52 protein-coding genes (2 of these 52 cut by a window edge) are annotated in these 55,841 nt (G+C 64.9%); 24 read left to right on the plus strand and 28 right to left on the minus strand.

All coding sequences use genetic code 11. The features are described 5' to 3' along the window. From Q0071_RS00245 to Q0071_RS00255, 3 genes are all read left to right on the plus strand, one after another. Nucleotides 1-1,211, plus strand: the 3' portion of a protein-coding gene (locus Q0071_RS00245; protein WP_298163976.1) for a thiolase family protein. It extends 40 nt beyond the left edge of the window; the window shows 1,211 of its 1,251 coding nt (coding positions 41-1,251); its start codon lies beyond the left edge, outside the window; its stop codon occupies nt 1,209-1,211. A gap of 28 nt (nt 1,212-1,239) precedes the next feature. Beyond that, entirely contained in the window at nt 1,240-1,869 is a 630-nt protein-coding gene (locus Q0071_RS00250; protein WP_298163977.1) for a TetR/AcrR family transcriptional regulator, read from the plus strand. A 164-nt stretch (nt 1,870-2,033) separates the two neighbouring features. Continuing rightward, complete coding sequence (locus Q0071_RS00255) at nt 2,034-4,151, plus strand: PQQ-dependent dehydrogenase, methanol/ethanol family (RefSeq protein WP_298163979.1); 2,118 nt, start codon at nt 2,034-2,036, stop codon at nt 4,149-4,151. 99 nt (nt 4,152-4,250) lie between these two features. Here Q0071_RS00255 and Q0071_RS00260 read toward each other — a convergent pair whose 3' ends face one another. The 6 genes from Q0071_RS00260 to Q0071_RS00285 form a co-directional block, all read right to left on the minus strand. Then, entirely contained in the window at nt 4,251-5,117 is an 867-nt protein-coding gene (locus tag Q0071_RS00260; RefSeq protein ID WP_298163981.1) for a phytanoyl-CoA dioxygenase family protein, read from the minus strand. Nucleotides 5,118-5,151: 34 nt separating this feature from the next. Then, nucleotides 5,152-5,931, minus strand: coding sequence for a ThuA domain-containing protein (locus tag Q0071_RS00265; RefSeq protein ID WP_298163984.1), 780 nt, complete (start codon nt 5,929-5,931; stop codon nt 5,152-5,154). Further along, entirely contained in the window at nt 5,928-6,452 is a 525-nt protein-coding gene (locus Q0071_RS00270; RefSeq protein WP_298163985.1) for a VOC family protein, read from the minus strand. Before Q0071_RS00270 ends, Q0071_RS00265 begins: the two co-directional genes overlap by 4 nt. 14 nt (nt 6,453-6,466) lie before the next feature. Next, nucleotides 6,467-7,135: a glutathione S-transferase family protein gene (locus Q0071_RS00275; protein ID WP_298163987.1), complete on the minus strand. Its 669-nt coding sequence runs from the start codon at nt 7,133-7,135 to the stop codon at nt 6,467-6,469. Nucleotides 7,136-7,184: 49 nt separating this feature from the next. Then, nucleotides 7,185-9,350, minus strand: coding sequence for a TonB-dependent receptor (locus Q0071_RS00280; protein ID WP_298163989.1), 2,166 nt, complete (start codon nt 9,348-9,350; stop codon nt 7,185-7,187). A gap of 65 nt (nt 9,351-9,415) precedes the next feature. After that, on the minus strand, nt 9,416-10,798 hold the full coding sequence (locus tag Q0071_RS00285) for an aromatic ring-hydroxylating dioxygenase subunit alpha (RefSeq protein ID WP_298163991.1): 1,383 nt from the start codon (nt 10,796-10,798) through the stop codon (nt 9,416-9,418). 281 nt (nt 10,799-11,079) lie between these two features. Between Q0071_RS00285 and Q0071_RS00290 the strand changes: the two genes are divergently transcribed. Beyond that, nucleotides 11,080-11,787 carry a TetR/AcrR family transcriptional regulator gene (locus Q0071_RS00290; RefSeq protein WP_298163993.1) on the plus strand — a complete coding sequence of 236 codons (708 nt, stop codon included), beginning with the start codon at nt 11,080-11,082 and terminating at the stop codon, nt 11,785-11,787. A 50-nt stretch (nt 11,788-11,837) separates the two neighbouring features. Then, on the plus strand, nt 11,838-12,578 hold the full coding sequence (locus Q0071_RS00295; protein ID WP_298163995.1) for an SDR family oxidoreductase: 741 nt from the start codon (nt 11,838-11,840) through the stop codon (nt 12,576-12,578). An 18-nt stretch (nt 12,579-12,596) separates the two neighbouring features. Here the strand turns inward: Q0071_RS00295 and Q0071_RS00300 are convergent, their stop codons facing one another. Continuing rightward, nucleotides 12,597-13,478 carry an alpha/beta hydrolase gene (locus Q0071_RS00300; protein WP_298163997.1) on the minus strand — a complete coding sequence of 294 codons (882 nt, stop codon included), beginning with the start codon at nt 13,476-13,478 and terminating at the stop codon, nt 12,597-12,599. Between the two features lie 82 nt (nt 13,479-13,560). Beyond that, entirely contained in the window at nt 13,561-14,178 is a 618-nt protein-coding gene (locus Q0071_RS00305; protein WP_298163999.1) for a TetR/AcrR family transcriptional regulator, read from the minus strand. Nucleotides 14,179-14,291: 113 nt separating this feature from the next. On the opposite strand from Q0071_RS00305, the gene Q0071_RS00310 reads away from it, so the two are divergent. The 3 genes from Q0071_RS00310 to Q0071_RS00320 are packed head-to-tail and all read left to right on the plus strand — an operon-like array spanning nt 14,292 to nt 17,330. After that, nucleotides 14,292-15,059, plus strand: a complete 768-nt coding sequence (locus Q0071_RS00310; RefSeq protein ID WP_298164001.1) for an SDR family NAD(P)-dependent oxidoreductase — start codon at nt 14,292-14,294, stop codon at nt 15,057-15,059. 31 nt (nt 15,060-15,090) lie between these two features. Beyond that, nucleotides 15,091-16,272 (plus strand): acyl-CoA dehydrogenase, encoded by a 1,182-nt coding sequence (locus tag Q0071_RS00315; protein ID WP_298164003.1) that lies wholly within the window; start codon nt 15,091-15,093, stop codon nt 16,270-16,272. Next, nucleotides 16,269-17,330 (plus strand): phosphotransferase, encoded by a 1,062-nt coding sequence (locus Q0071_RS00320; RefSeq protein ID WP_298164005.1) that lies wholly within the window; start codon nt 16,269-16,271, stop codon nt 17,328-17,330. Before Q0071_RS00315 ends, Q0071_RS00320 begins: the two co-directional genes overlap by 4 nt. A 13-nt stretch (nt 17,331-17,343) precedes the next feature. Here the strand turns inward: Q0071_RS00320 and Q0071_RS00325 are convergent, their stop codons facing one another. Continuing rightward, a complete protein-coding gene (locus tag Q0071_RS00325) occupies nt 17,344-17,979 on the minus strand; it encodes a hypothetical protein (protein ID WP_298164006.1) in 636 nt (211 codons plus the stop codon). 24 nt (nt 17,980-18,003) lie between these two features. Next, nucleotides 18,004-18,339, minus strand: a complete 336-nt coding sequence (locus tag Q0071_RS00330) for a hypothetical protein (protein WP_298164007.1) — start codon at nt 18,337-18,339, stop codon at nt 18,004-18,006. Nucleotides 18,340-18,441: 102 nt separating this feature from the next. Between Q0071_RS00330 and Q0071_RS00335 the strand changes: the two genes are divergently transcribed. Next, complete coding sequence (locus Q0071_RS00335; protein ID WP_298164008.1) at nt 18,442-18,990, plus strand: DNA-deoxyinosine glycosylase; 549 nt, start codon at nt 18,442-18,444, stop codon at nt 18,988-18,990. Here the strand turns inward: Q0071_RS00335 and Q0071_RS00340 are convergent. Beyond that, complete coding sequence (locus Q0071_RS00340) at nt 18,924-19,316, minus strand: hypothetical protein (RefSeq protein WP_298164010.1); 393 nt, start codon at nt 19,314-19,316, stop codon at nt 18,924-18,926. The two genes, Q0071_RS00335 and Q0071_RS00340, sit on opposite strands and share 67 nt — an antisense overlap. Nucleotides 19,317-19,498: 182 nt before the next feature. Between Q0071_RS00340 and Q0071_RS00345 the strand changes: the two genes are divergently transcribed. Next, nucleotides 19,499-19,675, plus strand: coding sequence for a CsbD family protein (locus tag Q0071_RS00345; RefSeq protein ID WP_298164012.1), 177 nt, complete (start codon nt 19,499-19,501; stop codon nt 19,673-19,675). Between the two features lie 124 nt (nt 19,676-19,799). Here Q0071_RS00345 and Q0071_RS00350 read toward each other — a convergent pair whose 3' ends face one another. The 6 genes from Q0071_RS00350 to Q0071_RS00375 all read right to left on the minus strand — a co-directional run bounded on the left by Q0071_RS00350 (nt 19,800) and on the right by Q0071_RS00375 (nt 27,213). Beyond that, nucleotides 19,800-20,912: an OmpA family protein gene (locus Q0071_RS00350; protein WP_298164013.1), complete on the minus strand. Its 1,113-nt coding sequence runs from the start codon at nt 20,910-20,912 to the stop codon at nt 19,800-19,802. A gap of 158 nt (nt 20,913-21,070) precedes the next feature. Continuing rightward, entirely contained in the window at nt 21,071-21,262 is a 192-nt protein-coding gene (locus tag Q0071_RS00355) for a Thivi_2564 family membrane protein (RefSeq protein ID WP_298164015.1), read from the minus strand. A 187-nt stretch (nt 21,263-21,449) separates the two neighbouring features. Beyond that, a complete protein-coding gene (locus Q0071_RS00360) occupies nt 21,450-25,229 on the minus strand; it encodes an autotransporter outer membrane beta-barrel domain-containing protein (protein ID WP_298164017.1) in 3,780 nt (1,259 codons plus the stop codon). Nucleotides 25,230-25,463: 234 nt separating this feature from the next. After that, a complete protein-coding gene (locus Q0071_RS00365; protein WP_298164019.1) occupies nt 25,464-26,114 on the minus strand; it encodes a sigma-70 family RNA polymerase sigma factor in 651 nt (216 codons plus the stop codon). A 183-nt stretch (nt 26,115-26,297) separates the two neighbouring features. Further along, nucleotides 26,298-26,600 carry a hypothetical protein gene (locus tag Q0071_RS00370; RefSeq protein ID WP_298164021.1) on the minus strand — a complete coding sequence of 101 codons (303 nt, stop codon included), beginning with the start codon at nt 26,598-26,600 and terminating at the stop codon, nt 26,298-26,300. A 70-nt stretch (nt 26,601-26,670) separates the two neighbouring features. After that, a complete protein-coding gene (locus Q0071_RS00375; RefSeq protein WP_298164023.1) occupies nt 26,671-27,213 on the minus strand; it encodes a ferritin-like domain-containing protein in 543 nt (180 codons plus the stop codon). A gap of 22 nt (nt 27,214-27,235) precedes the next feature. Between Q0071_RS00375 and Q0071_RS00380 the strand changes: the two genes are divergently transcribed. Continuing rightward, the gene (locus Q0071_RS00380) at nt 27,236-27,559 is read left to right on the plus strand and encodes a hypothetical protein (protein WP_298164025.1); all 324 of its coding nucleotides are present in this window, start codon (nt 27,236-27,238) and stop codon (nt 27,557-27,559) included. A gap of 144 nt (nt 27,560-27,703) precedes the next feature. Here the strand turns inward: Q0071_RS00380 and Q0071_RS00385 are convergent, their stop codons facing one another. Continuing rightward, entirely contained in the window at nt 27,704-28,315 is a 612-nt protein-coding gene (locus Q0071_RS00385) for a superoxide dismutase (protein ID WP_298164027.1), read from the minus strand. Nucleotides 28,316-28,507: 192 nt separating this feature from the next. Between Q0071_RS00385 and Q0071_RS00390 the strand changes: the two genes are divergently transcribed. From Q0071_RS00390 to Q0071_RS00400, 3 genes are all read left to right on the plus strand, one after another. Next, entirely contained in the window at nt 28,508-30,877 is a 2,370-nt protein-coding gene (locus Q0071_RS00390; RefSeq protein WP_298164028.1) for a glycosyltransferase family 4 protein, read from the plus strand. A 27-nt stretch (nt 30,878-30,904) separates the two neighbouring features. After that, nucleotides 30,905-32,218, plus strand: a complete 1,314-nt coding sequence (locus Q0071_RS00395; protein WP_298164030.1) for a glycoside hydrolase family 130 protein — start codon at nt 30,905-30,907, stop codon at nt 32,216-32,218. 226 nt (nt 32,219-32,444) lie between these two features. Beyond that, complete coding sequence (locus Q0071_RS00400; RefSeq protein WP_298164032.1) at nt 32,445-33,515, plus strand: histidine kinase dimerization/phosphoacceptor domain -containing protein; 1,071 nt, start codon at nt 32,445-32,447, stop codon at nt 33,513-33,515. A 150-nt stretch (nt 33,516-33,665) separates the two neighbouring features. On the opposite strand, the gene Q0071_RS00405 is transcribed toward Q0071_RS00400, so the two are convergent. After that, on the minus strand, nt 33,666-34,304 hold the full coding sequence (locus Q0071_RS00405) for a sigma-70 family RNA polymerase sigma factor (RefSeq protein WP_298164034.1): 639 nt from the start codon (nt 34,302-34,304) through the stop codon (nt 33,666-33,668). A 287-nt stretch (nt 34,305-34,591) separates the two neighbouring features. On the opposite strand from Q0071_RS00405, the gene Q0071_RS00410 reads away from it, so the two are divergent. Further along, complete coding sequence (locus Q0071_RS00410) at nt 34,592-35,419, plus strand: response regulator (protein ID WP_298164036.1); 828 nt, start codon at nt 34,592-34,594, stop codon at nt 35,417-35,419. 144 nt (nt 35,420-35,563) lie between these two features. After that, nucleotides 35,564-35,770 carry a NepR family anti-sigma factor gene (locus Q0071_RS00415; RefSeq protein ID WP_298164038.1) on the plus strand — a complete coding sequence of 69 codons (207 nt, stop codon included), beginning with the start codon at nt 35,564-35,566 and terminating at the stop codon, nt 35,768-35,770. Between the two features lie 14 nt (nt 35,771-35,784). Here the strand turns inward: Q0071_RS00415 and Q0071_RS00420 are convergent, their stop codons facing one another. Both Q0071_RS00420 and Q0071_RS00425 read right to left on the minus strand, forming a co-directional pair. Further along, nucleotides 35,785-36,150 (minus strand): PRC-barrel domain-containing protein, encoded by a 366-nt coding sequence (locus Q0071_RS00420; RefSeq protein ID WP_298164040.1) that lies wholly within the window; start codon nt 36,148-36,150, stop codon nt 35,785-35,787. Between the two features lie 110 nt (nt 36,151-36,260). Beyond that, complete coding sequence (locus Q0071_RS00425) at nt 36,261-36,509, minus strand: hypothetical protein (protein WP_298164042.1); 249 nt, start codon at nt 36,507-36,509, stop codon at nt 36,261-36,263. Between the two features lie 186 nt (nt 36,510-36,695). Between Q0071_RS00425 and Q0071_RS00430 the strand changes: the two genes are divergently transcribed. After that, on the plus strand, nt 36,696-37,088 hold the full coding sequence (locus Q0071_RS00430) for a hypothetical protein (protein WP_298164044.1): 393 nt from the start codon (nt 36,696-36,698) through the stop codon (nt 37,086-37,088). Nucleotides 37,089-37,164: 76 nt separating this feature from the next. Here the strand turns inward: Q0071_RS00430 and Q0071_RS00435 are convergent, their stop codons facing one another. Then, entirely contained in the window at nt 37,165-38,280 is a 1,116-nt protein-coding gene (locus Q0071_RS00435) for a DUF2332 family protein (RefSeq protein ID WP_298164046.1), read from the minus strand. A 213-nt stretch (nt 38,281-38,493) separates the two neighbouring features. Between Q0071_RS00435 and Q0071_RS00440 the strand changes: the two genes are divergently transcribed. Together Q0071_RS00440 and Q0071_RS00445 are read left to right on the plus strand one after the other, a co-directional pair. Then, a complete protein-coding gene (locus tag Q0071_RS00440) occupies nt 38,494-41,001 on the plus strand; it encodes a TonB-dependent receptor (RefSeq protein WP_298164047.1) in 2,508 nt (835 codons plus the stop codon). 86 nt (nt 41,002-41,087) lie between these two features. Continuing rightward, a complete protein-coding gene (locus Q0071_RS00445; protein ID WP_298164049.1) occupies nt 41,088-42,914 on the plus strand; it encodes a methyl-accepting chemotaxis protein in 1,827 nt (608 codons plus the stop codon). A 55-nt stretch (nt 42,915-42,969) separates the two neighbouring features. Here the strand turns inward: Q0071_RS00445 and Q0071_RS00450 are convergent, their stop codons facing one another. Beyond that, complete coding sequence (locus Q0071_RS00450; RefSeq protein WP_298164052.1) at nt 42,970-43,725, minus strand: IclR family transcriptional regulator; 756 nt, start codon at nt 43,723-43,725, stop codon at nt 42,970-42,972. 88 nt (nt 43,726-43,813) lie between these two features. Here Q0071_RS00450 and Q0071_RS00455 point away from each other — a divergent pair, with 88 nt between their 5' ends. The 5 genes from Q0071_RS00455 (at nt 43,814) to Q0071_RS00475 (ending at nt 50,035) form a co-directional block, all read left to right on the plus strand. Continuing rightward, a complete protein-coding gene (locus Q0071_RS00455; protein ID WP_298164054.1) occupies nt 43,814-44,599 on the plus strand; it encodes a fumarylacetoacetate hydrolase family protein in 786 nt (261 codons plus the stop codon). A 1-nt stretch (nt 44,600) separates the two neighbouring features. Next, a complete protein-coding gene (locus Q0071_RS00460; protein WP_298164056.1) occupies nt 44,601-45,545 on the plus strand; it encodes an acetaldehyde dehydrogenase (acetylating) in 945 nt (314 codons plus the stop codon). Further along, nucleotides 45,542-46,576, plus strand: coding sequence for a 4-hydroxy-2-oxovalerate aldolase (gene dmpG, locus Q0071_RS00465; protein ID WP_298164058.1), 1,035 nt, complete (start codon nt 45,542-45,544; stop codon nt 46,574-46,576). Before Q0071_RS00460 ends, dmpG begins: the two co-directional genes overlap by 4 nt. A gap of 202 nt (nt 46,577-46,778) precedes the next feature. Next, nucleotides 46,779-49,271, plus strand: coding sequence for a TonB-dependent receptor (locus Q0071_RS00470; protein ID WP_298164059.1), 2,493 nt, complete (start codon nt 46,779-46,781; stop codon nt 49,269-49,271). 362 nt (nt 49,272-49,633) lie between these two features. Further along, nucleotides 49,634-50,035: an OsmC family protein gene (locus Q0071_RS00475; RefSeq protein WP_298164061.1), complete on the plus strand. Its 402-nt coding sequence runs from the start codon at nt 49,634-49,636 to the stop codon at nt 50,033-50,035. Here Q0071_RS00475 and Q0071_RS00480 read toward each other — a convergent pair. From Q0071_RS00480 to Q0071_RS00500, 5 genes are all read right to left on the minus strand, one after another. Continuing rightward, nucleotides 50,032-51,042 (minus strand): SRPBCC family protein, encoded by a 1,011-nt coding sequence (locus Q0071_RS00480; RefSeq protein ID WP_298164062.1) that lies wholly within the window; start codon nt 51,040-51,042, stop codon nt 50,032-50,034. The genes Q0071_RS00475 and Q0071_RS00480 overlap by 4 nt on opposite strands. Nucleotides 51,043-51,108: 66 nt before the next feature. Next, entirely contained in the window at nt 51,109-51,690 is a 582-nt protein-coding gene (locus tag Q0071_RS00485) for a MarR family transcriptional regulator (RefSeq protein ID WP_298164064.1), read from the minus strand. 58 nt (nt 51,691-51,748) lie between these two features. Then, entirely contained in the window at nt 51,749-53,728 is a 1,980-nt protein-coding gene (locus Q0071_RS00490; protein ID WP_298164065.1) for a TonB-dependent receptor, read from the minus strand. Nucleotides 53,729-53,758: 30 nt separating this feature from the next. Next, nucleotides 53,759-54,340 (minus strand): twin-arginine translocation pathway signal protein, encoded by a 582-nt coding sequence (locus Q0071_RS00495; protein WP_298164067.1) that lies wholly within the window; start codon nt 54,338-54,340, stop codon nt 53,759-53,761. A 71-nt stretch (nt 54,341-54,411) separates the two neighbouring features. After that, a protein-coding gene (locus Q0071_RS00500) for an oligosaccharide flippase family protein (protein WP_298164068.1) crosses the window boundary here: on the minus strand, nt 54,412-55,841 show its 3' portion. Its footprint extends 49 nt past the window's final position; only the last 1,430 of its 1,479 coding nucleotides appear in the window; the start codon falls outside the window, past its right edge; its stop codon occupies nt 54,412-54,414.

Below are 55,841 nucleotides of genomic sequence, written 5' to 3' on the forward strand. Positions count from 1 at the left end.
TCGGCAAGTTCCCCGATCGCAGCTTCAAGGATCTGACGCGCGAGGTCTATCTTGGCGTTCTGGCCGATGCGGGGCTGGCCAATGGCAACGACATCGGCATGGCCTGGTTCGGCAATTGCGGCATGTGGACCGATGGCCAGGGCAGCATTCGCGGGCAGGTCTGCCTCACCCCGCTGGTGCGCGAAGGACTGTTTCCCGAGCGGGTGCCGGTCATCAACGTCGAAGGCGGCTGCGCCACCGCATCCATCGCGCTCCACGGCGCGTGGAAGGATGTGCTGAGCGGCCAGACCGATCTCAGCATCGCCATCGGCGTCGAAAAGACCTTCAATCCCGCCATGCCGGAGCGGACCAAGGCGCTGTTCGATGGCGGAATCGACCAGTATGATCCCGCAGAGTGGATGGCCTACTATTCCGAGGCCGGAGAAGCATCGGGCAAGCCGTTCGAACCGGGGCCGGGCCGGACCATCTTCATGGATACTTACGCCATGCAGGCCGCGTGGCACATGCGCACTTACGGCACGACCGAGCGCCAGATCGCCATGGCCTGCGCCAAGAACCACACGGCATCCGTGCACAATCCCAAGGCGCAGTACCGCTTTGCCCTGACCCCGGAGGATGTTCTCGCGGACAGGCCGGTCAGTTGGCCCCTCACCCGCGCGATGTGTGCGCCGATCGGCGATGGCGCGGCGGCGGCGCTGGTCTGTTCGGGCGCATGGCTGGCGCGCCAGCCCGCAGCGGTTCGTGCGCGCGCTGTCCGGATCGCGGCGAGCACAATGACGGCGGGCAAGTATCGCCGGCTGGACGAGCCGGGGCTTTCCAAGCTCGCCGCCGAACGGGCCTACAAGGCAGCGGGGCTGACACCGGCCGACATCGATCTCGCCGAAGTGCATGATGCGACATCGTTCTGCGAGATCTACCAGTCCGAGATGCTCGGCTTCTGCGGCATGGGCGAAGGCGGCCGGCTCGTCGAAAGCGGTGCGACCACGCTCGGCGGGTCGATCCCGATCAACCTTTCGGGCGGGCTCGTCAGCAAGGGGCACCCCGTCGGCGCGACGGGGCTTTCGATGATCGACGAGCTCATGCTGCAACTGCGCGGCGAGGCCGGACCCCGGCAAGTCAGCGGTGCGCGCATCGGGCTGGCCGAGAATGGCGGCGGCGTCATGGGCTTTGACGAGGCGGCCTGCTCGGTTACCATCCTGCAGCGGGATTGAGGCGGTCATGCCGAGGGGAGCTGTGCAAGTGACCAACCGAGTCGCCGAAGCCCCGGCGGATCCCCAGCCCAAGGCCGAAGCGCGTGGGGGCGAAAGCCGACGCGAGGCGCTGCTGGATGCGGCCGCCGCCATGTTCGCGGCCAAGGGGTATGACGGCACGTCGATCCGCGACATCGCCGGCGCGGTCGGGATGCTGCCGGGCTCGCTCTACTATCACTTCAAGTCCAAAGAAGACATGCTGATCGCGGTCTACCGCAAGGGCGTGGCGCGCTTCGAGGCCGCGATCGACGAGGCATTAGGCAAAACTGGGGTCAAAACCGTGAGCGAGCCGTGGCAGGCGATCGAGGCGGCCTGTGCGGCGCACCTTTCGATCCTGCTCGATGGCGGCGATTATGCGCGGATCGTCAATCCGGAATTCGTGCGCTCGTTCCCGCCCGCGATGCTGCCAACGCTGAATGCGGAGCGCGACCGCTACGAGCGCCATTTTGAAAAGCTGATCGCCGCACTGCCGCTTGCTCCCGAGACGGATCGCTGGCTGTTCAAGGTCGCGCTTTTCGGCAGTCTGAACTGGTCGCAGACCTGGTATCGCAAGGGCCGGTACACACCCGGTGACATTGCTGCAGCATTCATCGGCATGCTGCGGCAAAAGGGAGCCTGATACTGCCCCTGGCTACCCTCGGAAAATGGCACGGAAAGCCAGAAAAATGGCCAGATAAATCATCGTGCTGAAGCGCTGTGTATGGTGCAATCAAGCATGGCGGTCTAACCAGTCGATAAACATGGACCCGGGCAACGCCGGGCCGCGAGGAGAGGGATATAGATATGCGCATTTCCTTTGTGCGAAAGCTTGGCCTGGCATCCAGCCTCGCGCTGGCAGTGGGCGCCATCGCGGTCCCGGGTGCGATGGCCACGGTGACCGAGGCGATGCTGCGCGCCGTGCCGGGCGCCGAATGGCTCACCTACGGCGGCGACTATGCCGAGCAGCGCTTCTCCCCGCTCAAGCTGGTCAACGAATACAACGTCGATCAACTGGGCCTTGCCTGGTATGCCGACATGGACACCGCACGCGGGCAGGAAGCCACGCCGCTGGTGCATGATGGCGTGCTTTATGTGACCACCGCCTGGTCGATGGTGAAAGCTTACGACGCGAAGACCGGCAAGCCGCTCTGGGCCTATGATCCCAAGGTGCCGCGCAGCACGCTGTACCGCGCCTGCTGCGATGCGGTGAACCGGGGCGTTGCGCTCTATGGCGACAAGCTGTTTGTTGCGGCGCTGGATGGCCGGCTGATCGCGCTTGATCAGAAATCGGGCAAAGTGCTTTGGGAGAAGGTCACCGTCCCCAACCAGACCGACTACACCATCACCGGCGCGCCGCGCATCGTGAAGGGCCGTGTGCTGATCGGTGCTGCGGGGTCCGAATACAAGGCGCGCGGCTATATCGCGGCTTACGACACCGAGACCGGGAGCGAGGTCTGGCGCTTCAACACCGTGCCCGGCAACCCCGCCAAGGGCTTCGGCAAGGAAGGACTCAACAAGGCCGCGCACGAAGCCGCGGCCAAGACCTGGGGCAACAAGTGGTGGGAGCTGGGCGGTGGCGGCACCGTCTGGGATTCGATCACCTATGATCCGGAAACCAACCTCGTCCTCTTCGGCACCGGCAATGCCGAACCGTGGAACCCGGCGGCGAACGGGCGTGAGGGTGACAGCCTCTACACCTCCTCGATCGTGGCGGTGAATGCCGATACCGGCCAGTATGCCTGGCACTATCAGGAAACCCCGGAAGACCGCTGGGACTTCGATTCCGATCAGCAGATCACCATCGCGGATATCAACATCGGCGGCGAGAAGCGCCATGTCGCCATGCACGCGCCCAAGAACGGGCACGTCTATGTGCTCGATGTGAAGACCGGCAAGTTCATCTCTGGCACGCCGTGGGTGCCGGTAAACTGGGCAACCGGCCTCGATCCGGCGACAGGCCGACCCAAGATCAACCCGGATGCGCAATATGAAAAAACCGGCAAGCCCTTCATCAGCCTGCCCGGCGCGGTCGGCGCGCATAGCTGGCAGCCGCAGAGCTACAGCCCCAAGACCGGCTATCTCTACATCCCGACCAACCTCGCAGGATGGCCTTACCTTGCCGCCAAGGACTGGAAGCCGGGCACCGTCGGGTGGTCGATCGGAATGGACGGCTATGCCGTGGCGATGCCGGCCGATCTCAAGGTCCAGGAAGGCGCCAAGGCGGCAACCAAAGGCCAGCTGGTCGCATGGGACGTGGCAAACAAGAAGGCCGCATGGCGAGTTGACCTCACCGGTCCTTCGAACGGCGGCGTGCTTTCGACTGCGGGCAACCTCGTGTTCCAGGGCACTTCGGGCGGCGAATTCGTGGCCTACACCGCCGACAAGGGCGAAAAGCTGTGGTCGTTCCCGGCCCAGAGCGGCATCATCGCCGCGCCGATGACCTATGCCATCGGCGGCGAGCAATATGTCGCCATCCTCGTCGGCTGGGGCGGCGTGTGGGATGTCGCCACCGGCGTGCTGGCCAACAAGGGCGGCGCCGGGCGCAACATCAGCCGTCTGATGGTGTTCAAGCTCGGCGCTTCGGGCCAGTTGCCCGCGCCGCCGCCGATGAACCAGATGGTGCTCGATCCGCCGCCGTTCACCGGCACACAGGCGCAGGCGACCCATGGCGGGCAACTCTATGGCCGGTATTGCGCCATGTGCCACGGCGACGCTGCCATTTCGGGCAGTCTGAACCCGGACCTGCGCCATTCCGGCGTGATCGGTTCGGCTGAAGCGGTGAAGGCGATCGTCATCGGCGGCCAGTTGCACCAGATGGGCATGGTCTCGTTCAAGGCGGCACTCAAGCCGGCGGACGCCGAAGCCATCCGCCTGTACATCATCAAGCGGGCCAACGAGGACAAGGCGCTGGCCAGCCGCTGAGGCATTGCTTCAAACTGCCGGCGACGTGGATGCCGGCCCTGCAAATGGGCAGGGCCGGGTCCGCTTCGCCGGCAGTCGGCATCTCACGAAACCGGCGGATCAGCCGTGCGGGTAGAGCTTGGGGAAATCGGGGTGACGGAACCGGTCGCCCGGAACCAGCCCCTCGTAAAACTCGCTGACATCGCGCGAGCCGGATTCCTGCCGGTTGAAACCGACGGCCGATTCCTTGCTGACCCCCGGCCGAGCCACGAAGTTGCAATCGTCGCCGAAGAACCGGAGCGAGATCGTGCGCCGCTCGCCGTGCGCTTCGGTATGCCCGCCGCCGTGCAGCGTGCTGGGGTGAAACACGAGCGCATCGCCGGGTTCGAACGGCCATGACACGATATCGAACCGCTCCCGGTCCGCCTCGATATCCGGCAGCCGGGGCATCTCGCCCACATCATAGAGCGGGGCGGTATCATCATCGCCGGTGAAGGCCGAGCCATTGTAGAGCCGCCCCCGGTGCGATCCGCGCACGAATTCCAGCGCCTGCGAGGGCGGCACGGGATCGAGGCTGATCCACAGGACCGACATGTCCGCGCCATCCACGGGGAAGTACGACGTATCCTGATGCCAGGGCGTGCGGCGGCTCGCGCCCTTCTTGTGGAAGACCTGCTCGAAGAAGAACCACACGTTCTCGCAGCCCCAGAGCCGCGCCATCACCTCGCCGAGCCCTGCCTTGCGCAGCAGCGGATCATAGTGCGGCCAGCTCAGCGTGTTGAACAGGTCCTGATAGAACACCGTGCCGTCCTGCGGGAACAGCTGCTGGGCGGCCGGGCTGGGGTTGGCGAGGCTCCATTCGAAGCCCTGGCGCGCCAGTTCCAGCATTTCGGCATCGAACAGCCCGGGCAGGTAGACCACGCCATCCTCGCGGTAGCGCTGCATCAAGGTGTCGGCGTCCCCGGCCTCGGCGGTCATCACGGTCATGGCTAGGCTTCCTTGAAGGGGGAGATGGGCGCGATCAGCGCGCTTCGGCCAGCCAGGCGATGCAGCGGCGGAGCAGTTCCTGAAACGCGGCTTCGTCCCAAGGGCCGCGCACGACCGGCGCTTCATCCATCAAGGGCCGCGCATCAAAGCGGCCGCAGGCATGGCCAAGCGGGCTGTAGGCCACCTCGCCGCCGCCGAAGCTACGGACATAGAGCTGCGGGCGCGGCGGATCATCGTCCCACTGCCCCAGCAGGTAGCCGGGCGCCTCGCCCTTGTAGCGCGCGGTCAGCAAGGTGCGGTAGTTGCACAGGGGCGCCGCGATATAGGGCTCGTCGGTCACGGTGAAATCATCGAGCCCGCGCGTGATCGGGTGATCCGGATCCTCGACATGGATATGCATGGTCTGCGCCGAAAGATGCGCGACGAAGCGGCTCCCGAGGAGTTCCATGAAGGCCGGTGCCACGGTTTCCGCCGTCGGCTTCACGAGCCCGGGAATGCGCACGCCGCTGGCGACGATTTCCGGCCCGTCGGTAAATTCGAGACCGGCGTTCGCGCCATGCAGCGCAAGCAGCCGGCCGCCCGCCGCGACAAAATCGGCGAGCGCCTGCGCCTCGCTTTCCGAAGGCATGAGATCGCAGGTGTAGAGCACCACGGCGGCAAAGCCCGCAAGATCGCCCACATCGCGGAAATCCGCAGCGCAGCGGACCCGGATGCGATCATCCTCGGCCATGAGGTTCAGCAGCACCAGCCGGGCAAGATCGAAATCGTGGTACTTGCCCCCCGAAATGAGGTGGATGCGGACGGGGTCGCTCATGCGGCGCTCTCCAGGGGAATGAGGAAGGGGGCGCCGCCATCCCACCGCGCGGCGGCGCGCTCGGAGAGATCGAAGAAGGCACGGGTTGCCGCGCAATCGGTGATCAGCTCGATGTGAAGGCCCAGCGCGGTGCGGCAATCATAGTAGCGCAGCTCGACCTCCTCGTTCAGCTTGCCGGTCGAAACCGGCGGTCCGGCATCGAGCGCAGCGCCCGCGCGGTCGAGATCGGTGACAAGGAACGCATGGTGGTGCGACTTGCACGCGCCGGCGGGCAGCGGCCCATCACCATAGACGCTGGGCCAGGGCCCATGGGGCTGGATCAGCTCGATCATCTTGTCGCCCAGCTGGCCGAAGGCGATGTCGAGCGTGAGCGCCTGCGGTTCGCCGTGGAAAGTCCAGCCCGCGAACGCCATGCCCGGCATGTGGATGAAGGGCCCCGCCCCGGTGCGCCGGACCCAGTCATCGACGCTCGTGGCAAGATCCCCGACAACATAGCCAAGCTGCATGATCGGGCCGTGCATAATGCGTTCCCTGTTCAATCGAGTGAGGATGGCGTCCCGTGCCAGGCGAAGGGCCGCGCTTTCATCCGGACGAAGAAGTCCTGCAGCCAGGTGGCTTCCTCGGGGATCGGCTGGCCATGGTTCTCGCCGAACTGGAGGAAGCAGTAGAGGTAGATATCCGCCAGCGAGTAGCGGCTGCCGCAGACGAACTCGCGGCCCCGCATCACGCCATCGAGCCAGACCATGCGGTAGCGCGACTTGGCCTTGAGGACGGCGGCGGCTTCCAGCGGCAGGAGGCTCTTGGTCACCGCGCCGTCGATGTCCTTGTCGCCCTCGAAGAAGGCGCGGCCTTCCTCGGTGGAGAAGCCCTCGCCCATCGGCCAGGCGATGTTCTGGTCGATCCGGCGTACCCACATGCGGGTTTCCGCCCGCTCTTCGGGCGTGGAGCCAATCAGCGGCGGATCGGGCCGGATATCCTCGAAGTATTCGCAGATCGCGGTGACTTCGGTGATGGCAGTGCCGTCGTCGAGCTCCAGTGCGGGCAGCTCGCCCATCGGATTGATCCGGCTGATGAAGGGCTCGCGCCGGTTCTCGCGCGTGAACAGGTCGATGAAGCGCCGCTCCAGCGCGATGCCCTTTTCCTGCGCGAAGATCCAGGCGATCCACGGGTTCGGTGCAAACAGGTCGAAATCATAGAAGATCATGTGTGCCTCGTTCGTGGAAAATCGCCCGGATATTCGGCCGCGCCTCGCGCTAGAACTTGCCCTCGATCGAAATGCCGATGGTGCGCGGATAGACGATCTGGTTCTGGCCGCCGGGCCGGTTGAGCGGGCCGACCGTATTCCCCACGTTGTCGCTGAAGATGCCGGCTTCCCAGCGGTCCGTGCCGATGCTGGCGCGGACGTAGCCGATTCCGTTGAACGGCGCATAGACCCCGTTGAAGATGCTCTGCTGGCGCGAGCGATAGCTGTAGCGCGCGTTCAGCTTGAGTTCGAGGCCATCGGGCCCGATCTCGCGGCTGTAGGTTCCGCCAAGGTTGAAGGTGGTCTTGGCGGTGCCGGGCAGCTGGTTGCCCTCGCGCAGCTGGGGGATCTTGGCGACGATCGGCGCGGCCACGTTGTGGATCGTGGTCGAGTTGAAATTGCCGTTGAAGTTCAGCGTCAGCCCCTGCACCGGCGTGCGCCAGGTGATCGACGGCTCGATGCCGTGCCCGCGCACGTCGCCGACTTGCGCCACGATGGTTTGCAGCGCCGGCGAAAGCTCGATCTGGGCGCGCGGCCAATCGACGTAGTAGGCCGCCAGTTCGACTTGCACCGTGTTGTTGAACAGGCCCCACTTGAGCCCTGCTTCGTAGTTCCACAGCGTATCGGGCGGGGAGATGTTGGAGAGGTTGACCCCCAGCACCGCGTTGGACGCACCGACAATCGAGGCCGAGGAAATCGCGCCGCTGCGGAAGCCCTTGGCCGCTTCGACATAAAGCAGCCCGCCGCCCGGTGCATGGTAGGCAAGGTTGAAGCGCGGGTTGAAGGTGCTGTTGCTGGAACGGGTGGTGCTGCGATTGGGGATCACGCCGCCCGCGATCTCGAGCTGGCTGTTCTCCTCGAACCGGCGCTTCTCCTTGTAGTAGCGCCCGCCGACGGTGATATCGAGCTTGCGATCAAACGCCGCATACGTCGCTTCGCCATAGACCGCCCAGCCCTGGCTGAAGAGCTGGTTCTTGTCGTTGACGGTGTTGAAGCCCAGCACGCCGGGCGCCACCACGAAGTCCGGCAGCTGCACGGTCTGGCCGCCGAAGGTATCGCCCTTCTGGTAGAAGAAGCCGACGATGTACTGCAGCGGCCCCTTGCCCGATGAAGTCAGGCGCACATCCTCGTTGAAGTTGTGCGTGGTGAGCGGCCAGAGCGAGGAGAAATTGCCGATGCCGGGGATGAAGCCGCCATTGTTCGAGATGACGGTGTTCTTGATGTGGCCGGTCGAGCTTTGCAGCGTGGCAAAGCCCAGATCGTATTCGACATCGCCGCTGAACAGCCAGTAGTCCGAGAGCGCCTCGCCGAAGCGCTGGTCGATGCTGGCGGGATCGGCAAAGGTGATGCGATCGGACCAGTTCTGCTTGGTGTTGTTGCGCCAGGCCGAAAGGCGGATCGTGAGGTTGTCGGTGGGCTTGGCCAGCAGCTTGACGCGGCCGGTGAAGCTGGTCGCGTAGTTGTCGTTCTTCACGCCGGTCGGGATGATATCGGCATAGCCGCCCGTCCGCTTGTAGGTGATCACCCCGCGCAGCGCGACCTTGTCGGTCACCAGTGGCAGGTTGACCATGACATCGCTTGAATACCCCGGCTTGCCGCCCGTCACGAGGTTGCCCGATGCGCGCACCGAGGCGGCGTTGCGGTCAAGCTCGGGATCGTTGGTCAGCACCTTGATCGTGCCGCCGATCGAGCCGAGGCCGTAGAGCGTGCCCGAAGGCCCGCGCAGCACTTCGACGCGCTTGAGATCGTAGAACGCGGCGACCGGCGCATAAGGACGGCCGGGCATGGTGAAGGCAAAGTTGTCGAGATAGTAGCCCACCGCCGGATCGCCGTCGGTCTCCGAGGCCGCAATCGCGCGGATCTGGTAGGTCGTGCTGCCCGCACCGATGGTCGCGCCGGTCGTGGCGCTCGGCACGAGCGAGATCGCCTGCCCGATATCGGTGACACCCGAACGCAGCAGCGTTTCCCCGCTGATGCCCTGCACCGCCTGGGGAACCGAGGTCAGCGTCTGTTCGCGGCGCTGCGCGGTCACGATGATCTCGCTGTCATCCTTGCTCTCGGCGGCTTCGGCCTGCGCTTGCTGGGCCAGTGCGGCCTGCGATGCGAGAAGGACCGCAAGTGCGGCGGACGAGGCGGCGGCGCGCCATGCATAGGCGGCAGATCGGCACGTTTTCATTGGTTCTCTCCCCGCTTCTTGTTCATTGCCGCAGGGTTCGTGCCCGGCGGCTGTTCGGCGCCGGTTCAACCGTGATCAAGCCACGGGTAGTCCCCCATCAGGCAGCGATCGATCTGCTGGTGGAAATGGCGGATCCGCACTTCCTGATCGCCCAGGATCATGCCTCTGAAGCCCTGCGACGCGGTTCCATGCTGCATCGTGGTCATGTTGGAACCATCCTGCTTGAGCACATTGGCAAGGAACGGATCGAACGTGCCGTCGAACGCTTCGGCATAGTCCTGCAGTTCGCCGTGGCGATAGGTCCGGTGGTTGACCACGGGCGGCTCCGATCCGGGCGCGCGGCGCTCGGTAATCAGGAAGTCGTAATAGCAGATGCCCGGATCGGACGGGTGCGGCCGATAGCGGAACATGATCGAGACTTCGGGCGTCTGGGTCAGCGTGGTGCCCGGGAAGAACGTGTAGTGATACTGGTGAACGAGCTGCTCGTCGTTCATCCGGCGATAGGGCATGTAGGTATCGTTCTCGATCGCCCGCTTGGCCTTGATCACCTCGAGATGGATGTCCTTCAGGCTGCCCTTGTAATCCGCAGGGACGAGCGTGCCGATGCCGAGGAACTTCTCGCGCAGCGGGGTCATCTCCTCCGCATTGCCGAGCAGTTCGCTCACCGTCAGGTTGAAGTTGATCATCCGGCTGTGCATGCCGATCAGCTCGATCGGAACGTCATAGCCCTCGGTGATGTTCATGAAGTCTGCGTGCAGCGATTCGAAATGATAGCTTTCGTTGAAAGCATCGTGCGCGTGCTTCCAGTTGCCGTTCCATTCGAATGTGGCGCTGTCGATCAGCTGGAATTCCTCAAGCTCGTAAGTCTCGAGGTGCGATCCCGCTTCGCCGAGATACTCCTTGAGGCCGATTGCGTGCCGATCGAGATTGAACCAGACCCAGCCGCCCCAGATTTCGGTGCGGATCGCCGCGAGATCGAGTTCGCCGTTTGGCACGCCATCGCGGTACTGCGCGAAGAGTTCGGGCCGCGCGATCCGGTTCAGCGTGCCGTCGTTGTTCCACTTCCAGCCGTGATAGGGGCAGGTAAACGTGTCGAGCGAGCCGGAGTCCACCTGGCAAAGCAGATTGCCGCGATGCTGGCAGATGTTGAAGAAGCCGCGGATCTCGCCATCGTTCGAACGGACGAACAGCAGCGACTCCTTACCCAGCGTATGGAGGCGGAAATCGCCCGGCTCGGCGAGTTCGGAAACATGGCAGCCGACGTTCCAGGTCTTGGTCCAGACGTGATCCCATTCGCGCTGCATGAATTCGCGGCTGTGGAAGCGTTCCCCATCTATGCGCTGATAGCCGATGACCGGGATCGGCTTGCGCGGCACGAACGCAGGCGCCTGCGTGTCCTTCTTTGCCGGCCCCAGCGCCTCGATCAATCGGTCTTCGATCTTTGCCATTACCCAGCCATCCTCGCTCACGGCGCTGGCGGCATCCGGGCTCGTCGAGGAGATTGCCGGTGATGACCGGCGCAGCGCGATCCTGCGGCCAGCAGAGCCCGCAGACGCGCTAGCTTGCGCTCTCCCAAACGTGCCGCGGCTTTAAAACATGCCAACCAGCTTGTTTTTGAAAACACCACAGCACCCGAGGACTGTCAATAAACAAGCGGACTGGCTGGTTTTAATGATAGGGCCTTGCTGCAGGCTTGACTTGAGGCGGCAAATGCCCAGACCAATGTGCCATGAACCTGCAATCGGACCCTGTGATATCGATGGATCAGGACGATCCGGCGGTCGATACCGCAATCCCCCGGGGCCGGCGGCCATCGCGCAGCGCCGGGGCCTCCCCGCGCCAGATCGCCAAGAGCGAGGCCATGCGCCTGCGCGTGCTCGAAGCCACCGTCGATTGCCTGCAGGAAGGCAAATCGCACGAGGTTTCGATCGCGGTGATTGCCGAGCGGGCGCAGATTTCACGCGGGGCGGTGCAATATCATTTCGCGACGCGGCGCGAGCTGCTCTGCGCCGTGATCGCGCACATCAACGCCCGCCGCCTCCAGCAGTTCCGCGCCGATCTTGCGGAGATCGGCCCCGGCGAAGACCTTGCCGAGCGGATCGTCGATACCCACTGGAAGCACCTCGGCGAGCGGGACTTCCTCGCCTATCAGGAACTCGTCCTCCTCGCGCGGAGCGATCCCGATCTGACCGAGGGCTTCGCCCCGCTCTATCAGGATTTCCTCGGCGAATGGTACGAGACCGCACGCCGGGCCTTCGGCTGGAGCTACCGCGACCGCGAGGTGATGAAGGCGGGCAACATCGCGCACTACCTGCTGGAAGGCATGGCCTATGGCCAGCTGGCCGGCCAGCTTTCGAGCGAGGTCGTCGCCGACATGCTGGATCACACCAAATCGATCCTGCGCGCAGCAATCCAGAAGAAGCAGGAAGGCGGCTGACCGCAGCGCCCCTTCCCCAAATCCACAAGAATCCAGCACGGGAGAGCGAGATGGGCGGCAGATTTGCAGGCAGGACCATGGTGGTGACCGGCGCCGCATCGGGCATCGGGCGCCGCACCGCAGAGCGGCTGGTCTCCGAAGGCGCGACTGTGCACGGCGCAGACCTGACCCCCGTCTCCATCGCAGGTGTGACCGGACACCGGCTCGACGTGACCAGCGAGGCGGACTGGGAAGCGCTGATGAGCAGCATCGCGGCGCAGCACGGCCATCTCGACGGCCTCGTCAATGCCGCCGGAGTGATCCGCATGGGCACCACTGCCGAGACCTCGATCGAGGACTTCCGGCTGGTCATGGCCGTGAACGTCGAGGGCACGTTCCTTGGCAGCAAGCACGCCATGCGCGCGATGCAGGCGCGCGGGACGGGCGTGATCGTCAACATCTCATCCACCGCGGGCATCTGCGGCTCGCCCGGTGCCGCTGCCTACACCGCGAGCAAGGGCGCGGTCCGGCTGCTGACCAAGACCACCGCGCTTGAAGCCATTGCGCTCCCCAGCCGCATCCGGGTGAACTCGGTCCACCCCGCGCTCACCAACACCCCCATGGCCGATGCCATCGTCGACCAGCTTGGCGGCGCTGCCGAAGTTCGCCAGGCCCTCAGCGATATGATGCCATCGGGCCGGCTGGCGGAGCCGGACGAGATCGCCAGCGCGATCCTGTTCCTGCTTTCGGACGATTCAAGCTACATGAACGGTTCGGAACTGGTGGTGGACAACGGCTTCACCGCCCAATGAGCGGTTGAAGCCAGGGCGCTACCCGGCAGGGAGGTGCCGTTCGAGGAACGCGGTCACCGCATCGTTGAACGCATCGTTGCGATCACCCGCCACCATGTGCCCGGCACCGCCGACATCGGCCACTTCAAGGTCCGGCACGAGCGCCCGGAAGGCGGCTACGCCAGCATCGCTCACCACATCGCTCTTGAGGCCGCGCACCAGCAGCACCGGCACGCCGATCTGCGGCAGCTTCGCCGCTGATTGGCGCACCATGTCATGCAAGTCCTGCGGGCGCGCTGCGACGATCCGGGGGTCCCAATGCCAGTAAAGCCTGCCGTCCTCGCGCTGGCGCAGATTGCGCATCAGCCCGTTCGGATCGCGCGGACGGGGCCGCTCCGGGTTGTAGGCCGCAACGGCATCGACCGCCTCGTCCAGCGTGGCAAACCCCTCCGTATGGGCGCGCATGAAAGTAACGATGCGGCTGATCCCCTCCGGTTCGGGATGCGGGACGATATCGACCAGCACCAGCGAGGCAGGCCGCATCGCCTGGGCAACCGCGTGGATCGACGTCGCCCCACCGAGCGAGGCCCCGACAAGCGCAAAAGGCCGATCGAGCTTCGCGACAATCGCCTCAAGGTCAGCGACACGGTCATCGAGGGAATAGGCTCCCGCTTCGGACCATTCGCTCTCGCCATGCCCACGCAGGTCGACGTTGACCACCCGGTAGCCGCGCTGCGCAAGCGCCTTGGCGGCGCCCGACCAGCTGTGCCGGGTCTGCCCGCCGCCGTGGAGCAGGATCACCACCGGCGCATCGAGCGGCCCCAGATCATCGACAGCGAGCACGAGCCCATCGTGCGAGGCGATCCGGTGCAGCCGCGCTGCGCTTGTTTCGGCAGAAGGGCCGAGGGAATTGTGGCTCATTGCGGAAGGCTTTCGATCGAAGTGGTGCCGATGCGCGTTTGCACAGGCGCGGGTTTGGCCTTGGTCCAGCACAGGCGGCCCATCATCGCGGCAGGAACCCCCGCGCGAGAATGTCCACCATCTGCCGGGCAACGGCCTCGGACGAGAGCGCACCGCCATGATCGTGCCAGCGCGCGGGCCAATTGAGCGCACCGGCCAGCGTGAAGGCCATCAGGCGCACGTCGCACGGCGGGATCGAGCCGTCCTCGACTGCGGCGGCAATCAGGCCGCGCATGTCGCTATCGATCTGGCGCTTGAGCGCACGGAAGCGCTTGCGGCTTTCCGGCGCCAGCGCCTCGTCACCGGTGCGGATCACGCAGCGGCCGAAATCATCCATGTTCACTTCGGCATAGCGCACAAGGAAGGCGATCAGTCGGTCCGCGCCGCTGCCCTCGCGCGCCCGCGATTGTTCGGCTGCCTCAATCAACTGGCCGAGGCCGATCGAAACGCATTCGAGCAGGACCTGATCCTTGTTGCCAAGGTAGTGGTAGATCGTCGGCTTGGAGATCCCCAGACGTGCCGCGACATCATCGAGCGAGGTCTGGTGAAAGCCGCGTTCGTTGAACATCTGGACCGCCGCGCGCAGCACTGCGGCGCGCTTTGCCTCGCGCGCGGCGCGCTTCTCCTGCGCGGAGGGAAATGGCGATTGAGCGGCTTCCATGGTTTGCTCGACGTTGACTGAAAACTTGCCAGCAAGCAATCTACTCACGCGTAAAATTTTCGCGTAGGAACAGGAAGCGAGTCGCCGCAGCGGCGCTGAAGGAGATCGGGTTCATGGAGATTGCAGGACTGGCCGCCATCGTGACGGGCGGCGCATCGGGGCTTGGCGCGGCCACCGCAGAACTGCTCGCGGCGCGCGGGGCGAAGGTAACGCTGTTCGATCTCAATGCAGACCTCGGAACGGCCAAGGCGGCGGAAATCGGCGGGCGCTTCGCAGCTGTGAACGTGACCGATGAGGACGCCGTGGCGAACGCCATTGCAGAGGCTGAGGCGGTCAACGGCAAGGCGCGCATCCTGATCAACTGCGCCGGCATCGGCCCGCCGGCCAAGGTGCTCAACCGCGATGGCAGCCCGCTGCCGCTGGCGGACTTCGCGAAGATCATCCAGATCAATCTCATCGGCACGTTCAACGTGCTTTCCAAGTTTGCCGCGCGCATCCACGATGCCGAACCGCTCAACGAGGATGGCGAGCGCGGCGTGATCGTGAACACCGCCAGCGTCGCCGCGTTCGAAGGCCAGATCGGCCAGCCCGCCTATGCCGCATCCAAGGGCGGCGTGGTCGGCATGGCGCTGCCCATCGCGCGCGAATTTGCCCGCTATGGCATTCGCGTGAACACCATCGCGCCGGGGATTTTCTGGACCCCGCTGCTGGGCTCGCTGCCCCAGGAAGCGCAGGATTCGCTGGGGCGGCAGGTGCCCTTCCCCAGCCGTTTGGGGAGGCCCGAAGAGTACGCGAAGATGGTAGAAGCCATCGTGACCAACCCGATGGTCAACGCCGAAGTGATCCGCCTCGATGGCGCGATCCGCATGGCGCCGAAGTAAGCACGCGCAGGTTTCAGGAAGGTTTGAGGACATGACGATCAGCAGCGAAGCGCTGGAAATGGCGGCAAAGGTCGAGGCATTCGTGCGGGACAAGATCTTCCCCTACGAGCAGGATCCGCGCCGCGACCACCATGGCGCGCCAACGGATGAACTCGTCATGGAGATGCGCGAACTGGCGCGCGCGGCGGGCGTGCTCACCCCGCACATCCGCCCGGATGGCAGCCACTTCAACCAGCGCGAGACGGCGGTGATCCTCATCAAGTCCGGCCTTACGCCGCTCGGCATGCTGGCCTGCAACACGCAGGCGCCGGACGAGGGCAACATGTACCTCATCGGCCACGTCGGCAGCCCGGAGCTGAAGGAACGGTTCCTGAGGCCGCTGGTCGAAGGCCGCGCGCGTTCGGCCTTTATGATGACCGAGCCCGCCGAACTCAACGGCGCAGGCGCAGACCCATCGATGATGCTCACCACCTGCCGCAAGGACGGCAACCACTGGGTGGTGAACGGCAAGAAGTGCTTCATCACCGGGGCCGAAGGCGCGAAAGTCGGCATTGTCATGGCGAAGTCCGAGGACCCGGACAGCAAGGGCGGCGCTTGCATGTTCCTGGTCGATCTGCCCGACCCCGCCATCCAGATCACCGGCGTGCCCAACACCATCGACAGCTCGATGCCCGGCAGCCACGCCGAAATCACCATCGACAACTTGCGCATTCCGGCTGACCAGATGCTGGGCGATGCCGGCGAAGGCTTCAAGTATGCGCAGATCCGCCTGAGCCCGGCGCGGCTATCGCACTGCATGCGCTGGCTGGGCGGCTGCATGCGCGCACAGGAAATCGCGACCGACTATGCCAACCGCCGCATGGCCTTCGGCAAGACGCTGATCGACCACGAGGGCGTCGGCTTCATGCTCGCGGAGAACATGATCGACATCAAGCAGTGCGAACTGATGATCGACTGGTGCGCGGGCGTGCTCGATACCGGCTCGCTCGGCACGGTCGAAAGCTCGATGACCAAGGTCGCGGTTTCCGAAGCGCTGATGCGAATAGCAGACAAGTGCGTGCAGGTGATGGGCGGCATGGGCGTGACCGACAAGACCATCGTCGAGACGATGTTCCGCGAAGTACGCGCGTTCCGCATCTATGACGGCCCGACCGAGGTTCACAAGTGGAGCCTCGCCAAGAAGCTGCGCCGTGACTGGAAGGCCGCGCAATGACGGCAGACCTGGCGGCGGCGAATAGCGGCGCGGGCAAGGTCCGCGTTGCGTTTGACGAGGCGGCTCTCGGGGCGTGGATGGCGGCGAGCGTCGAGGGCTTTGCCGGGCCGCTGACGGTCGAGCAGTTCAATGGCGGGCAGTCCAACCCGACCTACAAGCTCACCACGCCCGGCCAGCGCTATGTGCTGCGCCGCAAGCCGCCGGGCCCGCTGCTGAAGGGCGCGCACGACGTTCTGCGTGAGGCGCGGGTGCAGCAGGCGCTGGCGGGGAGCGATGTGCCGGTCGCACGCATCTTCGCGGTCTGCGACGACGAGAGCGTGATCGGCAGCGCGTTCTATGTGATGGACATGGTCGAGGGCCGGATCTTCTGGGATGCCGCCTTCACCGAAGTGCCCAAGGCCGAGCGCGCGGCCTATTTCGATGCGATGAACCGCGTGATCGCGGCGCTCCATTCGGTTGACGTGGAAGCCGTGGGCCTTGCCGACTATGGCCGGCCGGGCAACTACTTCGCGCGGCAGATCGGCCGCTGGAGCAAGCAATACCTCGAGGACGAACTCGCCGGGCGCCTGCCCGATATGGATGCGCTCGCCGAGTGGCTGCCGACCGCGATCCCGGCAGGCGACGAGAGCGGAATCGTCCACGGCGATTTCCGCTGCGACAACATGATCTTCCACCCAACCGAGCCCCGCGTGCTGGCGGTGCTCGATTGGGAGCTTTCGACGCTGGGGCATCCCCTCGCCGATTTTGCCTATCACGCGATGATGTACCGCATGCCGGGCGATATCGTGGCGGGGCTTGGCGGCGCGGACCCGGTGCCGCTGGGGCTGCCGACCGAGGCTGAGTATATCGCCGCCTACTGCGCGCGGACAGGGCGCGACGGCATCGCCAACTGGGACTACTACCTCGCGTTCAACTTCTTCCGGCTGGCGGCGATCATGCACGGCATCAAGGGCCGGGTGCTGCGCGGCACCGCCTCCAACGCGCAAGCGCGGGAGCGGGCGGAGTCCCTCCCCCGGCTGGCGGCGCTGGCGCGGGCGGCGATGGAAAAGGCGCTCTGAACCCGTTTGGACCCTAGGGCCGAGATTGCCAGCTCTTGCGCTCTGCCGCGGCCTCCTCGTCCGAGTAGATCGGAGCGTTCTCGTCGAAGTGCGTCCAACCCGCGCTGCGATAGGCCTCGCGCCGGTGGCCCAGTTTCACGTGTCTTGACCGGTCCAGCACGGCTTCAACCGAAGCCGCTTCCTCATCGTCGACAGTGACGCTCACCAGCGTTCCGCCGCGCCGCACGCCCTCGGCATAGACGTCGGCTTCCTCCTGACTGACCCCCGAATTGGTCAGCGCGCCGACAATGCCGCCCGCGCCGCCGCCAACGACACCCCCGGCAACGGCACCGACCGCAGCGGCCGCCAGCCAGCCGGCTGCCACGACCGGCCCAAGACCCGGAATGGCGATCAGGCCAAGCCCGGCCAGCACACCTCCGCCCGCTCCGAGCAGCCCGCCCAAGGTTGCGCCGAGCGCCATACCGGAGCCTGACGCTTCGGCGGCAGTCATGTCCTGCGGTTCGCGCACCGCTGCCCGAGCACTGCTGACCCCCGATTGATGGGAGACGAGGCTGATGTCGCTATGTGCCACACCGGCGCGCTCAAGTTCGAGCACGGCTTCTTCGGCGTGCTCGAAGCTGTCGTAGAGACGCGTTACAATCTTTCCCATGTCATGGTCCTTGTGTGGGCAGGTCTAATGTTCCGCGACGTTGCCCTTGAAATCGAGCGCCACGCGGACGGGCTGGTCGTTCATTGTCGCGTCGGCTTGCCACAGCCCGTCCCCGTCGAGCCTCAGGCGCGTGATCTTGCGATAGCCGGCCTTTTCGAGCCTGCCTTTCGCCTGGCTCGCGGTGAAGGAGTTGTGCCCCTTGGCCAGATCGCCCCAGATGATCGTATCGGGCGACTTGACCGCGGCATTTGGCGCAGCACTGTCGCTGGCGACTGGCCGCTCTTGCGCCACCGCCGCAGTCCCCGCAACCATCCACAGCGCAAGGGCGGCGGTGCCCCGGATCAAACTGGTGAACTTCATGGCAACTCTCTCCTCTGTTGCAGAACAAGAAAGCGCGCAGCGCGGGGAAATGTTCCCGCTCGCCATGGCCGCCTGCCCTGCGCTATCATTCGATGTCTCACCATGAGCGAACAGGCCTTTGACCTCGTTGCCGATGCGAACTGCCGCCTGCTGGTTCTGGGCAGCTTTCCGGGTGTCCGCTCGCTGCAGGCGCGGCGCTATTATGCGCACCCGGGCAACCAGTTCTGGAAGCTGATGTCGCCGGTAGCCGGGGTCGATCTGGTTGCACTCGAATACGATGAGCGGCTGGTGGCCCTTGTCGCGCGCAGGATCGGGCTGTGGGATGTCGCGCAGACGGCCCAGCGCAAGGGCAGCCTCGATGCGGCGCTGCGCGAAGTGGAGGCGCGCGACCTGCGCACGCTCGCCGCACAGCTGCCGCATCTGCGCGCGATGGCTTTCAATGGCGGGACTGCCTTCAGGATCGGGCAGCGGCAGATGGGCGCAAATCCGCCCGTTGCGCTGATCCCCCTGCCCTCAAGCAGCGGAGCGCACGCGATTCCGCTCGCCGCCAAGCAGGCTGTGTGGAACCAGCTCGGCGCCTGGCTTCAATCGTCCTCCCCACCCGGTCCGAACATGCCGTCCTCGTCGTCGTCGTTGCGCTCGCCGCGATAGGCATCCATGTCGATCCGGCCCGAACGCACCATGTCGTGCATGTGGTCGACGAGGTCCTGAACATCGTCTTCCTCGTCTTGCGCAGGCGTCTTGTCGCTGTCTTCCAGCGCGAAATCGGCGGCATCATGGCCGCTTGCAGCTGCTGCCAGCGTCTGGCTTTGCGCGTCCTCGTCTTCCTGCGACTGGTTCACGGTTTCGGGCGGCAGCGGATCAGCGCCGGACGGCGCCATGCGCGGTTCGATCGGCTGGTCACGTTCGGGGTGATCGTCAGGATCAGGAAGGGGCACTTCGGGCGGATCGGGGTTCGGATCGGGGATAGTGGCCATCGGATTTGCTCCTGCCCGGCGTGTGATGGGGTGGCCGGGCAAAGAGGAAACCGCCGAGGCCCTGATCGGTTCCCGCTGCGCCCGGTTGCCGCCGAACAGCGCTATTGCGCGGAACAACAGCCATCCTGCGCTGTTCTCTCCTCAGAAGGTCATCCTGCCTTCGCGCATCTGGGAGACACATCATGGGTTCGACATCTGATCGCATCGCCGGCGCGGCCAATTCGGTGGCCGGCAAGATCAAGGAAACCATCGGCAAGGAAACCGGTGACGCCTCGCTCGCTGCCGAGGGCGCCGCGCAGGACGTCAAGGGCAAGGTGCAGACCGCAGTGGGCAAAGGCAAGGCCGCGCTCGGCAAGTAAGGCCCGGGATTGCCCCCGTCCTGCACAGGGCGGGGGGCAATCTCCCCCTTCACAATCGCGTCCATCGCAAGAAAAAGGGCTGGAGCGAACTCCAGCCCTTTCCCATTCCGGATTCTGGGGGGGATCAGAATCCGGCGTTCGGTCCGTAGGTGATTTCCACCCGGCGGTTTTGCAGTTCACGCACGCCCGGTGCCGTCGGCACGCGCGGATTGGCCATGCCATAGGCCTTGGTTGCGATTTGCGTGGCGGGCACGCCATGCGTGGTCAGATAGCCCTGGACCGCGCTGTTGCGGCGGGCCGAGAGATCCAGATTGTACCGCGCCGTACCCGAGAGATCGGTATAGCCATCGAGCTGGATCGGCACGTTGGCGCAGTTGCTGTAGGCGGTCACCGCGTTGTCGAGGATCGAGGCGGCCTCGGCCGAGACATCTGCCCGGTCCCAATCGAAGAACACGATGTAGGGGCCCTTGTTGCACACCGGCGCAGGCGGCGGTGGCGGGGGCGGCGGGGGCGGCGGAGGAGGAGGCGGCGGCGGCGGCGGTTCGGTGGCCGGCGCAGGTTCGGGTGGCGCTTCCTGAGCCCGGCCGAAGTTGAACGTCAGCGTCGCCAGCAGCGAATGCGAACGCAGCGAAGCGCGCGCGTCCCGGTTGGCCACGGTCAGGAAGTTGCCCTCGTCGGGGCGGAAGTAGCGATAGCGCACGCCAAGATCGACATTGCGGCCGAGCGGCACGGTGACCCCGGCAAGCGCCTGCCAGGCAAAGCCCGAAGACCTGTCACGCACGTCATCGCCATAGGCAGTCACTTCGTAAAGACGGGTCCGCGCATAGCCGGCACCGCCGCCGACATAGGCCTTGATGCCGCCCCAATGGCCAAGGCCGATGAGCGCGTTGCCCATCGCTGCCCAGGTCGAGGTGTCACCGCCGAGTGTGCCATCATCACGGGTGAGAAACGCCGGCACGCCGGCCACATCCCGGCTCTGCGATTTCAGCTTCGAGCGGGCATAGAAGCCTTCCGCCTCGAGCCTGAAATGCCCGAAATCGTAGCCAATTGCACCGCCCGCTTCCCAGCCGGTGTTGAACTTGTCCGAACGGACGGACGATCCATCCGCACGGACATCCGAACGCTCCTGTTTGACCGCGCCACCTTCAATGGTGACATAAGGCCCGGACTCATCAGCCCAGGCTGTCCCTGCCATTGCAGTTGACGCAAGAGCAGCAGCTAAGAGCAGTTTTCTCATATGGGTTTCCTCGTTTCGGCGCGTTTCACGCGTGCAAGAAAGCGTTGAATCCGCCGATTGTTGCCTGAGCGTGCCGCTGCAGGTCTGTTTTGTGGTGAGGCCGCCTGATCGTTGCTCAATTGCAACAGCGCGGGCCGGTCCACCCGCGTGTCATGCGATCACGTGTGGATGCGGGGCGATCCGATGCCGCTCAGCACGCCAAAGACCTGCAGCAGCCAGATCACCAACACGATGATGACGACACCGTTGAGCAGCGATTTGATGGTGCCCTGCATCGGCACGTAAGTGTTGATCAGCCAGAGAAGTACCCCGGCCACGACCAGAACGATAATGATGCTGAAGAGATCCATTGTGCGTGCTCCTTGATCAGCAGAAACGGTGCCGAAACGCCGGGGCGCAAACGGCCGATTACTGCTGCAAGCATAACGACGCGCGCCGCGCATTGTTCCGCGCTGGCCTGTGGCGTGGGCGCGCCAAACAAAGACGCCGCGCTCCCGGAGGAACGCGGCGCTTCTGTGCTACGGGGCAGGACGGGGATCAGAACCGGAAGCGAATGCCTGCGCGGCCGCCGAAGCCTTCCTGTGTCAGCTGGCCATTGGCGCTGCTGCCGAAGGAATGCTCGTAGGTGCCTTCCATGAAGGTCGTCATCGCACGGCCATTGGCGATGTTGAAGCCGGCGACAGCTTCGCCGTAATCGCGGCGCTTCTGGCCATCGACGGTGAACGTGCCGCCAAGGTTGCTGAAGGTAACGCGGTCCTGGCCCTTGAATTCATGGACGTAGTTTCCGCCAGCGTAGAAGGCCATCTTGTCACCGTTGCCGATGCCGGTGTTGCCACCGATCCGGGCACCCAGCTTGCCGCGCACGCCTTCACGGTTGTCGAAATCGACGCGCGTGCCTTCAAAAGCGAAGGGATTGAGCGTGCTGCGGATCCACGAGATCTGGGCAACTGGCTCCATGAAGAAGCTGTTGCTGCCGAAGCGGGCGCCCAGCTCGCCACGCGCGCCATAGGCATGGCCGCGGAAGTCCTGGCTGAAACCGGCGGTCTGGCTTTCCGCACGGGCCCAGTAGTGATCGTATTTGCCCAGCACCGTGGCGAAGACATTGCCAGTGGTGAAGCTGGCATAAACGCCGCCGTTTGCGCCGTTGATCCTGAGGTTGTCGGTGGAGTGGCCGAGGCTGGTCATCGAGTGGATGAAGCCGCCGGTAACCCCGACCGAGAACCCGCCGCGATCCGAAACCCCGCCGGTCAGATCAAGTCCGACCTGTCCGCCGAAGAAGTCCTGATGCGCGGCCGTGTCGGTCAGGTTGGTCTGGCCGAGCGTGCCGAAGTTGCGATAGCCGCGCGTGTTCTCGACCGAGGCGCCCATCGAGAGCCAGAAACGACCGGATGGCGCGGTGCCGCCCATGTTCCACAAGGTGTCACGCTTGGTGCGCAGTTCGGTGGTGACGGCATCGGCAGACTTGTACCACATGCTGCCCAGCGCGTTCTGATAGCCGAGCATGTGGTAGGCCGCATCGCTCGGGCCGGCGACGAGGGCATAGTCGGAGGTGGTCGGATTGAAGACCACATCATAGCGCACCAGACCGGCGTTCTGCCGGGCCGGATCGACCACGAAGGCCCCGGCGGTCGAGCCGGTGCCGGCCTGCACGATCGTCGTGCCCATGTTGAACAGCGGCTGCGCACCCGAAGCGAGGTCGAAGGCGACCCGGGTCGAACCCGTGGCCGAACCGCCGACGATCAACTGGTCGGCCGGAATGGCCATACCGGGGGCAATCCTTACCCCGAGCTGGGCATTCCCACTGCCGACGTAGTTGCCGGTGGTGGTCAGCGTGTTGCCAATCGCCCCGCTGCGCAGATCGATGAGCCCGGAGTTGTTAAGGGTGCCGAGCCCGGTCAGCGTGGCAGTGCCCGGTACTGCGCCGGCGGATCGCACCTGCAGGAGGCCTGAGTTGTTCAGCGCCGAACCGGCACCAAAGGTGCTGACCCCTGCTGCATCGAACGTTCCGGTGTTGTTGAAGGTGCTGCCTACGCCATTGAGGGCCACCGCGCCCCGGACCATGCCGGAGTTGTTGACCGTGGCGGGGCCGCCATTTGCGGAAACCGCGTAGACCCTGCCCTGCAACGTGCCGGCGTTGTTCACCGTGCTGCCGGTGCCGCCAGCGAGCACGGCACCGTTAAGCCCGCCGTTCACTGTCGTGCCGCTTGCCGTGTTCAGCGTGGCGGTGGTGGCGCTCGTGATCATCACGCCGTTGCCGGCGGTCGAGGTAACCTGACCCGGGGCCAGCGTAACGGTTGCCGGACCGGCGGTGGAAGCGGCCACGATCGCATCTCCGGTGGTGGCGCTGGCACTGCCGCTCGTGACGAGGACAGGACCGGTGCCGCGCGCCTGGATGGCATTGCCGCCTGCGCCGCTGACCGTGGTGGTACCGGCATTGACCGTGACCGGACCTGCAGTGCTTACGGCGAGGATGCCATTGGAGCCGGTGCCCAGCGTAGTGACGGTACCCGTGGTAACGGAGACCGGCCCGGCGCCGAAGGCGTTGACGCCGTTGGCGGTGTTGCCAGTGGTGCGAACGGTGGTGCCGTTCACCGTCACGGCGCCGGTGTCGGCCATGGCGCGGATGCCATCGCTCGAAAGGCCGGTGGTGGTGACCGCGCCGGTGGTGACGCTGACGGGGCCGGTGGTCGAGACAGCGTAGATGCCGTGGGCAAGCGCGCCGGTGGTATCAACGGTGCCGCCGCCGGTTACGGTCGCGCCGGTCACCCCGCTGGCATAGATGCCGCGGCTGCCGTCACCGGTGGTGGTGACATGGCCGGCATTGGCGACACTGGCAGCTCCCGTAGTGGAGACCGCGCTGATGCCATCGGCATTGATGCCCTGGGTCGCAGTATTGCCATTGGCGGTGATCGTTGCGTTGCCGCCAGTCGCCGTTGCGGTCAGCGCGCGGGCGCCGGCGCCAAGGGTCGAGGCATTCTGCGCGGTGATCACGGCGTTGCCATTGGTGGCAATCGCACTCACAGCGTCGCCGCTATAGATCGGCACGCCCGGTTGGGCGGTGCCGCTGGTGGCAGCCGTTCCAGTCACCACGGCGGAGGCGTTGGCGCCGCTGGCGAAAACCGCATTGCCGCCCAGCGCCGCATCCGCAGGATCGGCAGCGACGGTCGAGACGTTGGTCGCGGTCACTGCAGCGTTGCCTGTAAGGGAAGTGGCGATAAGGCCGAGGTTGCCGCGCCCGGAGGAGACGACATCACCGGTGGTGACGATCGAGGCATTGCCTATGTCCGAAGTGGCGGCGGCGGCGGTGTTGCCGGTGCCGGTTGCACGGATTGCGCGCGCCGCAATCGTGGCCGGCCCGCCGATCGAGGTTGCGGTAAGGCCGTTGCCGAGCGCCCCGGCGACGCTCACATCGCGGGCAGCGATAGTGGCTCCGCCCGCGCCGGCGATCGCCGTCACGCCGTTGGTGGCTGCTGCGCCGGTCATGGTCACATCCTGGACCTGCACAGTGGCACTGCCGCCGGGCGCATTGGCCTGCACACCATAGGCGTTGGAACCAGCGGCGGAAATCGGGCCATTGACTGTGACAGCGACATTGCCGGTAGTGCTGCGCGCAAAGACACTATTGGTGTTGTCACCCAGCGTAGTGACGGCGTCCGTCGTGATTGCAACGTTCCCGGTATCGGTAAAGCCCACAGCACCTGAGGCCCCGTTGGCAGACGTGCTTAGCATCCCTGTGGTGAGAGCGACATTGCCGGCCCCAGTCGTGGCTGCGGTAACAGCGGTGCTGCCAGGCAGCATCAACACGGCGTTCGGCGTCGTGCCCGTGGTCGCGACGTCGCCGGTGCGCACCGAAACAGACTGGTTCGGCCCGCCGGTGGCGATAACACCCGCGGCAAGCGCCCCTGAGGTGCTGACATTACCGACATTGACCATTGCGGGGCCCGTGCCGGTGATGAGGTACACACCGTTGCTGCCGTCTCCGGTTGTCGACACGGTTGCCGCGCCGTCAAGGGTGGCGGCCTGCGTACCGATGATCGTGAAGCCGTTGGTGGCGGGCGCAGTCGTGGCGACCGTGACGTCGGCGGGGGCGTTCACGGTGATATCGGTCGGCGCGATGTAGGTAACGCCAGTGGGGTAATTGCCCGCGCTCGGAGCGCAGGTGACGGTGCCGCCCGAAGGCACGCCGCATTCATTGGCAGCGAAGGCCGGCGAGGCAAAGCTGCCCACGCACAGTGCGGCAAGGGCGCAGCCGATCCGATATTGCAGCCGTGCATTGGCTGTATTGGCAACGGGCGCATGATTATTTCTATTGACCATGAATATTTCCTCGATGAACGAAGTTCTAAATATTTGGGCGACGATCTGGTTCCCTGTTGGAATATTTCAGATCGTAATTGGTGAAAGCGTGATATATTTGCCGCAACTCACCCCGGTGAGGTGAATGACAGTTTCCATATGATAGGGAATGAAGACTGGCTGGGAGGCCTGCGGCTCCCAACCCTGTCTGTTCAGAACTATGGCTGCCGCGCTGCGGAACGCCGCGTCCGCAGGTTAGGCGTGGTGCCTATCGATGACGTGCTGCGGGGCGATCCTGCCAAGCTCGACAACGAACGCGTCCAGCACTTCGCCCTTGAGGACGTAGTTGTGCCGATAATCGGGCAGGATGCCGCTTTCGATCGTGGCGGAAAGGCTGGCCCGGGCGCGGGCGATGCGGCTCTTGATCGTGCCGACAGCCACGCCGCAGATCTCCGCCATCTCGCGGTAGCTGACATGGCCGACCGCAGCGAGGATCAAGACTTCGCGCTGGGCAGCGGGGAGGAGCATCATGGCGCGCAGTACATCGGTGGCCTCGAGGCCGACATCCTGCTTGGCAGGCGTGCTGAGCACCCGTTCGGCCTCGATCTCGTTGTACTCGCCCACAAACCGCAGGCGGCGGATCTGGCCGAAATAGACGTTGCGCAGGATGGTGAAGGTCCAGGCCTTGAAACTGGTACCGGCCGCGAACCGTTCGCGCGCAGCCCACGCGCGCATCAGGGTTTCCTGAGTGAGATCGTCAGCCGTATCCCGATTGCCGCACAGAGATCTCGCGAATGCCCGCAAATGCAGGGCGGATTCGGTCAGCTCGGTTCGAAAGGCACTGTCAGATAGACATATTCCGCGCGGGGGAACAACGTCGCCCACGGACTCCAGAACGCCAGCCATCGTTTATCCTTATCGTTATTCACGATGCCTCCCGGAACCCATAATGCTTGCGCAGCCGGGAAGTTCCGCTTTGCAGCGGGCCATCGCAAATAAACTTTTTCGGGTGTGGCTGGAGCGACGGATTTCGCCCGCTGGCTGGTCGCGCCTGCCGGCTACTCTGGCCGGGCAGGCGCGATCCTCGTTTCAGGCTGTGACGGCTTCGGACACCTTGCGCAACTCCTTTGCAGCCTTCTTCTTCGCCTTGCGCGCGAGCCTGCGGGCGTCATCAAGGCTGGCGGAGCGGTTCTGCTGCACATAGATCAATCCGCCGGCGATCAGCCCCACGGCCACAAGGCCCGTCAGCGAACGCAGTGCGATGCGCGTTGTCGCAAAGGCGGCTGCGGAGGCAAGCAGCGGATTGTCCTCGAACGCTTCGGTGATCCGCGCCGCAATCGGCGTCGCCATGGCGGTGCGGATACCTTCGCTGATGTTTGTTGTCTGTTCCATAAATCTGTTTTCCTTTGAGCAGGTTATGCGGGATTGGTGATGGGCCTGTATTGCTTTGGCGGCAGATCGCTCAGGTGAGCAGATCGCGCAGATCGTCCGCGTGCTCCTCCTCCTGCGCGAGGATTGCCTCGAGCATGATGCGGGTGGTCGGATCACGATCGCCAAGGAACTGGATGAACTCGCGGTAGGCCTCCACCGCGATGCGCTCGGCGATGAGGTTTTCGCGGATCATCTGCTCGGTCGTGCTGGCGGGGACATATTCCGCATGGGAACGTGCGGCGAACGTAGCGGGATCGAGATCGGGCTCTGCCCCCAGTTGCACGATGCGTTCGGCCAGCTTGTGGGCATGCGCCTGCTCCTCGCGCGCATGCTGCAGGAAGTGCGCCTTGATCGGTTCGGCAACGACGCCAGTAATACAATAGGCGTGGCGCAGATAGCGCAGGACGCAGACCCATTCGGTGGCCAGCGCCCGGCCAAGATGCTCGACGATCACGTCGCGGTCTTCGGGATAGGACACGGTGACCGGGCCCGTCTCGACATGCTGGCGCGCCTGCGCACGCAAAACATCGACGGGCGTGAACGCGGGATGCGGGAGAGTAGCGGAGGTGGCCATTGCATGTCCTTGATCGTCGGGAATGTTCGGCGCGCTGTGCGGGCCGGGATCCCTCACCAAACGTGCGGGGAGGCGGAGGGTTCCGGCACGCCCTGGCGCAAAGCTTGATCAGGTTGCCTCGCAGCGCGGCGCGAGGTTGGTCGCGATCATCATGGAGATGCCGTCAGAACGTCCAGCGGACCAGAGCCGGGAATGCTTCGTGACGGGAACAAATCCCCGGCGCGCGGATTGTGCGGACACTGCCACTCAAACCGACAAGGATAACAATATGGGCAAGGGCATACTTCTCTGGCTGCTGGGCATCCCGCTGCCGATCATCATCCTCCTCGTCCTGTTCTGGCATTGACCATGCAGTCCGAACCAAGCGCATCGCTCGATCCCGGACTCCTGCAGAAGGCCGCCAGCGGTCCTTGATGGACCGCCCGGCATAGACCACCGGCTTTGGCGAAGGCGTTGCGCCCGCCAGTCCTGGCCCATCAGTCCTGGCCCGTCAGTCCTGATTCGCGCGCAGGGTGCCGTTCCCATCGAGATTGAGCGCGGCGAACTCCCAGTTGATCAGCGCGCTCAACAGCGCCTCGACGTATTTGGGCCGGGCGTTGCGGTAATCGATGTAGTAAGCGTGCTCCCACAGATCGAGCGTGAGCAGCGGCGCCATGCCGCCATGCGCGATGGGCGTATCGCCATCATACAGCGAGGTGACGCGAAGCACGCCCTCTTCCAGCACCAGCCAGGCCCAGCCGCTGCCGAAATGCGCTATAGCGGTCTCGGCGAGCGCCTTGGTGAGCGCCTCAAGCGATCCGAAATCCCGCGTGATGAGGTGCAGCAGCGCTTCCGGCGGGCTGGTCGGTTCGGGCGAAAGGCATTGCCAGAAGAAGCTGTGATTCCAAAGCTGGCCGGCATTGTTGCGCAAGGGATCGGACTCCGCCGAACGGATCACATCGACGAGGGAACGGCCTTGCAGCCCGGCCTCCACCATCAGCTGATTGGTCTTGTCGACATAGGCCAGGTGGTGCTTGCCGTGGTGGTACGCAAGCGTCTCGGCAGACATGTGCGGCGCAAGCGCATCCGGTGCGTAGGGAAGTGGCGGCAGAGTAAAGGGCATGATTTTTTCCTTGGCCAGTGCAAGCACTGGAAAGCCTTCAACCAGCCCCGGGTTCCGGAAGTCTTCAGCAAATGCCCGTTTTTTCGACGCAAACGCGCTGATCCGCCCGATCTTGCGCCATGCCGTGATGGCGGCGGGGAACATCATTGGCGCTGGCCCGTTGTAAAGGCGCTTGCCCAAGAAGGACCCGCAATGACCATCAGACAGTACACCGCCATGGCGCCCGGCGCGCCGCTCGCGTCGGTGCCCCGCGCAGACAGGCCTGCCGAACTGCACTCGATCCTCACGCGCCCGGCCTACGGGCTCCACGCCGCGATGCGCGTCGCCGTGGTCGGCACATATGCGCCGCGCAGCTGCGGCATCGCCACCTTCACCGCCGACTTGTGCGAGCAGCTCGCCTCGCACTTTCCCGAGGTTGGCCTCGATGTATACGCGCTGGAGGCACCCGGCCGTCAGCACGTCTATGCCGATGACATCGCCCTCATCGCGGCAGAAACGCCCGGCAGTTACGCAGAAGCGGCGCGGGCCATCAACGCCAGCGGCACCGATGTCGTGTGGATCCAGCATGAGTTCGGCATTTTCGGCGGCAAGGATGGCCAGCTGATCACCGAACTGGTCGATCGTGTGGCCGCGCCGATGATCGTCACGTTCCACACCGTGCTCGCCTCGCCCAGCGAGGGCCAGCGCGCGGTGATGGAGCATCTCGTCCAGCGCTGCTCGCGCATCATGGTCATGTCGCAGCAGAGCCGCGAGATCCTCGTTTCGGTCTACCGCGCCCGCCGCGAGATCGTCGACGTGATCGAGCATGGCGCGCCCGACCGGCCCTTCGGCAAGGCCGAAGCCGCCAAGCAGCGGATGGGGCTCGAAGGCCGCAAGGTGCTCACCACCTTCGGCCTGCTTAGCCCCGGCAAGGGCATCGATGTGGCCATCGCCGCGATGCCGGCCATCCTCGCGCAGCACCCCGATGCCATCTACCGCATCATCGGCGCCACCCACCCGGTCACCGCCGCGCGCGAGGGCGAAAGCTACCGCGCGATGCTGGAGGACCTCGCCCAGCGGCTCGGCGTCGCAGAGAGCATTCAGTGGGACAACCGCTTCCTCGCCATCGACGAACTGCTCGGCCAGCTCGAATGCTGCGACATCTATCTCACGCCCTATCGCAGCCTCGGCCAGACCACTTCGGGCACGCTCAGCTACGCGGTGGCACTCGGCAAGGCGGTCGTCTCGACGCCCTACGTCCACGCCCGCGAACTGCTCGCCGACGATGTCGGCTGCCTGATCGAGCCGGAATCTCCCGAAGCCATCGCCGAGGCGGTCACTGCGCTGCTGTCCAGCCCGCCGCGCCTGCTGGCCATGCAGGAGCGCGCATACGAGCGCGGGCGGCGCACGATCTGGACGAGTTTCGCGCGCGCCAGCATGCAATTGCTCCGCCGGACCCAGGCCCCCCGCGCCCGGCCTGCCAGCACCGCGGTGGACCCAGCGCTCACCGCCGTCTGGCACATGAGCGAAGCGACCGGCATGCACCAGCACGGCATCGGCGCCATTCCCGATTTCCGGCATGGCTACTGCATCGATGACAACGCCCGGGCGCTCATGCTGATGAACGTCGCAGGCGCGCTCACCGAGGCCGAGCGCCACCGCTGGAGCGTCACTTACGCGGCCTTCGTCCAGTATGCATGGAACCCTGATCTGAACCGCTTCCGCAACTTCATGGCCTATGATCGCAGCTGGTGCGAGGATATGGGATCGCAGGATTCCAACGGCCGCGGGTTCTGGTCACTCGGCCACACGGTCGAAAACAGCCCGTTCAAGGCGTTGCGGAGCTGGGCGGAGAACCTGTTCGACCACGCGGCCACGGCGCTGGAGGCGCTGGACACGCCGCGTTCGATGGCATTCGGAGCCTTGGGCGCATGCGCCCTGCTGCGCGCCGGAGCAAACAGCGCGGCTGCCGAACGCCGCATTGCCGCCACTTGCGATGCACTGGCTGGCCTCGTGTCCCGGCATCAGCGTCCGGGCTGGACATGGTTCGAACTCATGCTCGCTTACGACAATCCGCGCCTTAGCCAGGCCTTGATCGAGTGCGGCGTGCTGCTGGGCCGGCAGGACTGGCTCGACACGGGGCTCGAAACGCTGCGCTGGCTGGCCGAAGTGCAAACCGCAGCCGCGGGCCATTTCCGCCCGGTCGGCTCCGAAACCTTCGGCAGCAACGGCACTTCGCTGCCGTTCGACCAGCAGCCGCTCGAAGCGCAGGCCGCGATCGAAGCCGCGCGCGCCGCCTGGCATGCCACCCGCGATCCGTTCTGGCTGCGCCACGCCGAGCGCGCCTATCAATGGTTCCTCGGTGGCAACGACCGCGGGGTAGTGCTTGCCGATCCCGCCAGCGGCTCGTGCTGCGACGGCGTGACCCCGCGCGGGCGGAACGAAAACTGCGGCGCGGAATCGATCCTTGCCTACCAGATCGGGCACTACAGTCTGAAGGCGCTCCAGCGGTCCGCCGATCAGCGCCTGCCGCCCGATCAGTGCCTCCCTGCCCATCTGGATTCCACGGCGGCGCTGGCCTGAGCCGGCCAGCAGCTCGCCATGTCCGACATGCCCTTGCCCGCCTCGCCGGTCAGTCCGCTGCGCATTCTTGACCTGCGCCTGCACGCCGATCCCTCGCGCACGGTGCTGCGCCCGTTCCATCTCGGCTGGCAGGCCACCAGCGCGCCGGAGGGACGGGTGCTGGCGCTGGTGCGAGGGGTCATGGATCTGCCGGAGGAGGAGATCGAGCACGAGTACCAGGCCGTGCTGCGCGATTTCGGCGCGCGCCATTGGCAGACCGAGCACATATTCGAGGCACGCTATCTCGAGGTGGCCGAAAGCCTGCACCTCGATGGCAGCACCTTGTCGGATGCGCGCCGCCGGTTGCTGGGTGCCTATTTCTGCCACGAGTATACCTATGCCGCCGCCGCGCTGATGAACCCCAGCATCGTGCCAGCCCCCAACCAGCAGGGCATGGACGACGGCGCGGTGCGCTTCGTCCTCTCGCTGCGGGCGGTGGGCGAAGGTCACATCAGTTCGATCGCCTTTCGCGACGGGATCGTGGAGACCGACGGTTCCTTCATGCTCTGGCCCGAATCCGCCTTTGCCACCAGCGTGCAGCGAACGGACAACAACCCGCGCAACGACCCCGATGCCACCGTCACGGTCCAGTGCAATCCCGAAAGCTCGCTTTCCAACACGGTGATCTTCCCGATCACCGAACAGCAGGCGAACGGGCTCGAGGACCTGCGGCTTACCCGGTTCGATCATGGCGACGGCGATTTCGAATGGCTGGGCACCTATACCGCCTATTCCGGGCGCTCGATCCGCTCCGAACTGATGCGCACGCGCGATTTCCGCAGCTTCGATCTCACCCCGATCAAGGGCAAGGCCGGCCGCAACAAGGGCATGGCGCTGTTCCCCCGCAAGGTGGGCGATCAATATTGCATGCTGGGCCGGCAGGACGGCAAGAATCTCTACCTTCTCCGCTCGGACCGGCTCGATACCTGGGACGATGACGGCGTTCTGCTGATGGAGCCGAAGTTTCCGTGGGAATTCATCCAGATCGGCAACTGCGGCAGCCCGCTGCTGATCCCGGAAGGCTGGCTCGTGATCACCCACGGCGTCGGCCCGGTGCGCAAGTATGCGCTGGGCTGCGCGCTGCTGGACCGCGACGACCCCAGCCGCGTGCTCGGCCGCTCGGCCTGCCCGATCCTCACGGCGGAAAACGCCGACCGCGCCGGCTACGTCCCCAATGTGGTCTACAGTTGCGGCGGCATGCTGGTGGGCGATGACCAGCTCCTCCTGCCCTACGGGATTTCCGATATCGCAGTCGGCTTCGGCCTGGCGCGTCTGAAAGACCTTCTGGCGACCATGGTATGATTCCCGCCAACCCGGACGGAACCGGGGCGCAAGGTGGTCGTTTCTGGCAAATGGCTTGCGCTCGAGACCCGCGGCAGCTTGCGGAACAGGGCCCGACGGCTCGATCAGCGTAGAATCCGAGCCGGGCGCAGGCTCCATTTTCATCCTATCCATTCCCGTGCGCTGCGCAGGCGAAGAGGAGGACTTTTCATCATGAACAAACGGGCCAGACGAACGTGGGTGGCTGATGCCGCTCTCTGAATCGAACATTCTCTACATCGATGATGATGATGGCCTGTGCCTCCTCACCAAGCGCCATCTCGAAAGCCTGGGCTGCACGATGACCTGTGTGCTCTCCGGCCACGAGGGCCTGCACCTTGCCCGCCAGCAGCATTTCGATCTCGTCGTGCTCGATCATGTCATGCCCGGCATGAGCGGCATGGAGACTCTGGAGCAGCTGATGGCCCTGCCCTCGCCGCCTGCGATCATCTACGTCACCGGGTCGGACGACAGCAGCATAGCGGTTTCCGCGCTCAAGGCAGGCGCGGTGGACTACGTGGTGAAATCGGCCCCGGACGATTACTTCGAACTGCTGACAAGCACGCTGCATCTGGCCCTCGATACCTTGCGCCTGCGCAAGCAGAAGGACCTCGCCGAACAGGAACTGCGCGAAACCAACAAGCAGCTCGCCGCCCTGCTCCACGAAGTGAACCACCGCGTCGCCAACAGCCTGCAGATGGTGGCAACACTCGTTCACCTCCAGGGCCGCCGTGCGCTTGGCGCAGAAGCCAAGGCGATGCTGCAGGACGTCCAGAACCGGATTCAGGCGATCGCCCGCATCCACCAGCAGCTCTATTCCGGCGCCAGCATTCGCGAGGTCGACATGGCCGACTACATCGAGGGAATGGCCCGCGATCTCTCGCGCACCTATTCGACCCACAGCGTGCGGCGCGATATCCTTGTCGAGGCCGAGAGCGCAACGCTGCCCGCCGCCACTGCCGTGACGCTCGGCGTCCTGATCAACGAACTGGTGAGCAACGCCTGCAAGTATGCCTACGAAAGGGACGAACCCGGCCAGGTCCGGATCACGTTCCACACCGAAGGGAACGACGGCTATCGGTTGCGCGTGGAGGATGATGGCGTGGGAATGGGCAAGAGCATGACGCCCTCGGGAACGGGGCTCGGCTCGCAGATCATCCGATCGATGGTGCTTTTTCTGGGTGCCCGGCTTGAGCAATCGAGCCCCGGGCGCGGGCTCTGCATCGAGATTCACCGGCCGACAGACGAACCTCCCGGCCCACGATCAGCTTCGCTGTAGACACCCCCGCTCCCGCACTGCCCATATCCGCACTGCACGCTGGAAACCTTCGGCGGCGCTGCGCGGCAGCGCCGCCGAAGGACCTGTGGCCGTTTCTGCTCGGGCAAAGGGGGTTCAGGAGCAGACCCGGCCGCAGATGTCGGAAGGGCCCTACGCCGCGCGGTTCAGATAGTGCGCTGCGATCACCCGGAACTTGGCGAGACAGGCGTCGAAGACTTCGCCTTCCAGCACGAAGGCGTGCCGCGCATCGGGAAGGACACCGCCTTCGAGGATAGCGGAAAGCGCCGCACGAGCACGCGCAATCCGGCTCTTGATGGTGCCGACCGCCACGTTGCAGACCTGCGCAATCTCCTCGTAGCTCATCGAGCCGATGGCCATCAGGATAAGGACTTCGCGCTGCGTTGCCGGCAGGCACTCCAGCGCGCGCAGCACGTCAATCGTCTCCAGCCGCGATTCCTGATCGCCCTTGCAGTTGAGGATGCGCTCGGCCGCAGCTTCATCGTAATCAGCCGAGAACCGCTCGCGCCGCAGCTGGCCGAAGTAGTGGTGCCTCAGGATCGTGAAGGTCCACGCCCGAAAACTGGTTCCGGCCCTGAACCGTCCGCGGGCAGCCCAGGCCTTGAGCATGGTTTGCTGCGCCAGATCATCGGCGGTATCGCGGTTCCCGCACAGGCTGCGGCCAAAGGCGCGCAAGTGCGGGATCGAAGCCACCAGTTCCTTGTGAAAATCCGCGTCGGACAAGGTGTCACCCTGCTCGACTTCGGCATTGCGCTCGATCAGCTTGGTCATTGGACTTTCCTGATAAAGTGGTTCGGGCAATCACTCTCCGGGATAAGCGGGCGGAACGCGAAAATGGTTCCCCATCCGCGAAAAATATTGCCGAATCAGTGCTTAACTGGAAACGGGGATAGGCGGGCCCCTCTTGCGGCAAAGCGTGGCAATTGCCGTACCGACAGCGCTTTGGCGCTGATTATTTGCCGGTGCGCCGGAACAAGCACTCGCCTGACCATTTATCACATGACCACTTAACGCCCGGATCCGGTTCGGCATCCGGGCATTGCCACACGGGACTTCGCATGGGCACGCCATCCTATACTTCAAGCCCGACAGAACCAGGGCCGGCAAACCGCGATCGGGCGGGTGCCGAACTGGCGCGGACGCTGCCCTACCTGCGGCGCTACGCGCGCTCGCTGACAGGCCGGCAATCGGCGGGAGACGCGGTTGTGCGTGCTCTGCTCGAATGCTCGCTGCACGATCCCGATGTTCGCGCCGAGATCCGCAATGGCCCGATCTCGCTGTTTCGCGCCTTCACCCGGCTCTGGATGTCGATGGAGGTGCCCAGTCCTGCCGGGGCCTTGTCCGACCCCGGCTCACAGATCGCCCGCGTGCCGAGCCTGCCCCGCCAGGCGCTTCTGCTCCACCAACTGGAAGGCTTCTCGGTGGCGCAGACCGGAGCCATTCTTGGCCTGCCCGAAAACGAAGCGGAGGGGCTGGTGCAACAGGCCATCGGTGAACTGGGGCTCGATGAGCCGGTGCGGGTTCTCGTGATCGAGGACGAGGGCCTTATCGCCAGCCATCTCGAAAGCATCGTCGCCGAAGCCGGACACCGGGTCGTCGCCAATGCCACCACCGCAGCGCAGGCAAAAATCCTGTTCGAGCGGGAGAAGCCCCATCTCGTGCTCAGCGATGTGCAACTGGCCGATGGCAGTTCGGGCGTCGACGCGATGGACGCGATTGCCGAACTGAGCGACGTGCCCGTCATCTTCATCACGGCCTTTCCCGAGTTGTTGCTGACAGGTGAGCGGCCGGAGCCGGCGTTTCTGATCGGCAAGCCGTTTCGCGACGAGACGGTGCGCACGGCGATCAGTCAGGCGTTGTTTTTCGGCTCGCACGGCCGGCAGTGAGGCGTCCTGAGCGGCCACCAAAGGCCGCCGGGATTGAAGCAAGATGACAATGGAATCCGGGGACGGAATATGCTTTTACATTCGGGCGACGGGCGGAAAACGAGCACGCTGACGGGGGGTGTCAAGCTCGCTAGGATACAACTTGTGGCAAAAGATCCATTCCTTGAACCAAGACTTGCGCCGAATGGCCAGACGGCCGCCAGCGCTGCGCCCGAAGTGAACGATGGTTCCATGCCCGACCCGGCGTGGAGCAAGGACATCCGCGACTACTACAATTCGGTGATGCAGGAGCCCGTGCCGCAGGAATTTCTCGACCTGCTGGCACAGATCGCTTCGGACAGTTCCGAGTAGGCCGCCGCTGCCAATCAGTAGTACGTCAGGCCGTAGTGCGAACAGATCCGCTCGTTGTAGCCTCGGTCATATTCGGGCGCCGTGGAGACGTGGTAGTGCGGCGCGCAGCCAAGCTGCTCCTTGGTGATATCGACGACATAGCCGCCCTGGTTCGGCTGATAGACCAGCAATTCCCAGGGGATCGGATAATAGTCATTACCGAGGCCCATGATGCCGCCGAACTGCATCACGGCATAGTGTGCCTTGCCCGAATTCCTGTCGACCATGAAGCGCTGTATGCTGCCGAGGCGCTCGCCTGCGGCATTGAAGACCACGGTCCCCTCAACCCGATCGGAGGCAATCAGGTCGCGCGTTCCACAGGAATCCAATGTGTCGGGCATGTCTTCGCTCCTGGCGTTTGAAGGGCCCGGGCCGCGCCCCCGGACATATTCTGAACCGCGCGCGCGGCGAGATGTTCCAGCCTCGCAGTCCGCTGACATTCCAACCCGGGTCAGTATCTGGCGCCCGGGTCACTCGCCGGAAAGCTCTCGTCGGAGGCCTGATCGACTTCGTCCCAATCCTGTTGCGGCGTCGCAGTAGCTTCCACGCCGGCATTGCGGATCTGGGTCATGTTCTCCGGCACCGCTTCCATGTCTGAAAAGGCGGCGGGCGAAGTTGCCGGGGCCGGCGCTGATTGCCGCAGTACGCGGTACAGTCCGTAGAGGCCGGCGATAGTGATCAATCCTGATATCCAGCGCATGAGCGCATCTCCTTGTTGGCGGGTGTCGCCACGAGACCTAACGCGCCGCGCACGGGCGATGTTCCGCACGGCTCGCCTCAAGGATGGCGCGGCGCGTCGGCCATGCCGCCATGCGCCGGGAACTCCGCCCTCCCTCCTGCGTAGTCGCTCCATGCCGGCTCACACCGGTTCACAATGGAGGTCGACATGAAGAATCTTGCCCTGTGCGGCGCTGTCATCCTGTTCGGCGCGTGCGCTGCGAATGCCCAGGCGGCTCCCCCCGCAAGCACCACCGCGCCCGCACCGCAATCGGCAACGCCTGCGCCGGTCGCGCCCAAGGCGGGCGACGTCGTCTATGACAACACCGGCCAGCAGGCCGGCTCGGTCGAGAGCGTCAACGGCAATGTCGTCGTGGTGGCGACCGAGCAAGGCAAGGGCTCGATGCCGCTGACCGAGTTCGCGATGGGCGAAAAAGGCCTGACGATGAACCACACGAAGGCCGAGCTCGAGACAGCGATCCGCAATGCGAAGGCGCCGGAGGGCCCGGCCGCCCAGACACCGAGCACCGCTGGCGAGGCCCCCAAGGCCCCCTCCAGCTAAGCGTGATCGAGGGCGGTCCGGTCTATGCGCCGGGCCGCCCGCAGCCCGTCTGGAGCGGCTTGCGGGGCGGCCCCCATCAGTCGTCCGGCCCCAGCCATTCGAACCATTCGGCATAGGGATGGCAACGCGCCGCCAGCCTGGGTTGGCCGGAGTGCGGACCGCCATCCCATTGGGTAACGCGCACTTCCACGGCGGTTCGCCCCTCGTTCCATTCGAGCCCGACGCGGACAAGCGGCCGCTCCGCCGCGGCGCGAGTGCCGGCGGCGGCCAGCAGGCGATCGATCGAAAGGCGCTCCGCCTCCGGCAGGTATTGCAGCACCATCGAATGGAACACCACGCGCCGCTCCCCGGCCGCCTGCGGTGCTGCCAGCTGGCGTGCCAGCCAGGTGCCGGCGCTGCCCTGCTCGATCCGGGGCGGCAACCGCTGCGCCAGCGCAATGGCGCCGCGCAGCCGCTCGCTGCGGTCGCGCTCGCCGGGCCAGACATAGGCATGGAGCCGCTCGGCATCACCGGGCCTGCCCACATCAAGCGGGCTGAGATCGACACCCTCGGCGCTGATGATCCTGAGCTTGCCCGGTCTGGGTGACCGTCCCGACCAGCGCGGGGCGATATGAACATCGCTGGCGGCATCGCCGACGCGCACCCCGCCGATGCACAGATCATAGTACGCAAGATTGAGATTGAGCCCGGCGCTGGAGCCGAGTTCGAACAGGCGGCACGGCATTTCGTGCTGCGCCGAAAGCTCCAGCAGCACTGCCGCCAGCCCGGCGATGCGGGCCACCTCGTTGGTCTGGGTCGGCCCGGTCAGCCACATAAGCAGGTCGTCCTCGCCATCGCGCAGCGCCAGCGCCAGCGCCGGATCCAGCCGCAGCGGAACCGGCACGGTCGCGGTGGTGGCAGCGGCGTAGATCACCTCGAGTTCGGGAAACCGGCCCGAGCGCGCCAGCGCATGGAGCCCGGCATTGAGGCGGAAGATGACGCCGGCGCTGGCCAGATCACCCGGCCATTCCTCGATGACACGGACAAGCGCCGGTGCGTGCCAGAGCGTCCGCGCGAGGCCTTCGAGCAGCGCCGCGACAAAGTGCTTGCCGAAACTCTGCGCCTTGGCCGCTTCGAGCAGGAGCTGCGCTTCGGCGCGCAGAGCGGGGCGCAGGCGGCAAGCGGGCTGGGCCCCGATGGCAGTGGTATACATGGGGGCTCGCCTTCACGTCAGGATCGAGCCCCGATCTGCGGGAATTCATTCCAAGTTTCAGGGAAAGCGCCCCCACGTAGAAGTACTTAAGGCACGCGCTACGAAACTGAAAAGCAAGCAATTAACCATCGTAGAACTGCGTAAGCACGGGCTTGGCAGCACTTAATGTGATGGCGGTATCGACCAGCCTCGACGTTTTTACATGAGGTACCCATGCGACACGCGCATCTCCTGGCTTCCACCCTGCTCGCGGCCACACTGGCCACCCCCGCTCTGGCTGGAGAGGCCAAAACCGCCACTGATCCGGCAAAGGCTGCCGAGGGTTCCGAAGCCAAGCCCGCAGCGGGCGGCAAGACCTTCAGCACCGGCGTTGCCAAGGGGCGCGATCTGCTCGACACCGCGATCTCGGCCAGCGTGATCGACGAAGCCGATCTCGCCAAGCTTTCGGTGAATTCGGTCGCGGGCATCTTGCAGAACATCCCGGGTATCCGCGCCGAGACTTCGGGCAATGATGGATTTTCCGCCATAACCGTTCGTGGCCTGCCGCTCTCGGCGGACGGCGCAAAGTATCTGCAGATCCAGGAAGATGGTCTGCCCGTTCTCGAATTCGGCGATATCCTCAGCGCCAATTCGGATATGTTCGTCCGTGCAGATCTTGCCGTTTCCCAGGTTCAGGTTATCCGCGGCGGATCGGCCTCGACCTTCACGTCCAACGCGCCGGGCGGCGTGGTCAACCTCATCTCGAAAACTGGCGAGACCGCGGGTGGTGCAATCCAGGTTTCAAGCGGTATCGACCATGATCTCAATCGCATCGATTTTGCCTATGGCAGTCCGCTGGGCGATGGTTGGCGCGCCCATGTCGGCGGGTTTTTCCGTCAGGGCGAAGGGCCGCGGAAGATCGGTTACGATGGCTTCCGCGGCGGCCAGTTCAGAGGCAACCTGACCAAGCAGTTCGCCAATGGCTACATCCGCTTCTACGGCAAGTACCTTGATGACCGGCAGCCCAACTACACGCTCTATCCGGTACTGGTCTCCGGTACCAACGGCGCGCCCAGAATTGCTGACCTTCCGGGCAACAATGTGCGCGGCGATGCCTATGAATCGCAGTTCGGGGCACGCTATCTCGGCGTCGATCAAAACAACCGCCCGACCGCCTATGATGCGCGCAACGGCATTCGCGGCATCAGCAAATCGATCGGCCTAGAGGCGCAGTTCGATGTGGCGGAATGGACGGTCAGCAATCGTTTCCGCTTCTCCGATCTCAGCGGCGACTACAATGATAACATTCCGTTTCTGACAGCGCCTGCCCCCATTCTGGCGGGGGTGCTTGGCGGCCCGGGAGCGACCCTTGGCTATGCTGCTGGGCCGCAGAGCGGGCAAGTGATTGCAGATGCCCGGCCGCTCTCACTCACCGTTCGGATCAATTACAAGCAGAACCAGCTTGATAACCTGACCAACGATCTGCGGGCCAGTCGCGTCTGGATTGTGGGCTCGGGTAAGCTCACGACGACCGCCGGCGTATACAAGTCGACACAGTCGATCTCAAACTTTGGGAATTTGGCTAGCACCATCAATGATTTGGCGGGAGGCGGCCGAAATGCACCTGTCAATGTGACAAGTGGCAGCGGTGTCCCGCTGAGCGACAACGGCGTGTATGCCTATGGGCTCACCTTGGGCGTTCCGGTCGCCGCCCAACGCGTCCACAATGAACTGACGACCAGTGTTCTGGCACCGTATGGTTCGGTCAATTACCAGATCGGCAAGCTATCGCTGGGCGCCAGCGTTCGTTGGGATCGTGGCAAGATGCGTGGTTCCATTGCCAAAGCCGAGTTCGGTGGCAATGCGCCGAGTTCGGCCGCGATCGACGTCAACGGCGACGGAACAATATCGGTTGCAGAAAGCAATGTCGCAATTCTCGCGCTCGGCAAGTCCGCTGCGGTGGACTACAACTATGACTATCTGTCGTATTCAGCGGGTGTGAACTACCGGTTTGCCGAGCCGTTCTCCGCCTTTGCCCGCTACAGTCGCGGTGCCCGCGCCAATGCCGATCGTATTTTGGGCGCAGCCTCGCTCAACCCGGCGACCGGCAAGCTGCTCGATCCCTCGGTCGCCTTTGGCGCAGTGAAGCAGGCCGAACTGGGCATGAAGTTCCGCAAGGGAGGGCTGACAGCCTACATCACCGGCTTCTGGGCATCGACCGCCGAGCGCAACTTCCAGCTCGCCGCAAATGCCAGCGGGCAGGCCGTCGTAGTTCAGCTCAACCGCACCTATAGCGCGACGGGCATCGAGTTCGAGGGTGAGGCGCGCCATGGTCCGTTTTCGCTGACGCTGGGCGCAACCTGGACCAATGCACACATCGACAAGGATCGCGCGGATCCGACGCTTGAAGGCAACCGCCCGCGCCATATCCCGACGTTTTCGTTCCAGGCCCGCCCGCAGGTGGAACTGGGCAAGTTTACGCTGGGCAGCGTGATCAACGGCACGACCAGCAGCTTTGCACAGGACAGCAATATCCTGAAGCAGCCTGGCTATGTGATCTTCAGCCCGTTCGTGCAGGTGCGCCCGGTCGATCGGGTGCAGATCGGGATCAACGCCTTCAACGTGTTCAACACACTGGCAATCGTCCAACTCGCCTCGGCAGCGATCCCGCCGAGCGGCCTCGTCAACGCGCAGGTCATGAACGGCCGTACCGTGACCGCCTCGCTGCGTTACGCGTTCTGATGGGAGCAGCCCGCATGGCACCGGCCATGCGGGCTGCCCCTGCCCCTCAAGACCCTGTTTCAACGCCATCAAGGAATTGAGATACCGTGTTCGACCGCATGAACATTCCGCGCAGGCTTGGTCTGTCCTTCGTCACGCTCATCGCCGCGGCGGCGATCATGATGATTGTGTTCGGCATCAGTCTTGGCATGGTCTCAAGCGTGACCGCGCGCAACACGGCCAGCCAGGACGTGCTGGCCGATACACTGACTCTGGAAACAGCGTTGCTGCGGCAGAACAGCCAGTTGCGCGGATTTCTGGTGACGGCTGATGAGAGCTACCTCAAATCCTACTACGAAGGCCGCGACGATTACGACAAGGCCTCGGCTTCGCTTGAAGCCCAGCTGACCGAACCGCAGCTCAAGGACCTCGTGCTGCGATCGCGCGCCGAAACGCTGAAATGGCGCGAGAACTGGGGCGACAAATATGTCGCACTGGTCAAGTCCGGGCAGCGTGATGCCGCGCAGGAGGCGATCCGCGCTGCCGGCAAGGCCGTGCTGGTGACAGAAGCAGTCTTGCCCTTGCGCGAAATCAGGGATGCCAAGGCCAAGGAAATCATCGAGGAAACGCAGCGCCAGGCCTCGGCGATCCTGTTTGCGTGGATCGCGCTCGGTCTGGGCGGAGCGACGCTGATCGGCCTTGCGCTGTTCATGGCGCGCCGCCTCTCGCGCTCGATCGCCACGCCGATCACCGAACTGACCCGGACCATGTCGGCGCTCGCCCAAGGCCAGACGGATGGCATGGTCCCCGGCACGGACCGGGTCGACGAACTGGGCGACATGGCCAAGGCCGTGCTGGTGTTCCGCGATGCCACGCTCGAACGCGATCGTTCGGTCAAGGAACGCGAGGAGGCCATGGCCAAGATCGGGAGCCATCTTGCATCGGTCGCGCACTCCGATCTTTCGGTCCGGCTGCACGATGTCCCGCCGGCCTTCCAGTCTGTCGCAAATGACTTCAACGATGCAATGGAGCGGCTCTGTCAGGCGATGGGCCTCGTCCAGCAGAGCATCGTCGCGATCAACCTCACCTCCAATGAGATCCAGCAGGCGACCACCGACCTCGCCGGGCGCAGCGAGCAGCAGGCGGCCAGCCTTCAGGCGTCTTCATCGGCAATGGACCGACTGACCACGCAGATCGAGGACTATGCCAAGATTGCCTCCAATGTCAGCGGCTCGATGGTCGAGGCTCGCGGCGAAGCGGAAAGCGGCGGCAAGGTGGTGAGCCGCGCGATCGAGGCGATGGATAACGTGGCCCGCGCGAGCGGCGAGATTTCGGACATCACCACGATGATCGACGGGATTGCCTTCCAGACCAATCTCCTTGCGCTCAATGCCGGGGTCGAGGCCGCCCGCGCGGGTGAGGCAGGCAAGGGCTTTGCCGTTGTCGCATCCGAAGTGCGCGCGCTGGCGCTGCGGGCGACCGAAGCGGCCAATGCGATCAAGCTGCGTGTTGCCGCAGTGACTGGCCACGTCGAATCCGGCGTCTCGCTGGTCAACGAAACAGGCACCGCACTCCAGACGATCATCGACCGCGTGAGCACGGTCACCGCCTCGGTCTCGACAATCGCCGAGACAGCGGGCGAGCAGAGCCTGGCGCTGCGCAAGATCAGCAAGGCGATCAGCGCGATGGACCAGATGACCCAGCAGAACGCGGCGATGGTCGAGGAAACCAATGCCGCGACCAAGAACCTCACGCAGGAGGCAACCCAGCTCAGCACGGCCTTTGCCAGCTTCCGGATCGGAAACGAGCCCAAGCGCCAGTTCGCGCCCGCCCCGATGAAGCGAGCGCCCGTTGCCGCACCCACCCGGCCGGTGCATGCGGTGCCCGCCATCAGCGGGAACCTTGCGATCGAGAGCGATTGGGCCGAGTTCTAGCGGTCGAAGCCTGCGAAGAAGCCTCCGCGCGGGCTCGGCCCTATCGAGAATGCGATCACCCGCCGAACGCGGTGCGCTCGATGTCCCTTGCCGCCGCGCTCAGGGCGGGCAGGAGTTCTTCGGGGGGCCGCACCTGCTCGCCGAATTGCGAGCTTGAAATCGCCGCCAGCACGCGGCCATCAGGCCACATCACAGGCACCGCGGCGCAGACCAGCCCGTCCGCCACTTCCTGCGCGTCGAAGGCAAAGCCTTGTGCCCGCACGCGCTCAAGCTCATCGGCAATCGCGTCTGGATCGGTAATCGTGCGCGCTGTCAGCGCCGGAAACGGCCCGGTTGCGAGATAAGCGCGCCGGTGATCGTCGGGCAGGTTGGCCAGCAGCACCTTGCCGATGCCCGAGCAATAGGCTTCGAGCTGCATGCCGACCCGGCTGAACAGCGCCCCTGCCCCTTGCCCGGTCTTGACGCGGTAGGTCACCATGTCGTTCTCGAACGTGCCGAGCTGGACGACAGTGCCGCTTTCCGCCGCCAGCCGGTGCAGCACCGGCGCAGCGCAAGCGGCCACGATCTGCTTCTCGTCGAGCCGGTGGAGCATGCCGATCAGGCGCGGCCCGGCGATATGCCGCCGCGCTGCATCGCGCGCGAGATAGCCCTCTTCCACCAGCGTCGCGACTTGCCGGTGCGCGGTCGCCACCGGCATGCCGATCCCCCGCGCGATCGCGGCGATGCCCGATTGTCCGCCATCGGCCAGCACGGCATCGAGCATCGCCAGCGTACGGCGGAAGGCCGCGACCTTGGGAGTCCCGTTTCTCATATAGTGAGACACTAGGCCTGCCCCGCTCTAGGCACAACCGCGCGTGGCCCCTATCGACAGGGCATCGAACCGCAGCAGAGAACCCGCCATGAACTGCCCGACCCATGCCGCGCTCGCAGAGCGTCTGCGCAACGCCTACACAAGCGGCACCGTGCCGCCCTTGCGCGACGGGCTGGCCCCCACCGATGCCGTCGGCGCCTATGCCGTGCAGGAAATCAACACGCGCTTCTGGGAAGCGCAAGGCCGCCGCATCGTCGGCCGCAAGGCGGGGCTGACGGCCAAGGCAGTCCAGGCCCAGCTCGGTGTCGACCAGCCCGATTTCGGCGTGCTGTTCGATGACATGCGCGTGACCGATGGCGGCACGCTCGATCCCGCAACGTGCATCCAGCCCAAAGCCGAGGCGGAGATTGCCTTCGTGCTGGCCGCTGATCTCCCCTCACCCGGCACGACGCCCGAGCAGGTCGCTGCCGCCGTCGCCACGGTCCACGCCGCGATCGAGATCGTCGACAGCCGCATCGCCGACTGGAAGATCACGTTCGCCGATACCGTGGCCGACAATGGCTCCTCGGCCTTCTTCGTGCTCGCGGCGCAAGGCCTGCCACTAGCCGGACTCGATCTGGAAGGCGCCGCGATGGAAATGACGTTCGACGGCACAGTCGTCTCGACCGGGATCGGCGCGGCGGCGCTCGGCAATCCGCTGAACGCCGCAGCCTGGCTGGCGCAGACTTTGGCCGCGCGCGGCGAACCCCTGAAGGCAGGCGACATCGTCCTCGCCGGAGCGATTGGCCCGATGGTGACGCTGCAACCGGGCGTGACAGTCTGCACCAAAGTCGCCGGGATCGGAGAGTGCCGCTTCACTTATGGAGACGCCTGATATGGCCCAGACCCCAACCGCCAAGACCAAAGTCGCGATCATCGGTTCGGGCAACATCGGCACCGATCTGATGATCAAGGTCATGCGCCTCTCCGATGTGCTGGAGATGGGCGTGATGGTCGGCATAGACCCCGCGTCCGACGGCCTCGCCCGCGCCGCGCGGATGGGGGTTGCGACCACTGCCGAAGGGATCGACGGCCTCCTCGCCATGCCCGAATTCGCCGATATCGGCATCGTCTTCGATGCAACCAGCGCCGGCGCGCACCAGCGCAACAGCGAACTGGTGCTCGCGGCGGGCAAGCGGATGATCGACCTCACCCCCGCCGCCATCGGGCCCTACACCGTCCCGCCGGTCAACGGCGAGGCGAACCTCGATGCCCTCAACGTCAACATGGTGACCTGCGGCGGGCAGGCGACAATCCCCATCGTCGCGGCGGTAAACCGCGTCGCCAAGGTCCATTACGGCGAGATCGTCGCCTCGATCTCCTCGAAGAGCGCAGGCCCCGGCACCCGCGCCAATATCGACGAATTCACCGAGACCACCAGTCAGGCGATCATGGATGTCGGCGGGGCAACGCGCGGCAAGGCGATCATCGTGCTCAACCCCGCCGAACCGCCGCTGATCATGCGCGATACGGTCTATTGCCTGTGCGAAGAGGCTGACCGCGAGGCGATCCGCCAGTCGGTGCATGATATGGTCGCCGAAGTGCAGAGCTACGTGCCCGGCTACCGGCTCAAACAGGCGGTGCAGTTTGAAAGCATCGGCGGCAACAAGCCACTGCGGATCCCGGAAATGGGCGGCAGCTTCACCGGCCTCAAGGTCTCCGTCTTCCTCGAAGTGGAAGGCGCGGCGCACTATCTGCCGGCCTATGCCGGCAATCTCGATATCATGACCTCGGCCGCGATGAAAACTGCCGAGAAGATCGCGACAAGGATGGCCGCATGAGCTTCGACCCCACCGAGCAAAAGCTCTACATCCAGGATGTTACCCTGCGTGACGGGATGCACGCGATCCGCCACCAGTACGGGCTGGATCACGTCCAGAAGATCGCCCGCGCGCTCGATCTGGCCAAAGTCGACGCCATCGAAGTCGCGCATGGCGACGGGCTGCAAGGCTCCAGTTTCAACTACGGCTTTGGCGCCTACACCGATTGGGACTGGATCGGTGCCGTCGCCGAAGTGCTCGAACACAGCGTGCTCACCACGCTGCTCCTCCCCGGTATCGGCACGGTCCATGATCTCAAGCACGCCTGCGAAATGGGTGTGAAATCCGTCCGCATTGCCACGCATTGCACCGAGGCGGACGTCTCGAAGCAGCACATCGAGGCCGCGCGCAGCCTCGGTATGGACGTCTCGGGCTTCCTGATGATGAGCCACATGTCGCCGCCAGAGGCGCTCGCGCAGCAGGCCAAGCTGATGGAAAGCTACGGCGCCCACTGCGTCTACGTGACGGACAGCGGCGGCGCGATGAACATGGACGAATATGCCGCGCGCCTTCAGGCTTACGACCGCGTACTGAAGCCCGAAACCCAGCGCGGCGTGCACGCGCACCACAACCTCAGCCTCGGCGTGGCGAACTCCATCGTTGCGGTGCAGAACGGCGCAGTGCGGGTCGATGCCAGCCTTGCGGGCATGGGCGCAGGCGCAGGCAATGCCCCGCTCGAAGTGTTCATCGCCGCCGCAGACCGCATGGGCTGGAACCACGGCTGCGATCTCTATGCACTGATGGACGCTGCCGAAGACCTCGTGCGGCCCCTGCAAGACCGGCCCGTGCGCGTGGACCGCGAAACGCTGACGCTAGGCTACGCCGGCGTCTACTCCAGCTTCCTGCGCCACGCAGAAAAGGCGAGCGCCGACTACGGCGTCGATACCCGCGCGATCCTTGCCGAAGCGGGCCGCCGCAAGATGGTCGGCGGACAGGAGGACATGATCGTCGATATCGCGCTCGATCTGGCCGGGGGCCTTCAGGATAGCTGAGTTACTTCCGAGCTTGCAGGGGATGAATTCTGCACTACGTGAAAGCCGAATATTCGACTTATCGCCCTGTAAATCATAATAAAAAATTCATCTCATTTCGCACGACAGCATTAAGGGTACTCCTCAATGCTCCAAACCAACTAACGAAAACAATTCTTTCTATTTCTCCCGCCATCCATTTGGTCACTGCGGGAGATATTGAATGAAGTTTCTGAGTTCGACGGCGCTCTCAAGCCTCGCTTTGGCGGCATGTCTGCTGGCCGCTCCGGCATTTGCGGAGGAGAGCAAGCCGCCGCTGACGGCATGGGAAGCAAGCCGGACTGCCACCAACGATGATGTGATCGCCACCGGCGTCGCCCGCGCCCGTGACCGCCTCGACAGCGCCACCTCGACAAGCTCGCTCGGCGACAGCACCATTGCAAAGATTGGCGCCACGTCGATGGCCGACCTGTTCCGCAACATTCCGGGCATCCGCGCGGAGGCCGGAAACGGTGAAGTGAACGGCAATTACACGATCCGCGGCCTCCCGATGGTCGCCACCGGTGCCAAGTACCTCCAGATCCAGGAAGACGGCCTGCCCGTGCTGGAATTCGGCGATCTGCTGGCCCTGATCCCCGATATGTTCATCCGTGCGGATTTCAACGTGGCCCAGGTTGAATCGATCCGTGGCGGTTCGGCTTCGACTTTCGCATCGAATGCGCCCGGCGGCGTGATCAACCTCATCTCGCACACCGGCGAAGTGGAAGGCGGCTCGATCCAGGCCTCGACGGGACTCGATTATCGCAACCACCGCACCGATTTCGATTATGGCGGCCGCCTCAGCGATAGCCTGCGTTTCCACGTGGGCGGCTTTTACCGCGAAGGCGAAGGCCCGCGTCGCACCGGCTTCACCGGCAATCGCGGCGGCCAGTTCAAGTTCAACGTCACCAAGGAGTTCGCTGGCGGCTTCGTGCGGCTGGAAGGCAAGTTCCTCGACGATACCACGACGCAGTTCTTCAACACGCCGCTCGGCGTGACCGGCACCGATGCCGATCCCAAATATGCCGTGCTACCAAACTTTGCGGCCAACAAGGATTCGCTCACGTCGCGCTACACCAGCACCTTCCCCAAGTTCTCGGGCGATGGTTCCCCGTCCCAGATCAACATCCACGATGGCAACCACGCCGTGGTCAAGTCGATCGGCTTCCAGGCCAAGTTCAACATCGGCGATTGGACCGTATCCGAGCACGGCCGCTATGCCGCGCAGTCCGGCAGCGTGACGGTTGACTACCCGCTTGTGGTGCTTCCCGCGCAGGTCGCCACGTTCGCCTTTGGCTCGCCGTTTGGCAGCCTCGTCTACGCGAACGGGCCGAACAAGGGGCAGACGATCACCTTGCCCGGCACGCTCAACGGCAATGGGCTGGTGACCTATTCGGCGATGTACAACAGCCAGGTCCGCAAGCTGGACAACTTCACCAACGATCTCCGCGTCAGCCGGGTCTGGCAGCTGGGTACTGCCAACCTCACCTCGACCGCAGGCGTCTACAACTCGCGCCAGGATCTGGCTTACGAACGCTATCTGCTCGATTTCATCCAGGATGTGGTCGGTGGCGGCAATTCAGCCCTGATCGACCTCGTGAATGCAGACGGCACGCCCAATTCGCTCGGCGGCGCGCTTGATTTCACCGGGCCGACGACCGGAACCCTGCACAACGTGGACCTGCGCTACCGGGTGCTGGCCCCTTATGGCTCGCTCAATCTGCAAATGGGCAATCTCTCGCTCGGCGGGTCGCTGCGGTATGATTCCGGCAAGGTCGAAGGAACCCTGCGCAACAACCGTCCCAGCGACGTGAGGACCATCGATGCCAACAACGATGGTGTCATTGCTACGGCGGAAACGAGGTTCGGCTTCTCGCCCGTCACCAATGCGGCCCCGGTCAACTACAGCTATCACTACACCTCCTACTCGGTGAGCGCGAACTACCGGCCTTCCCGCTCGATGTCGTTCTTTGCCCGCTACAGCCGGGGCGCCCGGGCTGCGGCCGACAAGATTCTCTTCACACCCGCGATCAGCGCAACTGATGGCGGACTGGTGGACCGCAGTGTCGGCTATGATCCGGTCAAGCAGGCGGAAGTGGGCGTGAAGTTCCGCTCGGGTCCGTTCTTTGCCAATCTGACCGGCTTTTCGGCCAGGGTTGCTGAAACCAACAGCCAGATCCGCCCGGATGCGAACGGCGTGATCGGCCTTACACTCGTGACACGGCGCTACAGTGCCAAGGGTTTCGAGTTTGAGGGTGGCGTGCGCAAGGGCGGTTTCAGTCTGACTGCCGGGGCGACCGTGACAGATGCGAAGATCGTCGCGGCCGAAGACCCCATGCTGGTCGGCAACACACCGCGCCATCAGGCCAAGCTGATCTTCCAGATCATGCCGCAGTACGAGACCGACCTGTTCACGATCGGCGCGAACGCGATCGGCACGACCGGCAGCTTCAGCCAGGACGAAAACAAACTGCGCATGCCGGGCTACACCACGGTCAATGCCTTCATTCAGGTGCGCCCGGTCGATCGGGTGGTGCTCTCGTTCAACGTCAACAATCTGTTCGACACGCTGGCGCTGACCGACGTCTCCGCGCCCTCGCTGCCGGCAGGCGGTGTCACGCTGGCGCAGACGCTGTTCGACCGCAACATGACCGCCTCGGTCCGCTTCTTCTTCTGAGCATCGCGCCCCCCGGTGCGGCTCTGGTGAAGGCTACCTGCCTGATCCAGGGCCGCACTGCGCCGAAGCTAGTGGACAATGGGGGCAGCGTGCGGGCGGCGGTTTTGTCTGTCCTACACAGCCCATTCCAGTCAACAAACACGGCATGCGCTCCAGACCCGCCATGCCCTGTATCGAGTCGGTCCGGCCGGGCCGATTGATCGCGTCTGCCGATCAAAAGCGCGCTACTGATCGAACGCAGTTGTTCCTCAGGACTGTGTCAACTGTGTCAACTTCTCCCGATCCGGCACAGGCGGGTGTGGCTTGACCCCCGGCAGGCGCGGTGCTGGACTGCCCGCGGCAGCAATCCCGCAGGAGGCATCATGATTTCGGTTACACGCATCGATCCGGCGGGCACCGCGCACCGCATTGCCGTGCGCGGGCACGAATTCGTGACGGACATGACGCCCGCTGCGGGCGAAGACAACGAGGGGCCCGATCCGCACGAGATCTATGATGCGGCGCTGGGGGCGTGCAAGGCGCTGACGGTGCTGTGGCTGGCGCAGCGCAAGGGGATGGCGCTGGAAGATATCGAAGTGGTGGTAACGCGCGATGATTCCGACGAACGCAAGGGCATCTACCGCTTGCGCACCGCACTGATGCTGACCGGCGATCTTTCCCCTGAAGAGCGCGAGACGCTTCTGGCGGCGGCGAAAAAGTGCCCGGTGCACAAGCTGATGAGCGAAGTGACGACCGAGATCGAGACGGTGCTGGTCGAACTTTAGCGCACGTTTGCATCGAGGTGCCGCGCTTCGGCGCGCTGCCTGATGATCGCGAGGACGTTGTTCTGGATGTCGCCAAGAAGGATCTCACCCCAGAACGCGGCGTAGGGATTGACGTGGGTCTTGGCGATGTAGTTCGTGCGCAGGGTGAGGCGGGTGGTGCCATCGGCAAGCGGGGTGAGGACATAGTCGCCCGTGTCGATCTTGAGGAATTCGCCATCGGGCGAGATGTGCTTGTCGGTATAGTCCTGCAGCGTGGTGTTGCGGAACGCGAAGGCCCAGCCGAGGCGGCGGCCCGGCTCCCAGTGGGTGATCCGTTCCTCGAAATTGATCCTGTCCCCCCACCAGGCGGTGCGAACCCCGCCCTTGCGTCTTTCAGTGATCGTCGTCGCACGCGGGCGGGGCAGGCCCAGCACGTTCTGCGTAAAGGTCCACCGGCCCTCGCTCGCCGCAATGTGCGGGATGGAGACGGCATAGGGCCAGATCTCGTCCGGCCGTGCCCGGATGACAACTTCGCGGGTCAGCGTCACCTGATCGTGCGTAACGGGGAGCTGGCTTTCGAGGCCGGCGCTGAACAGCGGGAGGAAGATCAGGGTCGAACGGAAGGTGTTGGGATCAACCGGCTGATTGCGCATGCGGCGCATCACAATGGCGCCGAGCCAGCCAAACAGCAGCCAGAGCGGAGCGAGCATGATCAGGCAGATCACCCCTTCGCGCAGAATTGCAATCGATCCGACGATGACGATCGCACCGAAGATGAGCGGAACGCTGCCATAGAACCTGGCAGGCTTGGTGCCATCCGGATCGCCCACATAGCAGATGAGGGCGCAGAGATAGGCCGGAAGGAAAGCGAGGAACCAGACGCTGCCGAAGACCACGCCAGCGGAGCTGAAAGCACTGATGAGGACGAAAGCGCCGAACGAAATCGCGAGGGCCAGGGTAAAACCGGCAATGACGCGGCCGCGAGTGCGGCGGTCTTGCCTGGCGGGTTCGGGGTGTGGGCTGTCCATGGTTCCTCCTGTGTGAACGTTCCGATATTTCTGTATTCCGAGAAATGTAGATTCAAAAAAAGGGGATCAGTCCCCCTCGTCCTTCGGTCGGCTGCGGCGAGTGACGAACTTGAGCAGGCCAACCACCCGCGATCCCATGCGGATCAGCGTCATGATCTGCGCCGGGGGCACATCGAGCATCTGCTGGTACCAGCGATCGACCGTGCCGACGAAATCGTTCATCGCGACAAGGCGGCCGCGCACCTTGGCACTGATGCGCGGATCATCGATGCCTTCCATCGCCGCGTGGATCGCGGCCACCATCGGATCGATCTCACGCGCCTTTCGGCCCTGCGCGACCTTGGTGGCCATCTGCCAGAGATCGGTTTCGGCCTCGAAGTGATCGCGCCGATCGCCCAGCACAGGGACGCGGTGGATGAGCTTCCACGCGAGCAGTTCCTTGAGGCTGTTCGAAACATTGGACCGCGCCATGCCGAGCTTGTCGGCGATGTCTTCCGCCGTGAGCGGGCGTTCCGACAGGAACAGCAGCGCCTGAATCTGGGCGACCGAGCGGTTGACGCCCCACTGCGTACCCATATCGCCCCAACGCAGGACGAACTGCTCGACGGCATCGGGAAGCTTGCTCGACTCGGCAGTTGTTTCTGTCATGACAGAAATATCTGATTATCTTGCGGAGGAGTCAAGGAGAGACCTCCTCCCCTGCCCTTCAGAGATCGACTGTAAGGTACCCACCGAAGCGGCGGCCGGGGAGGAGATCGTAGGCGCCGGCACCCTTGAGCTCGAAGCTCTGGACATCGGTGAGGTTTTCGATCTGGAGCCGCAGGGTGGCGGAGCGGCGGCTGATGGTGAACTGGTAGCGGGTGCCGAGATCGACAAGCGTGCGCGCGGGGATCGCGGTGAGGCCGGAGACCGTGGCGGTTTCGGCGCTGCGGTGCGCGGCGCTGACATCGAACGAGAGGCCCGGAGTCCACACGGGGCGCCAATCGGCGTTGAACTCAAGGCGGCGGCTGATCGCGCCAACAGGCCGCGTGCCGACGCCGACACCAAGCCCGCCATTGGGGCCGCGCGCGCGCGGGCGCAGGAGAACAGCGCCCGCGACCACGCTGAGGCGCGGCGTGACGGGGCCAGCGATAGAGGTTTCGATGCCTTGGTTGATCACATCGCCGAGCGCATCGAAGCGGCCACCCGCATCAAGATTGAAGTAGGGTTTGCGCAGATCGAACAGGCCGGCGACGAACTTGATCTCGTCGGTGAGGGCAAAGCGCAGCCCCGCATCGCGCTGGCTGGTGCGGATCGCGGGCAGCGCCTCGTTGCGGTTGGCGGCGTTTTCGGGCGCGATACCGCTTTCCTCAAGTCCGGTGACATAGCCGCCATAAAGCGCGAGGCGGGCCGAAAGCTCTGCGGCGACAGTCAGGTTGAAGAGGAAGGGCGAGGCATTGGTCGAGCGGGGCGGTTCGCCGGGCAGGCCGATGCGCTTGCGGTAATGCGTCTTCTGAAGGCCGACGCTGAGCTCGCCAATGCCCTCCCAGCGGCCTTCGTAGGCAAGCCCGGCGGTCCACTGGCGGACGCGGTCCTGCTGCTGGGCGGTGAAGGCATAGGCGGGGCGCGGCGCGGTGGTCAGCTCGTAGAGGCTGGTGGTGCCGAGATCGATCTCCGCCGAACCGCCGAAGCGGCGGTCTCCCGCGCGGGCGCGCAGGCTGGCGTGAATACGGTGGACGCGCGGACCATCCGATATGGTGCGGGTGAGGCGCAGCTCGCCGCTGGTCGAGCCGAACTTGAGCGGTGGATCGGCGAGGATCAGCTGGCTGCCGGTACCCACAGCATCAAGATCGACGAGGAGGTTGGTGAAGTTGCGGTTGTCATCGAAGCGCGAGTGGAACAGGCCGCCTTTGACCTCCCACCCCGCAGCGGGGCGCCAGGTGGTGAGGAAGCCGCCGTTGAATGCGGTGCCATCATAGCGCGCCCAGGCTGGGCCCTTGAAGAAGCGGCGCGGGAGGCGCGGCGGCAGGCCCTCACCCGCCGGGAGGAAAAGCGGGGCCTTGAGCTCGTTGCCCTGCGCGCGGGTGGCGAAAGGCACAAACTCGAGATCGGGCGCAGGCTGCCAGCGGGCGGTGACGGAATACTCGAGGAACTGGGCGCGCGAGGCGTTGCCGTTGCGATCATTGTAGAGCGCAGCGCCGAGACCGAGGCTAAGTGCGGAACTGACGGGCATATTGGCATCGGCCTCAACCGATTGGTTGCCCCAGTGATTGAGCGCCGCGAGCAGGCTGAGCGCGGTCTCATCACCCGGTGTGCGGAATCCATAGTCGATGATGCCGGTCGGTGCAGGAAACGGGCTGCCGAATGCGGAAAGGCCGACACGAATCTGCGTGGTACGCTGGAGCCGGGCACCGAGTTCCCAGACCTGATCGAAATAGAGTCCATCGATGCGGACATTGCCCGCAGCGGTGGGGGAAAAGCCGCGCACGCCTTCCGGATCATAGAGGCCAATGGATTCGCGGCCGACCGAAGTGCCGAAGGCATCGGCAGCGCTGCGCACCGCGTTCTCGGCGGCGCGGGCACCGGTAGCGGCTGTGGTGGGCGCGTCGATCGCGGGGGCGGCGGTCTGCGCATTCGCGGCGGGTGCGAGTGCCAGTGCGGCGGCGACGGCGCAGCAGGACGTGATGGGACGCAGTTTGACCGGCATGATCCCTCCGGCAGGCCGCGGGGCGGCGCGCTATTTCGCCTTGGTCAGGGCATCCCAAGTCGCCCAATCGATATCGCGGCCGGGCCAGGCGACGTTCTTGAACGGCCATTTGGCGGCGACCCATGCGTGGGCCCAGGCTTCAAGCTGCTTGTCGAAGCCGGCGTCATACTCAGCCTTGGTGACCCAGATACGCACGACCGCATCGTAGCCGGGGACGGGGCTCGGCGCGACGTAGATGCAGCCGCGCTCGCGTTTGCCATCAGGCGTGAGGACCGAATAGGCGAAGCTTTCGCGGCGCTGGAAGCGGCCAGCTTCGGTCTGCATATCGAGCAGAGCATCCGCATCGCTGATCCCGGCGTGGGGCCAGTCCTTGCTGCGCGTGAAGGTCTGCTGAAGGTGCTCGACCGAGGACATGTAGGCATCGAAATCGATCTTCACGAGATCGGGGCCGAGGGGCTGCAGGCGGAATCCGGGGCCTACGGCGCTGGTGGGGACGGCAAAGGCGGGCGCGACGAGTGCGGGCACTGGCGGCTCAGCGGCCACGGCAGCGCAGGGCATGGCGCAAAGAATGGCTGCCGGGAGCAGCGCTGCGGCGAATAGGATGCGCTTCATGCGTGGTGGTCCCTCGTGTTGCAGGTGCGAAGGTTCCACGCACGAGCGCCGAGGGCAAGCGGGATTTGGGGCTAGGCTGGCTTTGGCACTTCGGTGAGGAGCGCAACTGCGCGGCGCAGTGCGGGGATGACCGGCCAGGCCGCGAGCAGCCAGCCCGCAGCGGCACAGGCAAGCGGCAGGGCGAGCGCGACAAGTGGTGTCGAGGTCCCGAACGCGCGGTCTGCCGCGAGGCCTGCGACGAAAGCGCCGACAAGGGGGAAGATCACGAGGCGGGCGGCTTCGGCCAGCGCGGGACGATCGCGGCGCTGGAGCGCGGCGAGCGCCATGGCGACGGCGGCGAAAAGGGCGACAAAGGTGGCAGCAACTGCCGCGCCGAGCGCGCCATAGGGCGCGGCCAGCAGGGTAAGCCCGGCAGTGGCGGCAGCAGCGAAGGTCTGAATGGCGAGCACCCTGCCCTGCCGGTCCGTCACGATCAGCTCTGCCGTGGCGACCGCGGTGACGAGCGCGGCCATGCGCGCCACGCAGAACACCGCGACGACGGGCGCGGCAGCAGCCCAAGCCGGGCCGAGCGCGAGAGGGACCACGCGGTGCGCGAAGAGCGCCAGCAGCGCGAGTGCAGGCCAGCCGAGCACCGCGAACAGCGCGGCAAGGCGGGGCCATGCGCCGGGGAGGCCCTCCCCCTCGCCGCGGGCGCGGCCGGACGCGAGTGTGGTCAGCGCGAGCATGCCCGCAGGCTGGACGAACATGTCAGCCAGCGCAGTGACCATGCGGTTGGCCGCACGGTAGAGCCCGGAGGCGGCCGGAGAGAAGACCATGCCGAGCACGAGATCGCCGCTATAGTTGGCAAGGAAACTGACAAGGACCGAACCGAAGCGGCTGACCGACCAGCGCAGCACTTCAGCCACCAGCGCGCGCGGCGGGGCAGCGAGCGCCAGTGGCGGGCCGAGCGCACCGAGCGCGAGGGCCATGAGCAGAGTACGCGCGTAGATCTGGAGGACGAGCGCCCAGAGACCCCAGCCACTGGCCAGCAAGGCGATCGCGGCAATACCCGCGCCGACTTCGGCAAGGACGGTGATGGCATAGTAGCGCCGTACTGTTCCGCTTCGCAGCATGAGCGATTCGGCAAAGGCCGCGAGCGCGCCGAGGAGGACCGAAGGGGCCAGCGCGAGGATGACGGGTGCGACACCGCCGCCCTTGAACACGAAAGGTGCGGCAAGCCCGAGCATGACGAGCAGCGCGATCCACACCAGCGCAACCAGCACCGTCGCGGCAAGGCAGGCACCCGCGCCCCGGCGCTGATCGGCATCATGCGAAAGCTTGAGCAGGTACTCGAACGGGCCGGTGTAGAGCATCGTGCGCGCGAGCATGACCAGCGCACCGGCGATGGCAAACACGCCGAAATCGGCAGGCGCGAGGTGGCGGGTGGCGACCAACGTGACCGCAATCATGGCGAATTGCCCGCTGACGCGCGCGGCCATGGCGATCACCGCTGTGCCGCCCC

The organism is Novosphingobium sp. (assembly GCF_027486195.1).
In the GTDB taxonomy this organism is placed as follows: domain Bacteria; phylum Pseudomonadota; class Alphaproteobacteria; order Sphingomonadales; family Sphingomonadaceae; genus Novosphingobium.

Excerpts from the sequence above, each read along its gene's own strand:
- Q0071_RS00495 (WP_298164067.1), bottom strand. The coding sequence starts at position 54,340 with ATGAAGCGCATCCTATTCGCCGCAGCGCTGCTCCCGGCAGCCATTCTT.
- Q0071_RS00485 (WP_298164064.1), bottom strand. The coding sequence starts at position 51,690 with ATGACAGAAACAACTGCCGAGTCGAGCAAGCTTCCCGATGCCGTCGAG.
- Q0071_RS00300 (WP_298163997.1), bottom strand. The coding sequence starts at position 13,478 with ATGAGCCACAATTCCCTCGGCCCTTCTGCCGAAACAAGCGCAGCGCGG.
- Q0071_RS00260 (WP_298163981.1), bottom strand. The coding sequence starts at position 5,117 with ATGACCGTGATGACCGCCGAGGCCGGGGACGCCGACACCTTGATGCAG.
- Q0071_RS00380 (WP_298164025.1), top strand. The coding sequence starts at position 27,236 with ATGTTCGGCGCGCTGTGCGGGCCGGGATCCCTCACCAAACGTGCGGGG.
- Q0071_RS00410 (WP_298164036.1), top strand. The coding sequence starts at position 34,592 with ATGGGCACGCCATCCTATACTTCAAGCCCGACAGAACCAGGGCCGGCA.
- Q0071_RS00275 (WP_298163987.1), bottom strand. The coding sequence starts at position 7,135 with ATGATCTTCTATGATTTCGACCTGTTTGCACCGAACCCGTGGATCGCC.
- Q0071_RS00390 (WP_298164028.1), top strand. The coding sequence starts at position 28,508 with ATGACCATCAGACAGTACACCGCCATGGCGCCCGGCGCGCCGCTCGCG.
- Q0071_RS00420 (WP_298164040.1), bottom strand. The coding sequence starts at position 36,150 with ATGCCCGACACATTGGATTCCTGTGGAACGCGCGACCTGATTGCCTCC.
- Q0071_RS00395 (WP_298164030.1), top strand. The coding sequence starts at position 30,905 with ATGCCCTTGCCCGCCTCGCCGGTCAGTCCGCTGCGCATTCTTGACCTG.
- Q0071_RS00315 (WP_298164003.1), top strand. The coding sequence starts at position 15,091 with ATGACGATCAGCAGCGAAGCGCTGGAAATGGCGGCAAAGGTCGAGGCA.
- Q0071_RS00350 (WP_298164013.1), bottom strand. The coding sequence starts at position 20,912 with ATGAGAAAACTGCTCTTAGCTGCTGCTCTTGCGTCAACTGCAATGGCA.
- Q0071_RS00450 (WP_298164052.1), bottom strand. The coding sequence starts at position 43,725 with ATGAGAAACGGGACTCCCAAGGTCGCGGCCTTCCGCCGTACGCTGGCG.
- Q0071_RS00325 (WP_298164006.1), bottom strand. The coding sequence starts at position 17,979 with ATGGGAAAGATTGTAACGCGTCTCTACGACAGCTTCGAGCACGCCGAA.
- Q0071_RS00295 (WP_298163995.1), top strand. The coding sequence starts at position 11,838 with ATGGGCGGCAGATTTGCAGGCAGGACCATGGTGGTGACCGGCGCCGCA.
- Q0071_RS00255 (WP_298163979.1), top strand. The coding sequence starts at position 2,034 with ATGCGCATTTCCTTTGTGCGAAAGCTTGGCCTGGCATCCAGCCTCGCG.
- Q0071_RS00335 (WP_298164008.1), top strand. The coding sequence starts at position 18,442 with ATGAGCGAACAGGCCTTTGACCTCGTTGCCGATGCGAACTGCCGCCTG.
- Q0071_RS00345 (WP_298164012.1), top strand. The coding sequence starts at position 19,499 with ATGGGTTCGACATCTGATCGCATCGCCGGCGCGGCCAATTCGGTGGCC.
- Q0071_RS00475 (WP_298164061.1), top strand. The coding sequence starts at position 49,634 with ATGATTTCGGTTACACGCATCGATCCGGCGGGCACCGCGCACCGCATT.
- Q0071_RS00370 (WP_298164021.1), bottom strand. The coding sequence starts at position 26,600 with ATGGAACAGACAACAAACATCAGCGAAGGTATCCGCACCGCCATGGCG.
- Q0071_RS00365 (WP_298164019.1), bottom strand. The coding sequence starts at position 26,114 with ATGGCTGGCGTTCTGGAGTCCGTGGGCGACGTTGTTCCCCCGCGCGGA.
- Q0071_RS00305 (WP_298163999.1), bottom strand. The coding sequence starts at position 14,178 with ATGGAAGCCGCTCAATCGCCATTTCCCTCCGCGCAGGAGAAGCGCGCC.
- Q0071_RS00385 (WP_298164027.1), bottom strand. The coding sequence starts at position 28,315 with ATGCCCTTTACTCTGCCGCCACTTCCCTACGCACCGGATGCGCTTGCG.
- Q0071_RS00425 (WP_298164042.1), bottom strand. The coding sequence starts at position 36,509 with ATGCGCTGGATATCAGGATTGATCACTATCGCCGGCCTCTACGGACTG.
- Q0071_RS00280 (WP_298163989.1), bottom strand. The coding sequence starts at position 9,350 with ATGAAAACGTGCCGATCTGCCGCCTATGCATGGCGCGCCGCCGCCTCG.
- Q0071_RS00270 (WP_298163985.1), bottom strand. The coding sequence starts at position 6,452 with ATGCACGGCCCGATCATGCAGCTTGGCTATGTTGTCGGGGATCTTGCC.
- Q0071_RS00320 (WP_298164005.1), top strand. The coding sequence starts at position 16,269 with ATGACGGCAGACCTGGCGGCGGCGAATAGCGGCGCGGGCAAGGTCCGC.
- Q0071_RS00470 (WP_298164059.1), top strand. The coding sequence starts at position 46,779 with ATGAAGTTTCTGAGTTCGACGGCGCTCTCAAGCCTCGCTTTGGCGGCA.
- Q0071_RS00330 (WP_298164007.1), bottom strand. The coding sequence starts at position 18,339 with ATGAAGTTCACCAGTTTGATCCGGGGCACCGCCGCCCTTGCGCTGTGG.
- Q0071_RS00455 (WP_298164054.1), top strand. The coding sequence starts at position 43,814 with ATGAACTGCCCGACCCATGCCGCGCTCGCAGAGCGTCTGCGCAACGCC.
- Q0071_RS00265 (WP_298163984.1), bottom strand. The coding sequence starts at position 5,931 with ATGAGCGACCCCGTCCGCATCCACCTCATTTCGGGGGGCAAGTACCAC.
- Q0071_RS00375 (WP_298164023.1), bottom strand. The coding sequence starts at position 27,213 with ATGGCCACCTCCGCTACTCTCCCGCATCCCGCGTTCACGCCCGTCGAT.
- Q0071_RS00430 (WP_298164044.1), top strand. The coding sequence starts at position 36,696 with ATGAAGAATCTTGCCCTGTGCGGCGCTGTCATCCTGTTCGGCGCGTGC.
- Q0071_RS00400 (WP_298164032.1), top strand. The coding sequence starts at position 32,445 with ATGCCGCTCTCTGAATCGAACATTCTCTACATCGATGATGATGATGGC.
- Q0071_RS00440 (WP_298164047.1), top strand. The coding sequence starts at position 38,494 with ATGCGACACGCGCATCTCCTGGCTTCCACCCTGCTCGCGGCCACACTG.
- Q0071_RS00360 (WP_298164017.1), bottom strand. The coding sequence starts at position 25,229 with ATGGTCAATAGAAATAATCATGCGCCCGTTGCCAATACAGCCAATGCA.
- Q0071_RS00480 (WP_298164062.1), bottom strand. The coding sequence starts at position 51,042 with ATGGACAGCCCACACCCCGAACCCGCCAGGCAAGACCGCCGCACTCGC.
- Q0071_RS00490 (WP_298164065.1), bottom strand. The coding sequence starts at position 53,728 with ATGCCGGTCAAACTGCGTCCCATCACGTCCTGCTGCGCCGTCGCCGCC.
- Q0071_RS00435 (WP_298164046.1), bottom strand. The coding sequence starts at position 38,280 with ATGTATACCACTGCCATCGGGGCCCAGCCCGCTTGCCGCCTGCGCCCC.
- Q0071_RS00355 (WP_298164015.1), bottom strand. The coding sequence starts at position 21,262 with ATGGATCTCTTCAGCATCATTATCGTTCTGGTCGTGGCCGGGGTACTT.
- Q0071_RS00460 (WP_298164056.1), top strand. The coding sequence starts at position 44,601 with ATGGCCCAGACCCCAACCGCCAAGACCAAAGTCGCGATCATCGGTTCG.
- dmpG (WP_298164058.1), top strand. The coding sequence starts at position 45,542 with ATGAGCTTCGACCCCACCGAGCAAAAGCTCTACATCCAGGATGTTACC.
- Q0071_RS00285 (WP_298163991.1), bottom strand. The coding sequence starts at position 10,798 with ATGGCAAAGATCGAAGACCGATTGATCGAGGCGCTGGGGCCGGCAAAG.
- Q0071_RS00405 (WP_298164034.1), bottom strand. The coding sequence starts at position 34,304 with ATGACCAAGCTGATCGAGCGCAATGCCGAAGTCGAGCAGGGTGACACC.
- Q0071_RS00290 (WP_298163993.1), top strand. The coding sequence starts at position 11,080 with ATGAACCTGCAATCGGACCCTGTGATATCGATGGATCAGGACGATCCG.
- Q0071_RS00340 (WP_298164010.1), bottom strand. The coding sequence starts at position 19,316 with ATGGCCACTATCCCCGATCCGAACCCCGATCCGCCCGAAGTGCCCCTT.
- Q0071_RS00310 (WP_298164001.1), top strand. The coding sequence starts at position 14,292 with ATGGAGATTGCAGGACTGGCCGCCATCGTGACGGGCGGCGCATCGGGG.